The 57,148-nt window shown below is 62.9% G+C and carries 49 protein-coding genes and 1 tRNA gene (1 of these 50 cut by a window edge); 25 read left to right on the top strand and 25 right to left on the bottom strand.

The features are described 5' to 3' along the window. From BV071_RS15730 to BV071_RS15685, 10 genes are all read left to right on the top strand, one after another. Positions 1 to 498 carry the 3' portion of a hypothetical protein gene (locus tag BV071_RS15730; protein ID WP_035609029.1) on the top strand. The gene continues 6 nt to the left of window position 1, outside the view, so only the last 498 of its 504 coding nucleotides appear in the window; the start codon falls outside the window, past its left edge; it ends in the stop codon at positions 496 to 498. Between the two features lie 45 nt (positions 499 to 543). Continuing rightward, entirely contained in the window at positions 544 to 2,283 is a 1,740-nt protein-coding gene (locus BV071_RS15725; RefSeq protein ID WP_035609026.1) for a DUF3592 domain-containing protein, read from the top strand. Continuing rightward, positions 2,280 to 2,690, top strand: coding sequence for a hypothetical protein (locus BV071_RS15720; protein ID WP_035609023.1), 411 nt, complete (start codon positions 2,280 to 2,282; stop codon positions 2,688 to 2,690). The genes BV071_RS15725 and BV071_RS15720 overlap by 4 nt, the downstream gene beginning before the upstream one ends. Further along, on the top strand, positions 2,687 to 3,268 hold the full coding sequence (locus tag BV071_RS15715; RefSeq protein WP_035609021.1) for a hypothetical protein: 582 nt from the start codon (positions 2,687 to 2,689) through the stop codon (positions 3,266 to 3,268). The genes BV071_RS15720 and BV071_RS15715 overlap by 4 nt, the downstream gene beginning before the upstream one ends. A 51-nt stretch (positions 3,269 to 3,319) precedes the next feature. Continuing rightward, a complete protein-coding gene (locus tag BV071_RS15710; RefSeq protein WP_035609018.1) occupies positions 3,320 to 3,838 on the top strand; it encodes an NlpC/P60 family protein in 519 nt (172 codons plus the stop codon). Positions 3,839 to 3,909: 71 nt separating this feature from the next. Further along, entirely contained in the window at positions 3,910 to 4,980 is a 1,071-nt protein-coding gene (locus BV071_RS15705; protein WP_035609016.1) for an acyltransferase, read from the top strand. Positions 4,981 to 5,056: 76 nt separating this feature from the next. Continuing rightward, a complete protein-coding gene (tdh, locus tag BV071_RS15700; RefSeq protein WP_035609015.1) occupies positions 5,057 to 6,085 on the top strand; it encodes an L-threonine 3-dehydrogenase in 1,029 nt (342 codons plus the stop codon). Positions 6,086 to 6,126: 41 nt separating this feature from the next. Beyond that, positions 6,127 to 6,402, top strand: a complete 276-nt coding sequence (locus tag BV071_RS15695) for a type II toxin-antitoxin system Phd/YefM family antitoxin (protein WP_035609013.1) — start codon at positions 6,127 to 6,129, stop codon at positions 6,400 to 6,402. Beyond that, positions 6,390 to 6,803 carry a PIN domain-containing protein gene (locus BV071_RS33065; protein ID WP_052573407.1) on the top strand — a complete coding sequence of 138 codons (414 nt, stop codon included), beginning with the start codon at positions 6,390 to 6,392 and terminating at the stop codon, positions 6,801 to 6,803. The genes BV071_RS15695 and BV071_RS33065 overlap by 13 nt, the downstream gene beginning before the upstream one ends. 83 nt (positions 6,804 to 6,886) lie before the next feature. Further along, positions 6,887 to 7,174: a helix-hairpin-helix domain-containing protein gene (locus BV071_RS15685; RefSeq protein WP_265594495.1), complete on the top strand. Its 288-nt coding sequence runs from the start codon at positions 6,887 to 6,889 to the stop codon at positions 7,172 to 7,174. A 155-nt stretch (positions 7,175 to 7,329) separates the two neighbouring features. Here the strand turns inward: BV071_RS15685 and BV071_RS15680 are convergent, their stop codons facing one another. The 7 genes from BV071_RS15680 to BV071_RS15650 all read right to left on the bottom strand — a co-directional run bounded on the left by BV071_RS15680 (position 7,330) and on the right by BV071_RS15650 (position 13,708). Next, positions 7,330 to 7,785, bottom strand: a complete 456-nt coding sequence (locus BV071_RS15680) for a DUF6210 family protein (RefSeq protein WP_035609007.1) — start codon at positions 7,783 to 7,785, stop codon at positions 7,330 to 7,332. Between the two features lie 15 nt (positions 7,786 to 7,800). Further along, the gene (locus BV071_RS15675; RefSeq protein ID WP_035609005.1) at positions 7,801 to 8,223 is read right to left on the bottom strand and encodes a hypothetical protein; all 423 of its coding nucleotides are present in this window, start codon (positions 8,221 to 8,223) and stop codon (positions 7,801 to 7,803) included. A gap of 95 nt (positions 8,224 to 8,318) precedes the next feature. After that, positions 8,319 to 8,891 carry a hypothetical protein gene (locus tag BV071_RS15670; RefSeq protein WP_265594494.1) on the bottom strand — a complete coding sequence of 191 codons (573 nt, stop codon included), beginning with the start codon at positions 8,889 to 8,891 and terminating at the stop codon, positions 8,319 to 8,321. A gap of 169 nt (positions 8,892 to 9,060) precedes the next feature. Beyond that, on the bottom strand, positions 9,061 to 10,299 hold the full coding sequence (gene urtA, locus BV071_RS15665; RefSeq protein WP_343123404.1) for an urea ABC transporter substrate-binding protein: 1,239 nt from the start codon (positions 10,297 to 10,299) through the stop codon (positions 9,061 to 9,063). A 177-nt stretch (positions 10,300 to 10,476) separates the two neighbouring features. Further along, positions 10,477 to 11,319 carry a hypothetical protein gene (locus BV071_RS15660; RefSeq protein WP_035608997.1) on the bottom strand — a complete coding sequence of 281 codons (843 nt, stop codon included), beginning with the start codon at positions 11,317 to 11,319 and terminating at the stop codon, positions 10,477 to 10,479. Between the two features lie 227 nt (positions 11,320 to 11,546). Continuing rightward, positions 11,547 to 12,398 carry an urease accessory protein UreD gene (locus BV071_RS33060; RefSeq protein ID WP_052573406.1) on the bottom strand — a complete coding sequence of 284 codons (852 nt, stop codon included), beginning with the start codon at positions 12,396 to 12,398 and terminating at the stop codon, positions 11,547 to 11,549. 77 nt (positions 12,399 to 12,475) lie between these two features. After that, positions 12,476 to 13,708 carry an LL-diaminopimelate aminotransferase gene (locus BV071_RS15650; RefSeq protein WP_035608995.1) on the bottom strand — a complete coding sequence of 411 codons (1,233 nt, stop codon included), beginning with the start codon at positions 13,706 to 13,708 and terminating at the stop codon, positions 12,476 to 12,478. 194 nt (positions 13,709 to 13,902) lie between these two features. Here BV071_RS15650 and BV071_RS15645 point away from each other — a divergent pair, with 194 nt between their 5' ends. After that, positions 13,903 to 14,430 (top strand): hypothetical protein, encoded by a 528-nt coding sequence (locus tag BV071_RS15645; RefSeq protein ID WP_265594493.1) that lies wholly within the window; start codon positions 13,903 to 13,905, stop codon positions 14,428 to 14,430. Positions 14,431 to 14,489: 59 nt separating this feature from the next. Here BV071_RS15645 and BV071_RS15640 read toward each other — a convergent pair whose 3' ends face one another. The 7 genes from BV071_RS15640 to argC all read right to left on the bottom strand — a co-directional run bounded on the left by BV071_RS15640 (position 14,490) and on the right by argC (position 20,887). Next, positions 14,490 to 15,515, bottom strand: coding sequence for a hypothetical protein (locus BV071_RS15640; RefSeq protein ID WP_035608990.1), 1,026 nt, complete (start codon positions 15,513 to 15,515; stop codon positions 14,490 to 14,492). After that, the gene (locus BV071_RS15635; RefSeq protein ID WP_035608986.1) at positions 15,512 to 16,444 is read right to left on the bottom strand and encodes a hypothetical protein; all 933 of its coding nucleotides are present in this window, start codon (positions 16,442 to 16,444) and stop codon (positions 15,512 to 15,514) included. Before BV071_RS15635 ends, BV071_RS15640 begins: the two co-directional genes overlap by 4 nt. A 50-nt stretch (positions 16,445 to 16,494) precedes the next feature. Next, the gene (locus tag BV071_RS15630; protein WP_035608985.1) at positions 16,495 to 17,403 is read right to left on the bottom strand and encodes an endonuclease/exonuclease/phosphatase family protein; all 909 of its coding nucleotides are present in this window, start codon (positions 17,401 to 17,403) and stop codon (positions 16,495 to 16,497) included. Continuing rightward, a complete protein-coding gene (locus BV071_RS15625; protein ID WP_035608983.1) occupies positions 17,400 to 17,699 on the bottom strand; it encodes a transcriptional regulator in 300 nt (99 codons plus the stop codon). The genes BV071_RS15630 and BV071_RS15625 overlap by 4 nt, the downstream gene beginning before the upstream one ends. After that, a complete protein-coding gene (locus tag BV071_RS15620; RefSeq protein ID WP_035608981.1) occupies positions 17,696 to 18,337 on the bottom strand; it encodes a hypothetical protein in 642 nt (213 codons plus the stop codon). The genes BV071_RS15625 and BV071_RS15620 overlap by 4 nt, the downstream gene beginning before the upstream one ends. Positions 18,338 to 18,506: 169 nt before the next feature. Beyond that, on the bottom strand, positions 18,507 to 19,760 hold the full coding sequence (argJ, locus tag BV071_RS15615) for a bifunctional glutamate N-acetyltransferase/amino-acid acetyltransferase ArgJ (protein WP_035608979.1): 1,254 nt from the start codon (positions 19,758 to 19,760) through the stop codon (positions 18,507 to 18,509). A 41-nt stretch (positions 19,761 to 19,801) separates the two neighbouring features. Then, positions 19,802 to 20,887 (bottom strand): N-acetyl-gamma-glutamyl-phosphate reductase, encoded by a 1,086-nt coding sequence (gene argC, locus BV071_RS15610; RefSeq protein ID WP_265594492.1) that lies wholly within the window; start codon positions 20,885 to 20,887, stop codon positions 19,802 to 19,804. Positions 20,888 to 20,954: 67 nt separating this feature from the next. Here argC and BV071_RS15605 point away from each other — a divergent pair. The 4 genes from BV071_RS15605 (at position 20,955) to BV071_RS33055 (ending at position 25,785) form a co-directional block, all read left to right on the top strand. Continuing rightward, positions 20,955 to 21,031: transfer RNA gene (locus BV071_RS15605), tRNA-Pro, on the top strand. 76 nt (positions 21,032 to 21,107) lie between these two features. After that, entirely contained in the window at positions 21,108 to 21,446 is a 339-nt protein-coding gene (locus BV071_RS15600; protein ID WP_035608974.1) for a hypothetical protein, read from the top strand. 295 nt (positions 21,447 to 21,741) lie between these two features. Further along, complete coding sequence (secA, locus tag BV071_RS15595; protein WP_052573405.1) at positions 21,742 to 24,699, top strand: preprotein translocase subunit SecA; 2,958 nt, start codon at positions 21,742 to 21,744, stop codon at positions 24,697 to 24,699. 27 nt (positions 24,700 to 24,726) lie between these two features. Next, entirely contained in the window at positions 24,727 to 25,785 is a 1,059-nt protein-coding gene (locus BV071_RS33055) for a M28 family peptidase (protein ID WP_052573404.1), read from the top strand. A gap of 25 nt (positions 25,786 to 25,810) precedes the next feature. Here the strand turns inward: BV071_RS33055 and BV071_RS15585 are convergent, their stop codons facing one another. After that, positions 25,811 to 26,401, bottom strand: a complete 591-nt coding sequence (locus BV071_RS15585) for a hypothetical protein (RefSeq protein ID WP_265594491.1) — start codon at positions 26,399 to 26,401, stop codon at positions 25,811 to 25,813. 169 nt (positions 26,402 to 26,570) lie between these two features. Here BV071_RS15585 and BV071_RS33050 point away from each other — a divergent pair, with 169 nt between their 5' ends. Together BV071_RS33050 and BV071_RS15575 are read left to right on the top strand one after the other, a co-directional pair. After that, positions 26,571 to 28,103: a family 43 glycosylhydrolase gene (locus BV071_RS33050; RefSeq protein WP_052573403.1), complete on the top strand. Its 1,533-nt coding sequence runs from the start codon at positions 26,571 to 26,573 to the stop codon at positions 28,101 to 28,103. Between the two features lie 192 nt (positions 28,104 to 28,295). Then, positions 28,296 to 30,644 carry a beta-galactosidase gene (locus BV071_RS15575; protein ID WP_035608968.1) on the top strand — a complete coding sequence of 783 codons (2,349 nt, stop codon included), beginning with the start codon at positions 28,296 to 28,298 and terminating at the stop codon, positions 30,642 to 30,644. Positions 30,645 to 30,705: 61 nt separating this feature from the next. Here BV071_RS15575 and BV071_RS34315 read toward each other — a convergent pair whose 3' ends face one another. Next, positions 30,706 to 34,776: a PVC-type heme-binding CxxCH protein gene (locus BV071_RS34315; RefSeq protein ID WP_265594490.1), complete on the bottom strand. Its 4,071-nt coding sequence runs from the start codon at positions 34,774 to 34,776 to the stop codon at positions 30,706 to 30,708. 262 nt (positions 34,777 to 35,038) lie between these two features. Here BV071_RS34315 and BV071_RS15565 point away from each other — a divergent pair, with 262 nt between their 5' ends. From BV071_RS15565 to BV071_RS15545, 5 genes are all read left to right on the top strand, one after another. Then, positions 35,039 to 36,049 carry an alpha/beta hydrolase gene (locus tag BV071_RS15565; RefSeq protein ID WP_035608966.1) on the top strand — a complete coding sequence of 337 codons (1,011 nt, stop codon included), beginning with the start codon at positions 35,039 to 35,041 and terminating at the stop codon, positions 36,047 to 36,049. Positions 36,050 to 36,587: 538 nt separating this feature from the next. After that, positions 36,588 to 39,209: a PSD1 and planctomycete cytochrome C domain-containing protein gene (locus BV071_RS15560; RefSeq protein WP_035608964.1), complete on the top strand. Its 2,622-nt coding sequence runs from the start codon at positions 36,588 to 36,590 to the stop codon at positions 39,207 to 39,209. A gap of 5 nt (positions 39,210 to 39,214) precedes the next feature. Next, entirely contained in the window at positions 39,215 to 40,570 is a 1,356-nt protein-coding gene (locus BV071_RS15555) for a DUF1501 domain-containing protein (protein ID WP_035608962.1), read from the top strand. A gap of 54 nt (positions 40,571 to 40,624) precedes the next feature. Further along, on the top strand, positions 40,625 to 41,035 hold the full coding sequence (locus BV071_RS15550) for a hypothetical protein (protein ID WP_035608960.1): 411 nt from the start codon (positions 40,625 to 40,627) through the stop codon (positions 41,033 to 41,035). A 47-nt stretch (positions 41,036 to 41,082) separates the two neighbouring features. Next, positions 41,083 to 41,952 carry an AraC family transcriptional regulator gene (locus BV071_RS15545; RefSeq protein WP_035608958.1) on the top strand — a complete coding sequence of 290 codons (870 nt, stop codon included), beginning with the start codon at positions 41,083 to 41,085 and terminating at the stop codon, positions 41,950 to 41,952. A 1-nt stretch (position 41,953) separates the two neighbouring features. Here BV071_RS15545 and BV071_RS15540 read toward each other — a convergent pair whose 3' ends face one another. From BV071_RS15540 to BV071_RS35440, 7 genes are all read right to left on the bottom strand, one after another. Then, on the bottom strand, positions 41,954 to 42,403 hold the full coding sequence (locus tag BV071_RS15540; protein ID WP_081886024.1) for a YciI family protein: 450 nt from the start codon (positions 42,401 to 42,403) through the stop codon (positions 41,954 to 41,956). A gap of 26 nt (positions 42,404 to 42,429) precedes the next feature. Then, positions 42,430 to 42,969, bottom strand: coding sequence for an SRPBCC family protein (locus BV071_RS15535; RefSeq protein WP_035608954.1), 540 nt, complete (start codon positions 42,967 to 42,969; stop codon positions 42,430 to 42,432). A 34-nt stretch (positions 42,970 to 43,003) separates the two neighbouring features. Beyond that, complete coding sequence (locus BV071_RS15530; RefSeq protein WP_035608951.1) at positions 43,004 to 43,423, bottom strand: VOC family protein; 420 nt, start codon at positions 43,421 to 43,423, stop codon at positions 43,004 to 43,006. A gap of 107 nt (positions 43,424 to 43,530) precedes the next feature. Then, positions 43,531 to 43,893, bottom strand: coding sequence for a DUF1428 domain-containing protein (locus tag BV071_RS15525; RefSeq protein ID WP_035608949.1), 363 nt, complete (start codon positions 43,891 to 43,893; stop codon positions 43,531 to 43,533). Between the two features lie 38 nt (positions 43,894 to 43,931). Next, positions 43,932 to 44,696: a thioredoxin family protein gene (locus BV071_RS15520; RefSeq protein WP_052573402.1), complete on the bottom strand. Its 765-nt coding sequence runs from the start codon at positions 44,694 to 44,696 to the stop codon at positions 43,932 to 43,934. Positions 44,697 to 44,845: 149 nt separating this feature from the next. Continuing rightward, positions 44,846 to 45,325, bottom strand: a complete 480-nt coding sequence (locus tag BV071_RS15515) for an asparaginase domain-containing protein (RefSeq protein ID WP_035608945.1) — start codon at positions 45,323 to 45,325, stop codon at positions 44,846 to 44,848. Between the two features lie 95 nt (positions 45,326 to 45,420). Continuing rightward, positions 45,421 to 46,299, bottom strand: coding sequence for a uracil-DNA glycosylase (locus BV071_RS35440; protein WP_035608943.1), 879 nt, complete (start codon positions 46,297 to 46,299; stop codon positions 45,421 to 45,423). Between the two features lie 130 nt (positions 46,300 to 46,429). Here BV071_RS35440 and BV071_RS15505 point away from each other — a divergent pair, with 130 nt between their 5' ends. Both BV071_RS15505 and BV071_RS15500 read left to right on the top strand, forming a co-directional pair. Further along, positions 46,430 to 47,179, top strand: a complete 750-nt coding sequence (locus tag BV071_RS15505) for a PspA/IM30 family protein (protein WP_265594489.1) — start codon at positions 46,430 to 46,432, stop codon at positions 47,177 to 47,179. A 78-nt stretch (positions 47,180 to 47,257) separates the two neighbouring features. After that, positions 47,258 to 47,626 carry a YkvA family protein gene (locus BV071_RS15500; RefSeq protein WP_052573401.1) on the top strand — a complete coding sequence of 123 codons (369 nt, stop codon included), beginning with the start codon at positions 47,258 to 47,260 and terminating at the stop codon, positions 47,624 to 47,626. A 243-nt stretch (positions 47,627 to 47,869) separates the two neighbouring features. Here the strand turns inward: BV071_RS15500 and BV071_RS15495 are convergent, their stop codons facing one another. Further along, positions 47,870 to 52,291: a HEAT repeat domain-containing protein gene (locus tag BV071_RS15495; RefSeq protein ID WP_265594488.1), complete on the bottom strand. Its 4,422-nt coding sequence runs from the start codon at positions 52,289 to 52,291 to the stop codon at positions 47,870 to 47,872. Positions 52,292 to 52,500: 209 nt separating this feature from the next. On the opposite strand from BV071_RS15495, the gene BV071_RS15490 reads away from it, so the two are divergent. Further along, positions 52,501 to 53,163: a hypothetical protein gene (locus BV071_RS15490; RefSeq protein WP_265594487.1), complete on the top strand. Its 663-nt coding sequence runs from the start codon at positions 52,501 to 52,503 to the stop codon at positions 53,161 to 53,163. Between the two features lie 194 nt (positions 53,164 to 53,357). On the opposite strand, the gene BV071_RS15485 is transcribed toward BV071_RS15490, so the two are convergent. Further along, a partial coding sequence (locus BV071_RS15485; protein ID WP_035608936.1) for a LamG-like jellyroll fold domain-containing protein occupies positions 53,358 to 57,148 on the bottom strand: 3,791 nt, incomplete at its 5' end.

Here is a 57,148-nt window from a genome sequence, read left to right as displayed (position 1 = left end):
TACCGCGAGGTAGCCCCGCTGACCCGGGTAGCGGGACTCCTCTGGACCGCCTGCAGCCTGTTCGCTGTCGGGCTCGGTGCATGGATCATCTGGACCGGCTTCCCGGATCCCAAGCAAACCTACGTCGGCCTCGTCTTTGCGGTGATGGGCTCCCTCTCCACCGCCTTCGGCTTGGCCCTCGCCTTCGAACGCGAACCCAGGAGAAAGTGGCTAGCCCATCCTAACAGAGGCCTGCCCACCAGTGCCGCGGCGATTGTCTTCTTTCTCGGCTTCTTTACGGCCGGTTTGTTCGCGCTCGGGGGAATGATGGTCCCCGGTGTGTTTCACTGGAGCGCGGGCGGCGTGGTCCTGTCATTGGGAGTCATCGCCGTCGGCGCCTATCCTCTCTGGGCCATCTTCAAGAAGCGCCGCAAACAGCGCGAGCGATCCCTCAAGACCGCGCAGGAAGTTGCCGAGGCCCGCGAACGACGGCTCCGGCCCAAGGGAAAGCGCCCCTGATTTTCCACGCGTCGCCCGAAGCGCAATCTGCTAGAAGCCGCGCGCATGGGAACCGCCATCGGCGAAAAGTCCAAGGGCTGCGGCAACATCTTCTTCGGGATCATCTGGACCTCCTTCAGCTCGATCTTCGTCGCGATGGGGTTGTGGATGGCTTGGGGCGGCATTGCTGCGATGCGTTGGGAGGAAGCTCCCTGCACCATCACCAAGTTCGAGATCCTGAGGGCCGAAGACGGTGACGGCTTCCGCGCGGATCTCGCCTATCAGTATGAATACGCCGGCCAGAGCCATACCGGCGCCCGCCTTTGGAAGAGCGTCGAGAACAAGCGCGACTCTTATGAGGACCTCGTGGAACTGCGTGAGCCCTTCATGATGGGCCCGGAGGGCCAGCGCGCCTCTGCCGAAGGAGCCACGACAACCTGCCGGGTCAATCCCGCGAACCCCGCCGAGTCCTGCCTCTTCAAGACCAAGGGCGGCGAGATCGTCGGCGGCATCATCTTCGCGGTCTTCGGCGGCTTCTTCGTTCTCATCGGGATCTTCCTCATGCTCAGCAGCCGTGGACCTTCCGCCCGCTCCAGCCCCGGCTCAGCGGATAGCGGCATCTTTGCCACCCTCTTGGGTATCAGCTTCTGCGGCCTCTTCGGCTTGGGGGGCTTCGGCATCCTCTTCGGGCTGATCGTTCCCAAGGCAGTCGAGTGGTTCGACATGCGCGGCTGGAAAGAGACCACCGCCGAGGTCCTCGACGGCCGCGTCGCCAGCCATAGCGGCAGCAAGGGCGGCACCACTTACTCCGTCGATCTCTTCTACCGCTACGAATTCGGCGGCCGCGAGTACCGCGCGAACCGCTACAGCCTGATGGGGGGCAGTTCCTCCGGTCGTGACGGCAAGCAGGAGGTGATCCGTGCTCACCCACCCGGCAGCAAGCTGCAGGTCTACGTGGACCCCGACAAACCTTGGCACGCGGTGGTGAACCGCAGTGTCGGCTGGTGGGCGCTCTTCGTACTCTTCCCGCTACCCTTCATCGCCATCGGTGTAGGTGGCATCTGGGGCATCCTGAGTAAGAACAAGCAGCCGAAGTCCTGGCCCGCGGCCGGGAAGAAGAGGCCCTTGACCTGGTCTTCTTCCCGCCGCCGGCCGCGATCCGTAAATCTCGACGAAGGCCCGGCCTTGGCCTCCGGCGCATGGGAAAGCACCCGCGTGAAGCCCGGCTGTTCCTTGTTCGCGACTCTCTTCGCCGCCGTGTTCTGGAACGGCATCGTCAGCATCTTCATCTATCAGGATGTGAAGCTTTACCGGGAAGGATCCTGGGGCATGGCGGTCTTCCTCTCGCTCTTCCTGACGCCCTTCGTGGTGATCGGGTTGGTCATCGTCGGCGCGGGGATCAAGCAGTTCATCGGCCTCTTCGGTCCCGCCTACGAGATCCAGATCGAGCAAGCCGAGCTCGTTCCAGGCGGCTCCACCCGCGTGCGCTGGCGCCGCAGTGGCGGTCGCGGCACGGTGAAGAAGTTCCGCCTCTATCTGGTGGGCCGCGAGCAGGCGACCTACTCGCAGGGCTCGAGCACCTCCACTGCCAAGTCGGTCTTCCACGAGGAAGTTCTCTTCGACACCAGCGTCTCGCTCGCCGCGAACCAAGGCAGCGTGGATCTCCGCATCCCGCAGGACGCCGTGCCCAGCTTCGAGGGCAGGAACAACAGCTTTCAGTGGAACCTCTGCCTGCAGGCGGACGTCGAGCACATGCCGAACATCCGCAACAACCGCAAGATCGTGATTACCACTCCGCCGCTATGAACAACATCATCCTTGCCGGCACCGAATTCCGCCCGGGCGAGACCATCAAGGGGCAGGTGAGCTGGCAGCTCGACAAGCCACCGCAGGACCTTGAGCTCCGGCTCTTCTGGCACACCCGCGGTCGCGGCACGGAGGAAGCGGAGACCGTCGGCAGCCGCGGGCTCGGTACCGCTTTGCAGGGCAGCAGCGAGTTTTCCTTCACCCTCCCCGCCAGTCCATGGAGCGTGGACGGTCAACTCGTGAGCATCTGCTGGGCGCTCGAACTCGTCGACAAGAAGGCCGGCGGCTTGGCGCTCGCGGAGTTCACGATGGCACCCGGCGGCAAACCACTGGTGCTGGGAAAAGTCGACAAGCCAGAGTCGGAGTCCGGCTTCTGGCAGAAGTTCAAGCCGCGCTCGCAGCGATGACCGCGCGCGACAATCCCTTTGCGCCTGCTCGGCTCGCTCGCGTCCTCGGCTTCGATCCGGCGCTGAATGGCAGCTCTTGGGAAGAGCTGGAAGCAAAGTGGGAGCGTCTCGGTCGTCGGGCCGCGGTGACCGGTCAGCATGGCGCGGGCAAGACCTCTCTTCTCGCGGCATGGGCACAACGTTCTGAGGCGAAAGGAGATCCAGTCATCCGGCTGTTCTTCAATGAGCAGCATTGCCAGCTCCAAGACCCGGATCGGGACCTGCTAGGGGAATGCGTGGGCAAGCTCGTGCTGCTCGATGGCGATTGCCATCTCTCCTGGTGGCAGCAGCGGGAACTCCACCGGCTGCTGCGGCCCGCTGCCGGGGTGCTGGCCGCCCGTCACCGCCGTGGGCCTTGGCCGGAACTGCTGCGCTTGGAGCCGGGCCTTGAGCTGGCGAAAATCCTCCTCAACCGCGCCTTTTCAGCCCGTTCAGGGCCTTGGTCAGACAACCTTCCGGAGCGCTGGCGCCGCCACCGCGGGAATCTCCGCGAGCTCTGGCTGGAGCTCTACGACGAGGCCGCGGAGTTCCCTCTGTGAAGAAGGTAAAAAGTTTTTGTAAAAATTAAGGAAATCCTTACGATTCGCGGCGTGAAACGAATCGCCGCGCTTCTTTCCTTGCTCGTCGTTGCCGTCGGACTGAGTTCCTGCGGCGGCCAGGTCAAAGCCCGACAGGCGGTTTCCTACCGCTTCCAAGACGGGAAGACCGCCATGCTGAAGAACGGTGTGGCCTACGCGCCGAAGAAGGCACCGACCGCCGTGAAGCGAGCAATTGCTGCCGGTAACCGCCTGCAAAACAAGCCCTACAAGTGGGGCGGCGGTCATGCCAAGGAGCTCGATAGCGGCTACGATTGCTCCGGCACAGTCTCCTACGTTCTGCGGGAAGCTGGCCTGATGCAGGGCTCGATGCCCAGCAACGGCTACTTCAACTACGGCAAGAAGGGCGAAGGCGACTGGATCACGGTCTACTGCCGTAGCGGCCACGTCTTCATGACCGTCGCTGGCCTGCGTCTAGATACCGGTGGCCCTGGCGGCCGCAGCGGCCCGCGTTGGAAGCCAGAGACTCGTTCCGGGATCGGCCACGTGATGCGCCATCCTTCGGGCTTGTGAGTCGATCGGCTTTCCGGTGGCCCCTTGATTGGGGTTGGAAGATCGGCGATTGGTGATTTTCTTCCGCTTCCTTGTCCGCTCCACGAAACACCCAGCTCGACGGCTGGCGCGCCTTTGCCGTGCTGGGCGTGATCTGGCTGCACTGGGCGCCGCGCGAGTGGCGGGGTTCGCTTCCCTTTGAGATCGGCCTGTATTTTTTCCTAACCCTGACCGGCTTCTTGACCACGCGGGTGCTCCTGCGGGACCGGGATGCAGGGGAGAAGCTGCACAAGCCGTGGCGGAGGATGGCGGTGCGCCACTTCCTGAAGCGCCGCGCGATCCGCCTGCTCCTGCCCTGCTACGTGGCGATGCTGTTCGGCTGGGCCTGCGCGGCACCGGACTTGCGTGCGCACTTGTGGGTCTATCTCGCGCAGCTGGCGAATTTCCACATCGCCTTCTCGCCGGCGTGGCCGTCCGGAACGGCGCACTACTGGACCTTGGCGATCCAGATCCAGTTCTTCCTGCTCTGGCCGCTTGTGATCTTCTATCTGCCGCGCAAGCTGCTGGGACCAGCGATGCTGGCGGTGGTTGCGATGGCTCCGCTGACCCGCTGGGCGGCGCTGAACTTCTTCCCGCAATTGTATCATCCGGGGGCCTTCTCGACCTCCGCGGGCGACTATCTGGGGATGGGCTCGCTGCTGGCGCTGGCGATGGAGAAGGGGATGCCGGAGGGCGATCGCCGCCTCGCGCAGGCGGCCTGGGTGGCCTTTGCCTGCTATCTGGTGCTGTATTGCTTTGATGAGTCCGGGCATCCGATCGCCGGAGTGCGGCACGTTCAGCAGACCTTTCTCTCGGTGGTATTTGCCGGGCTGATCTCCGCGACCTTGCGCGGCTTCACGGGCCCCTTGGCGCGGATCCTCGATAATCCGGTGGTGCAGCATCTCGGCCGGATCAGCTACGGGCTCTACCTCTTTCATACCACGGTGCCGCTGGCGGTGGGCAAGGTGCTGCCTTGGCTGTGGTGGGCGGATGGCCCTCCGGCGCTGATGACGGCGCTGCGGATTCTGGTTTTCGCGCTTGGCTCTTGGGCGGCGGCCTGGCTCTGCCTGCGCTACCTTGAGCAGCCTTTGGACCGATTCCGACATCACGCCCGGCGGCCTTAGTCACTTTTTCCGGGGGAAGCACCATTCCCTTGCCCCGCGGGGAAGTGCATGGACCATCGGGGCGCATCCCGTTCCCATGAAAGCACTCGTCAAAGCGACCGCCGGTCCCGGACTTGAGATGATGGACGTCCCCATGCCCGAGGTCGGGCCGATGGACGTGCTGATCAAGATCAAGAAGACCTCCATCTGCGGCACGGACGTGCACATCTGGAAGTGGGATGCTTGGGCCCAACGCACGATCCCGGTGCCAATGCACGTGGGCCACGAGTTCTGCGGCGTGGTGGAATCGGTGGGCTCCGGCGTCACGGACATCGTGCCGGGTGAGCTGGTCTCCGGCGAGGGCCACATCGTTTGTGGCCGCTGCCGCAACTGCCTCGCGGGCCGCCGCCACCTCTGCCCGAATACCCTGGGCGTGGGCGTGAATCGTCCCGGCGCCTTTGCCGAGTATCTCTCGATTCCTTATCGCAACGTCTACAAGGTCGATCCCTCGATTCCCGAGGAAGTGATCTCCTGCTTCGACCCGCTGGGTAATGCGGTGCACACTGCGCTGTCCTTCGACCTCGTCGCAGAAGACGTGCTGATCACGGGCGCAGGCCCGATCGGTTGCATGGCCGCGGCGGTCTGCCGCTTCGCCGGTGCCCGCCACGTGGTGGTCACGGATGTGAATCCCTGGCGCCTTGAGTTGGCGAAGAAGCTCGGTGCGACCCGCACGGTGAACGTGGCGGAGGAATCCCTGGCCGACGCGATGAAGAGCCTCGGCATGAAGGAAGGCTTCGACGTGGCGTTGGAGATGTCCGGCCATCCCTCCGGCCTGAATGACATTCTCAATCACACCTCGAATGGCGCGAAGGTCTCACTGCTCGGGATCTTCCCCGACAAGGTCGCGATCGACTGGGACAAGGTGATCTTCAAGGGCCTCGTGCTGAAGGGCATTTATGGCCGGGAGATGTTCGAGACCTGGTACAAGATGAGCAGCATGATCCGTGCGGGACTGGATATTTCCCAAGTAATCACGCACCGCTTCCCGGTCAGTGAGTTCAAGAAGGGCTTCGAGACGATGATGTCCGGTCAGTCGGGCAAGGTGGTCTTGGATTGGGAGGCTTGAGCCGGTTTGACAAATCAGATGGCATCTGATTTGGTACCCACGTGAAAAGCCTCACAGCAACGGAGGTGGCTCGAAACTTCAGCCAAGTCTTGGACGACTTGGAAGAGAGTCATGAAGAGGTAGTGATTGTCCGCAATCATCGGATGATCGCGCGCATCATTCCCGAGCCGGAGGAGCAAAATGCCTTGGAGGTTCTAGGTGATCTTTACCGGACGCTCGATGATGAAACGGCCGATGCATTGGCGGAAGCCATGCGTCTCGACCGTGAGGGTAATGCTGGCACTTTGACCGAATTGCGGGACCCATGGGATTCCTGATCGATACCGGTCTTTGGATTGCAATTGAAAAGGGCAGGATTGGGGCAGGTGATATTCACGCCATTACCGCTCAAAGCCCGATCTATCTTTCTCCGGTCAACTTGGCGGAGATTCGCTTTGGCATCGAATTGATGACTGTACCCGCGACAAAGCAAAAGGCGCTGGGGACTCTTCGTCGGATGCGGCGGAAGCCCTTGCTTCGCATCACCGGTGAAACGGCGGAGATTTTCGGGTTCTTCGCCGCTGAGCTTCGCCGGAGCGGGCGGGGAGCTGACTTCCGTATTCAGGATCTGTGGCTCGCCGCACAAGCGGTTCAACGCGATTTCACTCTCCTGACTGCCAACCCGAAGGACTTTCAAGACATCCCCAAACTGAAGTGGATGCATCTGCCACTTCCTTGATGTCCGGTCAGTCGGGCAAGGTCGTCTTGGATTGGGAGTGATCCCGCTTGCGGAGATGAATGCGTGAGCCACGGTGGTGGATCATGAGTTCGGATCTCGAATCGCTGCCGAATATCGGCAAGAGCATCGCTGCGGATTTGCGGTCGATTGGAATCAACTCGCGGCGCGAGCTGCAGCGCAAGCGTCCGATCCAAGTCTATCATCAGCTCGAGGCGACGATGGGGCAGCGGCACGATCCCTGCGTGTTCTACACGCTGCTCGCCGCGAAGCACTTCCTTAAGACGGAAGAGCGCTTGCCGTGGTGGAAGTTCACGGCGGAAGGGAAGGCGGCCTTGGAGGCGGAAGGGCGGAATGTGAAGCGAGCGAGATGAGACCTTGGTCCTGTCCCGGCAGGGATCACGGCGAGTGGCCCGTGGTTGGGGCGCGTTGGCGCGGAAACCACCGGTTCGTTTGGTGAGGGAAGCGAGCCCCGGCAAGGGCTCAGGCGGGTGTGCCGGTAGTTCTCCCTCCGGGAGATGCCTTTATCTCAATCCGAGTTGCTCCAAGTCAGCACCCCAAGCCGCGGATACGGAGCGAAGCCTGAAAAGAGGGGGATCTCCGGATTCTCGTCAGCGACTATCTCTACATGAATCCACGCTTCGCAGGACTCGTGGAGGCGGGGGCGATCCACCTGAATGCAGTGGGAAAGCCGATGGGTTTGAAGGAGCGTATCGATGAAATCGGCGTCCTCGTTGTCGATCCCATGGGTTGCTCCCGTGCCTCCCCACTTCTCTCCGGTAAAGTAATCCTCCAAGGACATTGCCGGTGAGAGCAATTGTTCGCCCTCGACCAGGCAATCATTCCGGAGAGGAACCAGGATCCCCTCCAGCTCGGGCTGCAGGCAGGACGTCCCACCCGCTTGGTTCGAATAGGTCACGCCGCTGGGGAAGGCGACGATCAAGGCGAGACCGACATGCTCATAGAGAAGAACCTTGGGCTTCACGGCGGAGTCTTCTCTTCACACGCTATTCCACAGGTAGAGGCTGCGCTTGCTCTCCTTCGCCACGCGGGCCACGCGGCGGAGCTCCTCGATGGTCTCACGCAGATCCTCGGGCTCGCAATGTTCGAGTTCGTCGGTTTGTGCCCATTCCTCCGCAGCGGCGGCGATGCCGGCTTCATCCAGTGCGGCGGAAAGCTCGACGAACTTGGTGGGGAGCAGGCTGATCATGCGGTCGCCGCCGTCTTTTTCCATGACGGTCTCGAAGGCGTCCATGTGTGCCTCGTCCCAGTCCTTGCCTTCGATGATGGCCCACAGGGTGGAAAACTCGATGGCGGTGAAGCCGGTCATTTCCGCCCGTTCATTTTCCGGGGCTTGTTGGGTTTCATCGTACTCCAAGGCCTTGTCGGGAGTGGAGACGTAGAGGTCAGCGAGAACGGACATGCGCGATGGCTACCAGAAGCAGCGAATCCGATGCAGTAGAAATCGGAATTTGGTTTCTGGCGCGGATCTCCGCCTGGGGCGGAAGGCTGGCTGCCTCAGTGCTGCGGGCTTGGCACCTTTTCCCGCTTCGCCGACTCAAAGAACTGGTTGAACTTCTCAAGGCTGGGCCAATGGCCGACCGGGAGTTTCAGTTCGAAGAAGATCTTGGCCAGCCCGGGAAAGTCCTTCCACTCCGCGGACGACTTCGGTTGGGTTGCCGTGCCCAGGCAGTCGAAGCAGATCTCGACGAAGGCGACAGGCTTTTTCGCGCTGTCGTAGAACACGAAGGCATTGTGGGGAGAGTAGCATCTCATCAGGGCGTGCTGAGTGTGTTTACCGGTCACCGCCGCCTGCAGGCGCTTGATCTGGTCGTCGTTCAGGAGCGCGCCTTCCTTATTGAGCACATCCTCCCGGAGTTTGATGCCGGGAAGGATTACCTGGCGGCCGTTCGTGTCGGCGGGCCAAGCGTAGGCGCGCACTTCGGCAAAGGGGAGGCCGGTCCACTCTTCCGCAGCGAAGGCACCGCGCGACAGCAGCAGGAGGGCGAGGACGATGAATCGGATCCAAGAGAACTTCGTGGATCGATCGGGGCAGGCGGATGCGGTGCGTGGTGAGGTGATGTCGTTCATCACCTGCATTGACACGCGGCGGGCCGATCCTTGGTAAATCGTGTGTAAATGCTGGCTCCCGGCAAAAGAAAACCCCCGGCCGGCGAACCGGACGGGGGTGGGCGCGAACCCTGGGGGGAGCCAAGTCGTATCTGCTATGAAGACCGGCTGAAATCTCTCGCTTACACGTTTACTTTGCGGCGGCGGCCTTGAAGGTGCCCTTCAGGAAGGGCTCGCCGAAGACGCCCTTGAATTCCTTGAGGATCTTGAACTGGCCGTCGGCACGGGTTTCGCCGATGTAAACGTTCTTCGTGACGTGGTGATTCTTCTGGCTGGTCACGGTGCCGCCGGGGCCGTCGAAGGAGATGCCCTTCTCAAGCTCGGCCGTCACCTTTTCCACATCGAAGGACTTGGCCTGTTCGACCGCCTTCTTCCAGAGGTAGACGCCGTCGTAGCTCAGCACCATCGGCGAGCAGGTGACGCGGTTTTCCTTCACGATGCCTGGGGTCTTGGTGGTCTTCAGCCAAGCTTGGAAGCCGTCGACGAACTTCTTGTTGGCCGGGCTCTTGATCGACTGGAAGTAGGTCCAGCAGCCGAGCTGGCCGACGAGCTGCTTGGCAGGGAGGCCGCGGAACTCGTCTTCCGAGATCGAGAAGCTGACCACCGGGCAGGTTTCCGCGGTCAGGCCGGCGGCCGCGTATTCCTTGAAGAAGGGCACGTTGGTATCGCCGTTCAGCGTATTGATCACGCAGGCTTTGCCACCGGCGGCGAACTGTTTGATCTCAGCGACGATCTGCTGGTAGTCGGTGTGACCGAAGGGAGTGTACTTGCCAGCGGAGACGATCTCGTCACCTTCCTTGCGGAAGCCGCCGCCGATGTTCTCGAGCGGCACGCCCTTGCTGCGGAGATACTCGAGCAGCACCAGATTGGTGGTCTGCGGATAGACGTAGTCGGAACCGAGCAGGTAGAACTTCTTCTTCCCTTCCGCGAGCATGTAGTCGACCGCGGGAGTTGCCTGCTGGTTCACGGCTTCGGCGGTGTAGAAGATGTTCTTGGAGAGTTCCTCGCCTTCATACTGCACCGGGTAGAAGAGCAGGCCCTTCTTTTCTTCGAAGACCGGCAGCACCGACTTGCGGCTGACGGAAGTCCAGCAGCCGAATGTCACGGCCACCTTGTCCTGATCGAGGAGTTGCTTGGCCTTCTCGGCGAAGAGCGGCCAGTTCGAAGCGCCGTCGACGACGACGGGTTCGATCTTCTTACCCAAGACGCCGCCCTTCGCGTTGATCTCGTCGAAGGTGTAGAGCAGCACGTCACGCAGCGAGGTCTCGCTGATGGCCATGGTGCCGCTGAGCGAGTGGAGCACGCCGACCTTGACGGTTTCTTCAGCGCGGACAGAAGCCGCGGAGACGACGGCCGAAACGGCGGCCATGGCGAGGAGTTTTTGGAAAGCGGAACGGTTCATGAGAGTTGAGGCGATGATTGGGTTGTTAGAGAAGGGGGGAGGGGAGAAATGGTGCAAGCAGCGGCGAAAAGGCCCGTTCCCGGGGGAACCTGGAACGGACCTTCCCGCAAGCAACCGATGGATACCAAGGAAAGGGGGGACGCCTTAGAAGGCGCAGCCGATACCGATGTTGGAGGTGAAGAAGTCACCATCCGGGCGTCCGGAGCGGGGGTTGCCCACCACATCGTTGTCGGTGAGGTAGTAGGTGAAGCCGCCGTGGATGTTCCACTCGCCGCCCTTGTCACCCAGGAAGGTGAGCGGCAGGGTGGCATTGATCCCCAGCGAGCCGTAACCAAGGCCGGAATCGACGCTGCCCGGGTGGAAGTCGTCATCGGTGAAGAAGGCGACGTTCAGCGGGAAGGCGAGGGTCACGGGACCGACGTCGACCGAGTGCGAGATACCGGCGACGATAACGGTGCCATTGTGACCGCCGGAAGCACCGGGATCGACGCGGTTGTGGATCAGGAGCGAGGGGCTGAGGAAGCAATCGTAGGCGAACTTGACGTCCACGATCTGTTCGTTGCCGCTGCCGTAGTTCCAGTTCTGATAGAGGCCGGTGATGCTGAGCTTGTCCCACTTGTAGCCGAGGCCAGCCCAGATATCGATTTCCTGAAGGTCGCCGCCGATGGCGGAGGGGACCTTGCCATTCACGTCCCACCAGGTGCCGAGGATGAAGGAGAAGTTGGCCGGCAACTGCCAGGTGAGCTCAAGGGCGGGGTTGAAGGTCGGGCCCTCAAGGTCATTGCCATCCCCCCACACATCCAAGCCGTAGGAAACGAAGTGCGAATTAAGGTCGAGGCTGAGTGTGCCGGAGAAGAAGTCTTCCTCGGGAGCCGGTGCTGGCGCAGGCGTCGTGGTCGTCGTTACTTCCCCCGCATGGGAGGCCGAGGCTCCGAGGACGCTGGCCAGAAGGGCGCTCTTGAGGATGGCATTCACAGGTGTCTTCATGGTTGTCGGTATGGTTCTGGCGGGAGGCTTGCCCGCAGAACCCCATGAGCATTCACGTGGCCAATGGTTTGACCGATGAACCGCGTATGACAGGAATCCGAATCCGCCCTAACAGCCGGGACGATGAGCCTAGCTCATATATCCGGATGTTTTGTCATCGCAGGTCAGTTTATTGACCCCAAGCAGAGGAAAGACTCTGCGGGCTGACAAAAATGTCACCAGATCGCCTAGATCAAGCGACCCAGTCGCGGGGCCGGAACCGCTAGCGCAGCATAGAGCAAGCCGCGGAGGGTATTGACCAATTCCCGCGCCGCCAAGGCATCGGCACAGAGCGCACGAATGATCTGAACGCCACCTGGAAGAGGACCATGACCGAGGTAGACGCGCTCGTTGGTGAGGGCGTCGAGCGATTCGGCGGGCCAAGAATTTGCGGGTATGCCAGCCACGTAGGCGGTGAGATAGTGGCCTGCGGGAAAGCGCTCGCGCAGGGCCGTTAGACTGTGGTCATCCGGTGCCAGCGTGTAGCGCTCGCGAGCGACGAGTTGGCCTGCCACGTGAAGGTCCAGTTCCCAGCGGAGATTCTCGTATTGGAAGATCTCGTCGCGGGCCACGCGGCCGGGGGAGATCCATTCGAAGAAGATCAGCCCGGCATCCGCGGCTAGATCGATGCGAGTCTGCTGATGGTAGCGTGCACCGGCCTGCGGAATGAAGGGCTCCGGGATCCACTCCGCGAAAGCACCCGGCTCCACGCTGAGGCGCTGGCTGCAGACCGCGGGAGACTCGCCGCGGGCACGGTGGACGCGCGAGGCCCCGGGCGTGCTCAAGACGATGCGTGCGCCCGGACCCGCTTCCACCTGCAGGTCGAGGCGGTCGCCGTCGAAGAAGCCCGCAGTGGGATTGACGAGGTGAACGAGCAGCGCGCCAGACTCATCGAGGTGAGGTTTGCTGAGATGGATGGGCGCACGGAAGGATTGGCGCGAGAGATACGGCGTGCCATCCGCTCGCAGTTCGCAGCGCAGATCGAGGTGCCCGCGGATGGCCCGGCCGGAAACTCCTTCGCTGGATGAGTCCGGAGTCATTCGGGTCACGCGGGCACCTTCTGATTGGATATGGCCGCTAGAAGCCGGACCGCCCGGAGAGCGGTCCCTGCCTCATTTCACGCCAGCAGCGCGGCAAGCCGCTTGCAGACTTCCTCGACGTTCGCGCGGGAGTTGAAGGCGGAAATGCGGAACCAACCCTCGCCCGCAGCACCGAAGCCGGCACCCGGGGTGATGACCACCTGCGCTTCGCCAAGCATCTTGTCGAACATGTCCCAAGAGCTGAGGCCCGCGGGGCAGCTCACCCAGACGTAGGGCGCATTCACGCCGCCGAAGACCTGCAGGCCGGCTGCCTTCACGGCTTCCACCAGCAGCTTGGCATTGCCCATGTAGTGCTCGATCAGCGCCTTGACCTCGGCCTTGCCCTGCTCGGAGAAGACTGCGGCGGCACCCTTCTGCACGGGATAGCTGGCGCCATTGAACTTGGTGCTGTGGCGGCGGCTCCAGAGTTGGTGGAGCGGCACGCGATTGCCCTGGTCGTCCTTGCCGGTGACGCTCTTCGGGATCACCACATACGCGCAGCGCACGCCGGTGAAGCCGCCATTCTTCGAGAAAGAGCGGAACTCGATTGCCACGTCCTTCGCGCCTTCGATCTCGAAGATCGACTTCGGGATGGAAGCGTCCTGCACGAAGGCCTGATAGGCGGCGTCGAAGAAGATGATGGTGTCGTTCTCCTTCGCGTACTTCACCCAGGCCTCAAGTTGCGCGCGGGTGGCCACGGCACCGGTGGGATTGTTCGGGAAGCAGAGGTAGACGAGATCGACGCGCTCCTTCGGCAGGTCGGCGACGAAGCCGTTGTCCGCATTGCAGGGCAGGTAGACCAAGCCGCCGTAGGCGCCCTTTTCATCCCCGTCGCCGGTGTTGCCGGCCATCACGTTGGTGTCGACATAGACCGGATAGACCGGATCGGTGATGGCGATCACGTTGCCCTTGCCGAAGATGTCGAGGATGTTGCCGGTGTCGCACTTCGAGCCGTCGGAGATGAAGACCTCATCGGCGGAGATGCCGAGGCCGGCGAACTCGTTGTCGACGATGGCCTGGCGCAGGAACTCGTAGCCCTGCTCCGGGCCGTAGCCCTTGAAGGTCTCGCGGACGCCCATTTCGTCGATCGCCTCGTGCATCGCGGCGCGGACGGCGGCGGGCAGCGGCTCGGTCACGTCACCGATGCCGCAGCGGATGATGCGTGGGGCTTTGTCGGGATTCGCTTCCGAGAAGGCTTTCACCCGGCGGGCGATTTCAGGGAACAGGTAACCGGCTTTGAGCTTCAGGAAGTTCGAGTTGATCGAGGCCATTGCGGGGCGAGGTGTAGATGGCCGCCGGGGTGGGGGCAAGGCGTTCGTTCGGGAAGCTGGTGGTGCTTTCCAAAATATCGGACTGTGCCCGCGGGCAGATTGGGATAGGATCGGAACCGGAGATCATGACCAAGGCCTCAGCCCGGAAAGCACGAAAAGCCGCGGATCGTAGGGTCGCCTTTCTATTTCTCGGCATGGCGATTCTCGTGGTGCTAGCGGGAGTGTCCCCCTTCTTCGTGATCGGGTGGTTCTGGCCGGAGGCTCTGGGGCCCGCTTGGTGCGGAACCATGTTGGTTTTGATCTTGGCCCTCATCATCGGCTCGCTTCTCGAAGGTCGCCGCCTGCTCCGGCAGATCGGCTCGACAACGGGGGAAATCGTGCCGGGCCGGCTCGTCGAGGCTCGCGGCATATATCTGTACGGCTTTGAAGCCGGCTGGATCATGGTGGCCACCGGACGCAAGACCTTGGGAATTTTCCCTCGATTCGAGAAGTGGCAGGCCATCGACTTAGGTGAGCTGCTGCCTACCGGGGAGGCGGATACCACGCGGAGCTGGAGATCCTACGTCCTGCGCTTCACCGGCATCCCCAGCGAGACTGGAAACTTCGGACATATGGGCGGCTGCCGGCGGACGATCGAGATCCGCGAGGTTCTCGGCATCGAGGCCGAGGCAGCAAAGAGGAAGGATCTTCCCATGGCAGGTCCCCGACCGATCTCCCCGTGAGGTTCCCGGACGGCGGTAGCGGGCGCTCACAACCACCAACGATTCAGGCCTCTGCGTCTCTACTCCTCTCCGTCTTCCTTGCCGGATCGCTTGGCCTTCAGGCCAAGGGCGATACCCAGCAGCGTAGAGGGCACCAGATAGCGCAGCGGCTTGAAGGTCTTCGATGGCGACGCGGCGGCAATCTCCGAATCGCTCACCGGGCAATCCGGAACTGCCAGCCGCAAAGTCTCCATCTGCGATTCGATCGGGCGCGTCAGGTCAATCTGCACCAGGCTTGGCATCTGCCCGAGATTGGCGATGTGCGCGGTCAGCTGCGGTCCCAGGCCGACACGTAGGTCCACTTCCAGATGGGTGCCCTCGGAGGACTTCACGCCTTCCAAGTGGAAACCGACGAAGGCGCGGTCGTGCCAGGAGTAGATCGAGAAGCTGGGCAGGGAATCGTAGCAGAAGACCTCCAGCTTGCCGGGCTGCGATCCCGGCTTCGGCAGCAAGGCTGGGGATGGCCGCGCCTTCGCCGCCAGGCGCGAGAGATACTCCAAGGTGCCGCAGATCGACTGGCGGTTTTCCTCCGGTCCTTTCTTATTCTCACGGTCGCGGCCGCGGCGGGTGACGGAGGGTGAGAAGGGATTGAGGATGTAGACGCGGATCGTGCGGGACTTCCCGAGCGACTCCAGCATCGCCGGTTCGAGCAGCTTGAGGGTGCTGTCGTCCAGCCAAGTCTCCACGATGACGGTCTCCGGGGAGCTGGCGATACCCGTGATCACCTCATCGAAGCGTAGACCGAGGCTGGAGGAGCGCACGCCGCTCTTGTTCTTCGCATCGAGCCTCTCCACCAGGCGCTCCTCCTTCTCCGTCTCCAGCGCCTCACGGTATTGCCAGGTCGCATAGGCGACCCCCACCGAGACGACATAGAGGATTGCCGCCCCGGCCAGACCGCCGAAGATTTCATCCGCCATGTTGTCCCGCTGCGACTTCTCCATGCGGAAGTAGAGGAAGAACAGCAACGCCGCCATGGCCGCAGCCACGATCGTGGCATTGCGGAGTCCTCGCCTGCCGAGCTTGGAGGAAGGAGTGGAGGAACTCATGGGAGAAGGGCGCGGAGCCGGGAAAAATGCCCGCTCATCAGTTCATCGATCCCGGCTTCGGCACCACCCGCGAGTGAGTCAGAGGCCAAGATAAGAGCGGCGTTTTGCAGGATGGTGTCGCGGAGGAAGGGCGCGGCGCGACCCTCCAACAGGTCCAGGAACAGATCCACTGCAGCGCGGGGTGAGCCAGCTTCACGGAAGCGATCCAGCCCTCCCGTCTCATGCTCCGGTAGGAGCAGGAACTCGGCATCGAAGTGCCGCACTCCGCTGTTGAAGAAGGCGATGCGGTTCTTACCCGGCAGCAGTTCATCGACCCCCACCGCAGAGCGGACCAGGCAGGCGGTTCTGCCGAGCGCGGCGCAGAGTTCGCTGAAGCGCGCGAAGTAGATCTCCTTCGCGGCACCGTTGATCTGGACCAGCGGGTTGGTGTAGTTGGCGAAAGGGAAGACGATCTTGTAGAGATCCGGGATGCCCTCGCGGTGGATCCGGCGGCGCGCTTGGCGGAGTTCCTCGCGGTAGGCAAATCCCGCCTCGCTCAGGCGGAAAAACCGGAAGCGGCCCCCGGCGAGGATCTTCGCGAAGGCCGGGGCGCCCTCCCTGTGCTGGCTGAGTCCGGCCATGAAGTCGGAGCTGCCGATATTCCCCGTCACCGCACGCGTGCCCATCTTCACCACCCAGATGAAGCGCGCGGCGAGGATCGCGGCCATGGAGGAGAGATTGATGGTCCCGTCTCCACCGGTGCCGAAGATGTTCACGTGCCGCGGAAAGTCCGTGTCGATCTGCTTGTGGGACTCGATATAGCGGACGATTTCCGCGAGCTCTTCCGCGGCAAGCTGGTCCGGCCGGAGGGCGCAGAGCAGGCGATAGCATTCCTCCTCGCTCGCCGCCTCGCGGGTTTTCCGGAATTGGGCAAGGACCTCGGTTTCCACGTTCGCGGTGATCCTCCAGATGCGGGTTAGTCAATGCAAGGCGGGAAGAACTAGCTTGCGGGGGCGAGCAGTGCCTTCACCCGTGAGTGGTCGGAGCCGTGCTGGCTGTGCTCGGTCCAAGTGGCTTGCCACCCCTTGCCGAGCCAGATCTGGTCGAGGGTGAGGAGGGGAAGGCCATAGCACCAGGTTTCGCGGAAGCCGCGATGGGGGCTGTTGTTCGCGAGAGTGAGGGTCGGCTGCCAGCTGCGGCACCATTGGTTTTCCGGCGGAGTATTGAAGTCACCGAGTACGATGGCCTTCGGGTCCTCCTTGGCGGCGGCGAGAATGCCGGCCATGGTCTTTTCCCGGGGACGCCAGGGCTGCGAGTCGATATCCACCACGATCACCGTGAGCTCGCCGTGGGCGGGCAGGGAAACACGGCAGCGGTAGCACTTGTAGAAGTTCCACAGCCCGAGCGACTCGTGGGAGAGGATCTTGCCACGCACGCCGAGCATGGTGCCGCTGAATTTCTGCCACTCCATGCCGGCGGTGGCAGCGGTGAATTCGGCCCATTTCTCATCGGTGAAGTCACCGGACTCGACGACGGCGGTGATGTCGGTCTCCGCCATCACGGGCCAAACCTCGGGCGTTCCCTCCAGGCTGCGGCCGGTGTTGTAGATGGCGGCTTGGAGGGTGCCGGCAGGGATGGAAGCGGGCGGGGGATCGAGGCGGAAGGAGTGCCATCCTTCGATCACGGAAACGAGGATGCAGGTGGCCGCCATCAGGCGCAGGCCCCAGTGCTTCACGGCAAAGACGGCGAGCAGGCCCGCGAAGAGCCGCAGGAGCCATGGGGTGGCGTAGTAGATGACGGCGGGGACAATCCAGCTATCGCGGCCGCGGCAGATGATGCCGAGCCAAGCGAGGAGCAAACCGCCGACCGCCACGGTGCGCAGCAGTTTCGCCAGCGGTGGGCGCTTCATTTCCCGAGATTGAGGATCTGTTCGAGGATGGAGAGGTAATCCTCGAAGGCCTTCCGGCCGGGAGCGGTGAGCGTGTAGAGCGTCTGCGGGCGGCCATCGCCGGTGAGCTTTTCGCCCGTGAGGTAGCCGGCCTGCTCGAGGGTCCGGAGGTGGGTGATGAGATTGCCGTCGCTCATTTCCAACTCGAGCTTGAGGTCCTGGAATGGCCACGGATCCCCGCGCGAGGCCAGCAAGGTCATGATGCCGAGCCGGGCTTTCTCGTGGATGGTTTTGTCGAGTTTGGAAAAATCAATCATGCGCCCGGCCGGTCACGCGGTGTGGTGGTGACAATGGCGGCTCCGTAGAGCAAGTGGAAGCCTCCGAATGTCGCGGCCATCAAACCGGAGGCACCGAGGCGGTGGACCATCGGATAGGCGGACTGGATCGGGATGCTGCAGGCGAAGCCGGCCAGGCCAGCGATGACGAAGGCGGAGCCGAGCCAGACCATCGAGCGAGGCGCGAATTCCCGGATGGCCAGCAGGGAGAGTCCATAGTGCAGCACCCAGAAGGAGGCGGCTAGGAACTCCGCATTCACCGAGTCCGGGCCGCGGCCCGCGTACTTCAGGCAGATCAGGCCCAGGAAGCCCCCGGAGATAAGCGAGGGAAGCGAACCGCGAAGCGCTACCTTCAAGCCGTGCGACCAGATGGGACGCTCGTTCGAGCGGGAGAGACGTAGAAGTTGCCAGACCGCGAAGGTAATCGCGACGCCCAGGCCGATCAGCCAGACGCTACCCCAGCGCCATCCGATTTTGCCTTCGGAGAGCCAGCCGGCGGCCAGGGACATGGCCCCGCCTATCAGGGCGGCTTCCCCGGACAACGCGCGAAAGATCGTCGCGCGCTCCATCATGGTCCGAATCACCCGCAACTGCTCGGCGGCCTCCTCATGGGTCGTCATGCCAGTAAGCTTTGCGGAACAAAGCTGGTTGTTCCAAGTGAAAAATGTCGTGGACGCGGAGGAAAGTTAGGGCGGGGGGCCGGAAACCGGAAATCTGGAGTCAGGGAATTTGAAATCTCAAATTTGAGATTTCAAATCTGAAATCCCGGACCACGTCGTCCGTCCTTGCTCAGACCAAGCCGTCCTTCCGGGCCTGCTTCCAGTAGGCGTATTCGGAGCGGTTGAAGTCGATGTATTCCGGCGAGAGGTCGCTCGAGTACATGATATAGTCCGCATCGCCCTGATTGAGGTGGATGTTGATCCGGAACTCCGGCTCAGCGGCGATCTGGCGCAGCTCATCCATCGGCGTGGGGGCCTGGAGGCCGCCGAGGCAGGCGGGCTTGCCGTTGTAGAAGATGTCCACCAGCTCCTCGCGGATGCGGGCACGGGAGTAGCCGACGGCGTGGAGGACTCGGCCCCAGTTCGGGTCGCCGCCGTTCCATGAGGACTTGACCAGTGCGGACTTGCAGACGGCTTCGGCCACCAGCTTGGCATCGGTGTAGGTGCGGGCACCCTGGACCTCCACGGTCACGAACTTGGTCACGCGCTCGCCGTCCCTCACCACCGCTTGGGCGAGTTCCAGCATGACCCAGCGCAGGGCGTCGCGGAACTGCTTGCACAGCGAGCTGCCGCGGCGGATCGGCGGCATGCCGGAGCGGCCGTTGGCGAGGACGAGCACGGTATCATTCGTGCTCATGTCACCGTCGATGGTGATGCGGTTGAAGCTTTCGTCGACGCACTCGGAGACGGCCTTGCGCAGGTTGCCGGTCGGAATGTTGGCGTCAGTGGTGATGAAGCAGAGCATGGTCGCCATGTTCGGCGAGATCATGCCGGCACCCTTCACGCAGCCGCCGATGCGGACGCGATGACCGCCGAGGTCGAAGGAGATGGCGATTTCCTTGGGCCGGGTATCGCTGGTGATGATGGCGCGGGCGACTTCCGGGCCCTTGCCGGCTTCGAGACCCTCGACGAGCTCTTCGAAGCGGGGCTCGATGCGGACCATGGGCATTGGCAGGCCGATCACGCCGGTCGAGCAGACGCCGATTTCGGCGCGCTTCAGACCGAGTGGCTTGGCCACGCCGTTGCACATCAGCTTGGCGTCGTTGATGCCCTGGACGCCGGTGCAAGCGTTCGCGTTGCCGCTATTGGCGATGATCGCGCGCAGATCGCCCTGGCGCAGGTGTGCTTGGGAAAGCTTCACCGGCGCGGCTTTCACGCGGTTGGTAGTGAAGGTTCCAGCCGAGCTACAGGGATGCTCCGAGTAAATCAGCGCGAGGTCGAGACGCTCTGCTGCGGGGTTCTTGATCCCGCAGGAAATAGCGGAGCATCGGAAACCGCGCGGCGCTCCGACACCGCCTTTAATCCGGGAGACGGGAAAATCCATGACTGGGTTTGCAAGGGTGGGACGCGGAGGCTGAACAAATCTCACGCCGATTGCAACCCGGCTGTCTCGCCGAGGCCGAAGATGAGGTTGAATGACTGGACCGCCTGGGATCCGGCACCCTTGCCAAGGTTATCTTCGGCACTGGTGAGGATGATCCGGCCGGTACGTGCGTCGTGTGCCCAACCGATGTCGATGAAGTTGGTGCGGGTGACATGTTTGGTGTCAGCGCAAACTCCCGGGCCTAGCAGGCGGACGAAGGACTTCGTCCCGTAGGCTGCCTCCATCGCCTCGCCGACCGCGGCCAGCGTGGTGCCGGGGCGGAGCTTGGCGGTGATGCTGGTGGCGATGCCGGAATTCACCGGGATCAGGTGCGGGATGAAAGTGATCACCACGGGCTCACCGGCGGCCAGCGAGAGCTCCTGCTCGATTTCCGAGAGGTGGCGGTGCTTGGGGATGCCGTAGGCGCGGGCGCTTTCGTTGCACTCGCAGAAGAGCAGCGAGAGATCCGCCTTCCGGCCGGCACCGCTGACGCCGCTCATCGAGTTGGCCACGATCGTCTCAGGATCGATCAGACCGGCCCGGAGCAGCGGGACGAGGGGCAGGATGATGCTGGTGGGATAGCAACCGGGCGAGGCGATCAGGTCGGCCTTGGCGATTTCCTCGCCGCGGATCTCCGGCAGGCCGTAAACCGCCTTCTCCAGCAGCGCCGGGGCGGGGTGCTCGTGGGCGTAGAATTCCTGATAGACCGCGGCATCCCTGAGCCGGAAGTCCGCGCTCAAGTCGATGACCTTCAAGCCGCGCTCCAACAGGGCGGTGGCGATTTCCGCGGCCACGCCGTGAGGTAGGGCGAGGAAAGCGGCCTTGGCCCCGGTGGCGGCGATCGCATCCGGATCCGGCTCCATGAAGGGCAGCTCCGCGCCCAGCAGCTTGCGGAAGCGCGGGAACACGGCGGAAAGCGGCTTCCCGGCCTCTTGGCGGGAAGTCGCGGCGACGAGTTCGACATTCGGATGCACGAGCAGGAGCCGGAGCAATTCCTGCCCGGTGTATCCGCTCGCTCCCACGATGGCTGTCTTGATCCGCTCCATGACTAAGGATGCCTGCTGTTGCTCGGCGGGCGGAAAATGCACGATTTTACGGGCTTGCCAACCGGGATTTGGCCTGATTGTCTCGCCGCCCCGTCGCCGAGATGGTAAACGGGCTGTAGCGCAGTCTGGTAGCGCACCTGCCTGGGGGGCAGGGGGTCGTGGGTTCGAATCCCGCCAGCCCGACCATCATTTGACAAATCGCGGTTCTCACCGAGCCTCTCAGCGGCTGCCGCTTCCCAAGAGGAGCACAGCATCTCTCCCAATGACCGCCAGCGAGGACAAGTTCACCCCCGGGACATGGATTCCCTGGATAGTGGCGCTGTCGTTCTGGCTGGGTTGGAATGGCTTGGCTCCTGATCACTTGGCCGGGGCCAAGAAGATAAGCGGGGAGGAGATCGGCTTGGTTCACCAGTCGGACGATTTGCCGGCACCGGTGGTCCATCCGCGCCCGCTCGCGGAACTGGTGCCTGTCGTCAGCGGCAGTGGTTTGTTTTTGAGGCTTCCGTCGCAGCGTCTCGGGATCGAGGTGCTTCGGGAGCTGCCCGCGGAGGATCCGCGTTGGGGAGGTATCCAGGGAAGGGCGCCCCCAGTGGAAGCTTGAGAAGAGTTCGCGCTGCGAGCTCGTCGCGACACTTGCCCGGAAGGGTGGGTGCTTGCCGGCACCATGCTTTCCATCCGACCGCTGATCCCTTCTTGGATCGCGGAGGTTTCATTCGCCCCTGTGACGGCACCTCTCGTTGACGATGAGGTGCCAGGTTTCCGCGCCTCGTTGAGAACGATGGCGGAAACTTCTCAACCCTAAGTAATCCGATGATCACTTTTTCAACGCTTCTATTGCTGATTTTTGCCCCGGCTTCCGCACGCCGGTCCTCATTCACCTCAACCCTCCTCGCACGATGATCCAGTGGCTTTTCCCGAAACTGATGGGTGGCAAGGACGAGCGTGAACTCCGCCGCCTTCGGCCCACGGTCGCCCGCATCAATGAGATCGAGGAGCAGCTCCAGCGCGAGCCAGCCGAGAAGCTACTCGAACTCACCCAGACCTGGCGCGAGCACCTTGCCCGCTACCATCCGCTCAAGGTCCCCACCAAGGTCCAGCTCGAGCAGATGACCGAGGCCGAGCTCAAGTCGGTGGCGGATTCGATCCAAGGCCGCTGCAAGGTCCTGGCGCGCGAGTTCTCGACCCTGCCCTCCATTGTCTTGCCGTCGGTCTCCTCGATCGAGGACGCGAAGGCAGCATTCCTCGCGGCGGAGGAAAAGTTCCAGAAGCCCCGCGCGGGCTATCTGGAGCGGATACTGCCCGAGGCCTACGCGGTGGTGAAAAACGCGGCGCGCCGCCTGTGCGGTACTGAGATTCTCCTCGGCGGCCAAGCGCAGCGCTGGGAGATGGTGCATTTCGACGTCCAGCTGCTGGGCGGGGTCGCCATCCACCGCGGGATGATCGCCGAAATGATGACCGGCGAGGGCAAGACCCTGGTGGGCACTTTGCCGATCTTCCTGAATGCCCTGACCGGGCTAGGCGTGCACGTGGTCACGGTGAACGATTACCTGGCGCAACGCGATGCGGAGTGGATGGGCACGCTCTTCCGCTACCTCGGCCTCAGCGTGGGCTGCATCTTCAACCAATTGCCGCCCCACTTGCGGCACCAAGCCTACGGCTGTGACATCACCTACGGCACCAACTCCGAGTTCGGCTTCGACTACTTGCGGGACAACGGGATGGCCTCGACCAAGGAGGAGCAGGTCCAGCGCAGCCACTACTTCGCGGTCATTGACGAAGTGGACTCGGTGCTGATCGACGATGCCCGTACGCCACTGATCATCACCGGCCCCTCGCCGGACTCCGCGAAGCCCTTCGAATTCTACAACCCGGCCGTCGAGAAGCTGGTGAAACGCCAGACGGAGCTCTGCAACCGGATCGCCGCCGAGGCGAAGCAGTTGCTGGACGCGGGGAATAGCAAGGAGGCGGGTCTGCTGCTGCTGAAGCTGAAACTCGGCCAGCCGCGCAACCGCCAGTTCCTGCGCTTGATGGAGAATCCCGAGCGGCGGCGCCTGCTGGAAAGCACGGAGCTGACCTTCCACCGGCAGATGTTCCAGAAGGACCTGCACAAGCTGAAGGAGGAGCTGTTCTTCGCCGTCGACGAGAAGTCGCGCGCCGCCGACCTGATGGAGAAGGGTCGGCTTTTCCTCGATCCCGATGATCCGGATTCGTTCACGCTTCCTGATGCGGGTGCGGAGCTCGACGCGATCCGGGCGAACCGCGATCTCAATCCGGAACAGAAGGAGTCCGCCATCGCTGCCCTTGTGCAGCGGCGGGAAGAGCAGGCGCTGAAGGTTCATGCCATCTCGCAGTTGCTCAAGGCCCACTGCCTCTTCGAGCGGGACGTCCACTACGTCGTGCGCGAGGGCAAGGTCAGCATCGTGGACGAGAGCACCGGCCGTGAAATGGAAGGTCGCCGCTGGTCCGACGGTCTGCACCAGGCCGTGGAGGCCAAGGAGCGGGTTGCAGTGGAGAAGGAGAACCGGACCTACGCGACCATCACCATCCAGAACTACTTCCGGCTTTACGAGAAGCTCGCTGGCATGACCGGCACCGCCTCGACCGAGGCCGCGGAGTTCCACGACATCTACAAGCTCGATGTCTTGCCGATCCCGACCAATGCCCCGAGCAAGCGGATCGACGACAATGACCTGATCTTCAAGACGCGTCGCGACAAGTACAACGCGCTCGTCGAGCGAATCGAAAGCGCACATGCGAAGGGCCAGCCGGTATTGGTCGGAACCGCGTCCGTGGAAGCATCGGAAACCGTTTCGCGGATGCTGAAGCGGTCGAAGGTTCCCCACACAGTGCTGAACGCGAAGTTCCATCAGCAGGAAGCCGAGATCGTGGCTCTGGCCGGACAGCGCGGTGCGGTGACCGTGTCCACCAACATGGCCGGCCGTGGTACCGACATCAAGCTGGGCGCTGGCGTCGCGGAGCTTGGCGGCTTGCTGGTCATCGGCACTGAGCGCCATTCGTCGCGGCGGGTGGACCGGCAGCTGCGCGGCCGTTGTTCCCGCCAGGGTGATCCCGGAGGAGCGCAGTTCTTCATCTCTCTGGAAGACGACCTGATGCGGAATCACGCCGAGCCGGCCCGGATGGCGGCCTTGCTCGAACAGGCAGGCAAGCGCGGCGGGTCGTCGCTGGGCAGCCTGGTGGAAACCGCCCAGATCCAGGTCGAGCAAAGTGACTACAAGGGCCGCAAGCGCGTCCTCGACTTCGACGATGTGATGAACCTCCAGCGCGAGATCGTCTACAGCTACCGCAATGACGTGCTCTCCACGGGCGACATGCGGCAGCTTGTCCACGAAGTCTTGGCTGGCGGGATCGGTGCCAAGGTGGAGGAACATGTCTCCGAATGTGACCCGGAGGATCCGGATCACCGGCCGCTGGTCGATTGGGTGCGCCGCAACCTGCATGTCGAGCTCAGCGAGGAAGAACTCGACATGAACCGGATCGACAAGCTCACCGCGGGCATCGTGGCCAAGGTCCGGGATGCCTATGAACGCCGCGTGGCCGCACTGCCGGCGGAGCTCGTGGATCGGGAGGAACGCCTGCTGGTGATCTCCGCCATCGACGGGCTCTGGCAAGAGCACCTCAGGGAAATGGACGAGCTGCGCGAAGGCGTCTACCTGCGCGCGCAGGGACAGAAGGACCCGCTGGTCGAATACAAGAACGAGGCTTACATCCTCTTCCTCGTGCTGATGGACTCGATCAAGAAGCAGGCCACCGTGGGTCTCTTGCGCTTCGCTGGCGCCATGGGCAATATCGTCACCTCAACAGAGCGGAGCCTCACTGTGTCTGTGGGAGGGTAAACGGCTTGTTTATCCTGCAGTAGGCACATGCAGCTTCCTCACAAGATCCTCGTCCAGCGCCTGACGGAACACAGTCAGGCGCTGGCCCTGCCGGCTGGCCGCCGCGTCGGCCAGCCCGGACATGATGTGGCCCGCGAGTACTTGCTCGGGCAGATGGAGCGGATCGGGCTGAAGCCCTTCGAAGGCGGCTCATTTGAGCTTCCCTACGAGCGGCTTCATCCGAACACGCGTGAGCTTCAGGGCTTCATCAATCTGGTCGGCGTGATTCCCGGTCGCGACCGCAGCCTGCCGCCCATCCTGTTAGGGGCGCACTACGACAGCGTGATCGATGCTCCCTGTGTCGATGACAATGCGACCTCTGTGGCTCACAATCTCCTGCTTGCGGACCATTTCGTGCAGGAGCCCTTGGAGCGGGATCTGATCATTGCTTTCTTCGATGCGGAGGAACCGCCCTTCTTCCTCGGGGAATGCATGGGTTCGCGGCGTTTCTGTGAGGACTACTGTGGCGATATCGACTTCGCCGCAGTCATTGTGACGGATCTCGTCGGTCATGATGCCACGGATGGCGGGCTGCCGATCCCGGGGCCGGTGAAGACGCTGCTGCCCCATCTCAAGAACCTCATTGGCGTGATGGGGGCGGAGAGTGATGGAAGCTTCCCGGCAATTGTAGAGGCGGCGGCCAAGGATGCGGACGAGCTGAGGGTTCTCTCGGTCCTGCATCGCTACGTGGGTCCGGTGTCCGACCACGCGGCTTTCGTGGATGCCGGACAGCCCTTCCTATTCCTGAGCTGCGGGATGGGAAGGTACTATCACACGCCACAGGACACGATGGGCTGGATCAACTTCGACAAGTTGGCCCACACCACCCGCTTCATCGCCGACCTCGTCGTCCGCATCGATCGCACCCCAGCGGATGCCAATCACGAGCGCTTTGATCCTTTCGAGACCGACCTGCGGATGCTGAAGAAGGCTCTCGGACCGATGGCGAGCGTGGGCCTGCGTGCGATGGGGATCAAGATACCGGAATCGCGCAGGGAGCTGGACCACTTTCTGGGTGATCTCGTCGTGGGGCGCTTGATGAGCTGAACGGCGGAAATGACCGCCCGGCCCCTCACTCTGCGGCTGCTCCCAAGAGAATCTCGCTGACCTTCCCGTCCTTGAAGCTGAAGATCAGCCCGCCATAGATGGAGCCGGCGACGAAGCTCTCTTCTTCTTTGTCTTTCTTGTCCTGGTCCTTGTCCGCTTCCGCGGGAGGATCTTCGGAAGACTTCTCTTGGACGTCACCATAGGCCTTCACCACTTCGGCGCGCGTGCTGCCCACTTTGATACCACGGGCGGTGGCGAGTTCGCAGCCCTTGCCGGCGATTGCGACGAGCACCTTCTTGGGGCCGTCTTTCTTTTCGGAGCTCATCCTCACCGTCACGCCGAGGGCGGGATATTTCCATTCCTCCACCCATTCGCCGATTGCTTCCCACATCTCGGGCTTACCCTTCGACTTGGGTTCGCCGTAGAGTTTGATCAGGTCGGCGGCTTTCTGGTCGTGGCGGATTTTACCGATGGACTCAGCGGCCAGAAGCTTGAAGTCATCCGCGCCCTTGTCCGTGGCTTCGGTCTCCTTTTCCGCTGCGGGAGGCTTGTCGCTCTCCGCGCCACGCGCGAAGCTGCCCGAGAGTAGCGGTATTGCGGCCGAGATGATGAGCATGAGGGATGGCTTTTTCACATTGGGATAGAACACCCTGCGGACGACAGATCAAAGGGGAAACATGGAATCGCAGCGGGAGTTTCCAGTTGTCCGGGGTTTCCGGGGCATTTATCCCCATGGTCTTGTGATTCGCGCACTTCTCTTCTCTGCCGCTCTCCTGCCTGCCGCTATGGCAGACACGTTCGTCAATCCGATCGCGGAGGGCGCGGATCCCTGTGTGATCCGCCATGGCGACCAGTACATCTGGTGCCAGTCGGCGGGGAACCAAGGCGTAGCGCTGTGGGTCTCGGACCGGCTGACTTCCTTGGGTACGCCGCATGTGGTTTGGACCGCGCCGGAGAGCGGGCCTTACTCGAAGGAAGTGTGGGCACCGGAGCTGCAGTTCATCGACGGGAAGTTCTACATCTACGTCGCGGCTTCGGATGGGAAAAACGCGAACCATCTGGCGTATGCTCTGGAGTCCGAGGGTGCCAATCCGCTCGGTCCCTACAAGGTTCACGGGCCCCTCGCGACAGGCGATGGCGCGGACGGCAAGTCGCCGAACATCTGGGCCATCGACATGATGACCTTCAAGCAGGACGGCAAGCTCTACGCGGTCTGGTCCGGCTGGGACAAGCCGGGCAGCGACAACCAGTATCTCTACATTGCACCGATGAAGTCGCCGGTGGAGCTGGCCGGCCCGCGGGTCCGCATCGCCGCGAATGACACCTATGTGTGGGAACGCACCGAGGAGAAGGAAGGCACTCGTGGCCTCGCGGAGGGTCCGCAGATCCTGCAGAACGATGGTCGCACCTTCCTGATCTATTCGACCGCCGCTTCCTGGCTGCCGACCTACAAGCTCGGCTTGCTGGAGCTCACCGGAAAGGATCCGCTGGATCCTGCCTCCTGGCAGAAGCATTCAGAGCCGGTCTTCCGCGCGACCGAGCAGACCTTCGGCGTCGGCCATGGTGGCTTTGTGAAAAGCCCGGATGGCAAGGAGTGGTGGCAGGTCTTCCACGCGAAGCGTGAGCGCAAGGGCAACTGGTTGCGCTCGATCTATGCACAGCCCTTCACCTTCAAGGCGGGCTTCCCGGACTTTGGCGCGCCGGTGGCTCCGGGCTCCTCCATCGAGCGGCCCTCGGGTGAAAAGGTAGCGGCTCCGAAGCTGCCGGTCTCGGCGAGCTTCAAAGACGCGAGGGATCTCGACGGCTTCTCCTACTATGGTCACCAGCAGTTTCTCGCCGTGACGAAGGAGGGCGTGGAACTCGGTGCACCGCCAAAGGATCCGGTGAATGCCTATCGCACTGGTGAAAAGCTGGTGCTGGATGGCGGTGAGTTCACCGACTTCACCGCGAGCATACGCATCAGCATCGTGAAGGGTGATCGTGATGCCGGTCTTTTGTTCCGCGTCACGGAGCCCTCCGTCGGCTTTGATGCCCAGCGCGGCTACTTCGCGGGCATTGTCCCGGCTACGAAGATTGTCGTACTTGGCAAGACAGATGGCTCGTCGTGGAAGGAGATTGCGCGTGAGCCGATCACGGCGGACTTGAGCAAGCCGGTGGCCTTGGGCGTCACGGTCAAGGGTTCACAGATTTCAGTCGGAGTGGATGGCAAGGAGGTGCTGAGCGCAAAGGATGAGACCTACGCAAAGGGCAGTGTCGGCCTGCGGGTGGTCGACACCCACGTTCGCTTCGACGGCTTGGAGGTGAAGGCAGCGGAGTAAGCTGGGCTGGTAAGATTCCGCCATTCCGCGGCCAGAACATACATTCTGGCCGTGGATCGGGACGGCGTTTGCCAAGGAAGGGCTTCTCCTTCCGCCAATGGCGGGATCGGGGCTGGACCTGATTGCTTGGGGAGGCTTTGCAAGGTGTTGCTTGGACTGGTATGATTTCAGTCCCCAAGAACGCCTTTTGCCATGAAACCCTCGTCAATCCTCGCGCTGGCCCTCGGTCTTGCGGCCATTCATCCCACGGATTCCCTAGCTCAAGCACCAACCACCCCGAAGCACCGCTTCGAGATCGGCGAGAAGGATCTCCTGCTCGATGGCCAGCGTCTGCAGATCCGCTGTGGCGAACTTCACTTCGCGCGGGTCCCGAAGGAGTACTGGCGCCAGCGCCTGCAGCTCTGCAAGGCGATGGGCCTGAATGCTGTCTGCGCTTATCTCTTCTGGAACCTGCATGAATTCGAGCAGGGGAAATACAACTGGGAAGGGCAGGCGGATGCGGCGGAGTTCTGCCGCCTCGCACAGGAGGAAGGCCTGTGGGTAATCCTGCGGCCGGGCCCCTATGCCTGTGCCGAGTGGGATGGCGGCGGCCTGCCATGGTGGTTGCTCAAGAAGCCGAACATCGCGCTGCGCTCGCAGGACGCCGACTTCATGGCGGCGAGCAAGGCATGGCTGGCGGAAGTCGGCCGGGTGCTGGGCCCCTTGCAGGTCACGAAGGGCGGGCCGATCCTGATGGCGCAGGTCGAGAATGAGTACGGCTTCTACGGCAAGGACACCGAGTACATGGGGCGCATGCGCCAAGCGACGATCGATGCGGGCTTCGATATTCCGCTCTTCGCCTGCAACCCCACCGGTAACCTCGCCAATGGCAAGCGTGACGATCTCTTCAACGTGGTGAACTTCGGCAGCGATCCGGCGACCGGCTTCAAGAAGCTGCGCGAGGTGCAACCGAAGGGCCCGCTGATGTGCGGCGAGTTTTATCCCGGATGGTTCGATACCTGGGGCGCTCCGCACCACCTCGGCAAGACGGATGCTTACCTCAAGGATCTCGAATACATGCTCAAGGAGGGAGCATCCTTCAGCATCTACATGGCGCACGGCGGGACCTCCTTCGGCATGTGGGCCGGTGCGGACCGGCCTTTCAAGCCGGATACCAGCAGCTACGACTACGATGCGCCGATCAGCGAAGCCGGTTGGGTCGGCGACAAGTTCGATCTTACCCGCAAGCTGATGTCACGCTACCTGCTGCCGGGCGAGAAGCTGCCTGAGCCGCCGGCACCGATGGCGGTGGCCGCCGTGCCGCAGTTCAAGCTCACGGAAACGGCTGATGTCTTTGCGAACCTCCCGCAGGCGATCAAGGACAGCGCGCCGAAAAACATGGAAGCCTATGACCAGGGTCACGGTTGCACCGTTTATCGTACGATGCTTCCCGTAGGTCCGGCGGCAAAACTTCAACTTGATCAAGTCCACGACTTTGCCTGGGTCTTCGTCGATGGCAAGGAAGTCGGGGTCATGGATCGTCGCTCACGGCGCTTCTCCGTCAATCTGCCCGAGCGCAAGACGCCGGCGCGCCTCGACATTCTCGTCGAAGCGATGGGCCACGTGAACTTCGGCACCGAGATCCACGACCGCAAGGGCATCCAGGGCAAGGTTCAGCTGGTGGCGGGCACGCAGACCAACGAGCTGAAGGGCGACTGGGAAGTCTTCGCGCTGAAGCTCGATACACCGATGCTGGCCGCACTGAAATGGAAGCCTGCGGCGAAGGATGAAAGCGGCCCGAAGTTCTGGCGCGGCAACTTCAAGCTCGCGACTGCCGCAGATACCTTCCTTGACCTCCGGGCTTGGGGAAAGGGTGTGATCTGGGTGAATGGCCACTGCCTCGCCCGGCACTGGAGCATCGGCCCGACGCAGACCGCCTATCTCCCCGGGGCTTGGCTCAAGGCAGGCGACAATGAAGTGGTGGTGCTTGATCTAACCGGACCGCGCGAGCCGGTGATGGCCGGACTGGCGAAGCCGATTCTCGACGAGCTTCACCCCGAACTCGATTTCGCAGTCAAAGGCACCAAGAAGAGCAGCTTGGAGCTCGGCAATCACCCCGCCGATCTCAGTTCCAGCTTCAAGCCCGGCAGTGAGGTGCAGGATGTGAAGTTCGCCAAGCCGCTGGAAGGATCCCAGTTCGTGCTCGAAGCGCTGAATGCCCACGACGGCAAGCCCTATGCCGCGATCTCCGAGCTGGACCTGCTCGACCCTTCGGGCAACTCGATCTCCCACTCGAGCTGGACTATCGCCTACGTCGACAGTGAGGAACTGGTCGGCGAAGACGGATCCGCTTCGAACGCGATCAACGGCCAGACCGCTGACTTCTGGCACACCGAGTGGAAGACGCAGTCACCGGCGTATCCACACCGCTTGGCAATTGATCTCGGCGCGAAGACCGCCGTCGGCGGCTTCCGCTACACCCCCCGCACGGGAAACAACCCGGGACGGATCAAGGACTACAAGGTGTATGTCGGCAGCGGCTTCGTGAAGTCCGCGCCTTGATTTCAAATGCCAACAAAAAGGCCCCGGTCCTTTTCAGGACCGGGGCCTTTGTCGTTTCAGATCAGAGGCTCTTCAGATAGGCCGCGATGTCCGCCACGCTCTGGGGCGTCAGGCCCAGAAGGGAAGGCGGATACATCAGGGACTTCTCCATCTTCTTCATGCTGGCGATGCGGGACTTCGAGATCGTCTGCATCTGGCCACCCATGCACTTCACGATGACCGGGTCGCCCTCGCTGAGGACCATGCCCATGATGGTGATGCCATCCTTGGTCTTGATCTCCGTGCCGTCGTAGCCATGCGAGATATCCGCGGAGGGATTCACGATCGCTCCGATGATCACCTCTGCAGGCTGCTGCTTGCCAAAGGCGGTGAGGTCCGGACCGTAGTCGGTACCAGCATCGCCAATGTGGTGGCACATGAAGCAAGCAGCCACGGCGGTCTTGCCGCGTGCGGCATCGCCCTGGAGCTTCGCGATCTCCTCAGCTGGCGGCAGTTTCGGTGCATTCGCCGGCTCGGCGGGCATCTCGACGGCCACTAGCTTCGCATTGGCCGGATCCTGGCCCATCGTCTTGAGGATGCCATCCACATTGTAGGGCTTCCAGAGGTTGCCCTTGCGGTTGTTCACCCACCAGTTTGCCAAGTCCTTGTGGACATAGCCGTTGGTGTTCGCGAGCTCGATCATCCCGGTGGCAGCGGCGGCGCTGCCGGTGAAGCCCAGCGCGGTGAGCGCCAACTTCGACTGATCCGGGCTGACCTTTGGCGAAAGCGCGCGGGCCTTCAGGTCTGCTGCGGCTTGTGCCGGGTGCAAGCGCCAAGCCAGCCAGGCGAAGGCATCCGTCCACGCATCCGGTGCGGCGGTCACCTTGCTACGCAGTGCCTCGTAGACCACGGCTTCCTTGCCCGAGCAGCCGAGGCCGAAGGCTTCGAGATAGGCGCGGTCCTTGCCATCGAACTTCCCGGCGATGGTCACCAGGGAAGGCAAGGCCTTGTCCGCCGGCACATCGCGCAGCGAGAGAGCGATCTCGCGCCGCACCATCGGTGAGGCATCTCCCGCCATCTTGTCGGCGAGCTTCACCACATCCGCACCTGCGGCACGGGCGGCACGGCAGGCAACGAGACGAACGCGGGCATCGCTGGAGTCCAGCAGCTCCGCAGCGGCCTTCTCACCGGCGGGACCCATTTGGGCCAGCAGCCACACGGCACGCGCGGCGATGTAGGGGTTCGCATCCTTGAGCAGCGCTGCGACGGCCGGAACCGCCTTCTCACCCTGCGCCTTCAATTTCACGAAACCGCTGTTGCGGACGTTGACCGCCGGGCTCTTGAGCGCGGTGATCTGGCCTTCGGTCGTGCTGAGGTCGATCTTCGGCACCACCGGCTTGAAGCCCTTCGGCGCGATCCGGTAGATCGTGCCGGTGCCGGCCTTGTCCATCGTGCCGTGACCGCCCACGCGTGGGTCAAACCAGTCGGCGACGTAGAGCGCGCCATCCGGACCCACGGTGACATCCGACGGGCGGAAGCGGGTCTTCAAGTCGTTGTTCGGCTTGCCGCCTTGGAAGTCAGAACCCGCGAACTCCTTCTCCTTGTTGGAAGTGAGGAAGTCGATGCGCTGCAGCTTGAAGCCCGCGCCGTCCCGCTCCGGCAGGTAGCCGTAGATCACGTTCTTGCCGGCCTCGCAGGCGAGGAGCAGGCCCTGCCACTTGTCGCCCAACGCGCCATTCTCGTAGAAGGCCACGCCGGTCGGCGAGCCGCCGCCATACACATCACCGGAAGGCATCGTGCCCGGATCTTCCTGGCGCCACTCGGCGGTCGGCACATCCTGGCCGGGACGACGGTCGGCATTCCAGGAACGCTGGCCATCGGCGGAGGAGAAGCCGGCATTCCCGCCTTCCATCACCTCGGCCACACGGCAAGCCGGCGGATCGTCGTTGTCGCTCTGGAACATGTCGCCGAAGGAAGTCAGCGCCTGCTCATAGGAGTTGCGGTAGTTGTGGCCCACGATCCGGGCATTGGTGCCATCCGGATTCATGCGCACGGAGAAGCCGCCCACCCAGACCTTGCCATCGTCGCTGGGCTTGCCCGCGATCGATTGCGTATCCGAGTACCAGGTGCCGCCACCGCTTTGGTAGTAGCTGCTGCCCATCCGGAAGGTCTTGCCCGACTTGTCGGTGAAGATCCCGCCGCAGTTGCCGTTGTTGAAGTTCCAGCTGCCGTCCGGGCCCGCGGTCACACTGTGCAGCGAGTGGTCGTGCTGGCGGGCGTTGAAGCCGGTCAGCAGCACTTCGCGCTTGTCCACCGCGGGGTCATACTTCCGGTCGCCGTTCACGTCGGTGTAAACGATCAGATCCGGCGGCTGCGAGACCACCACCTGATTGCCGAGGACCGAGACACCGAGAGGTGACTCCAGGTTCTTGTCTTGGACGAAGACCTCGGAGGTATCCGCCTGGCCATTCCCGTCCGTGTCCGAGAGGACCACGATGCGGTCACCCTCGGGCCGGGTGCCCTTGGCGCTGCGGTAGTTCACGCCTTCCGCTACATAGAGCCGGCCCTCTGCGTCGAAGTCGATGTTGGTCGGGTTCTGCAGCATCGGCGTGGTCGCCCACACCTTCACCTCCAGATTGGAGTCGGGCGTGGAGAACATCTCCTCCGGCACCAGCGTGTCACCTTCTTCGCCCTCTTGCGGTGGCTTCTCAGTGTAGACGGCGAACTTCACGTCCGCGGCGGACATCTGGCCGTCCCGGATCATCCCGCCGTCGTCGACGCCCACCTTCGCGGTGAAGCCGCGAACATTCTCCGGCAGCTTGTAAACGATCACCGAGGCCGCGTGCGTGCCGATGCCCTTCTCGTAAGTCTTCTTGTCGATCGTCAGCGGCTTGCCGTCGACATTCTTGCCGACTTGGCTGGTTCCCCAGCCGGCCTCGGCGGAAGCCCAGGGCAAGTCCGTGAGATCCTTCGAGCTGCCGTCCTTGAAATAGATCTTCGGCTCGATCCAGTCCGCCCAATCGCAGGCGATGTCTCCGTTGTCGGAGGCCACCAGGTAAAGTTCCTTGGCGTCCTCGATCTTGGCCTTGAACTCATGGAGACGCGCGGACTTTGAGTTCATCGCCGGGCTTTCCGCCACCGGCTTGACCGGAGCGGCGCCCTTGGCCGCGGTCTTCCTGAGACCAGCGTTCTCGAACTTCTTCGGCCCGCTCTGGGGGAAGGCCGCCTCGCGCTCGGTTTGCACCGGTGCGGTAGGGAGCTGCTTGAATTCGCCGGCCTCAACCAGCTTCAGGCGGACCTTCTGGCCCTTGTCGTCGAGGTTCGCATTCAGCTCATCCTCCGTCAGCGGCTTGGACTTCACGCCGTCAGCCGGGACTTCGATCTTGGCGGTCCAGACGATCGCGTTGAGCACCATCTTGCGGAAGCCGTCGACCGACCAGTTCCGGTGGTAGTGGCCGCCGGAGAAGCCCACGCCGCGGCCGCCGTCCGGCCGCTCGACTCCCCACATCAGGGTCTGCTGCTTGCCCAGGCCCTCGACGCCGTACTGGTTCCAGAGATTGATGTAGCGCTTCATGCGCTCCCGATCGGGAGTTGCTGTCACCAGATCGAACACCTTGGACCGGTCCTCCCGGAAGCGGATGTTGTAGTAGAACTCGTCGTAGGCCTCGACCAGCGAGCCCACGCCGCGGGAGACCGGGTGATTCGGCAGGGTGTGGAGATCCGCCACCCAGTGAGGGTTCACCGAGAAATCCGTCTCGAATGCCCCGCCGATCCAAGGGCGGTAGTACTTGTCTCCCTCTTCCTTGGTGGGATGCACCGCGTAGTGCATGAACATCAGCCCGGTCCCGGCCTTGGCCATCTTGTCGACCTTGTCCCAGCCCTTGCCGACCACGCTGGTGCCGTCGGCGTAGATCACGAGAGCCTTCGCGCCATCAAGCACCGATTCGTTCGCGGGCCAGCCGTCGTAGACCTCGGCTTTAATGTCCAAGCCGCTTTCATTCAGTGCCTTGGCCAGTAGCATGCTGCCGGCTTTGAATTCGTGCTCACCCGGGCCGTGGCTGCGACCACCGGCGAGGAATACGATCTTATCCGCCGCTTGGGCGTAGGCGAGCAGCAGGGAGCTCGTGGCTAGCAGGCGAACAAGGCGCCGCATGGATTTTCGGGATTTCATTTCAGTTGGGTCAAAGAAGGAGTGGCTTTGGTTGGCACCGGGCGGGTTGAACTTTCCCATAAACTGCGGTCCGTCGCCTTCTCTCTCACGGAAAAGGCCTGAAGACCGGCATCGCTGCTGTTGGGATTGGAGTATCTCACCACGGCCGGGCGGGGCGTCGCAATCTACCTTTTGCGGTAGGAATGGAGTCCTGCGGGAATTTTGCCGACCTTGCACCTCCGCCGCCCCGGGCCAAGTTCCGCGGATGAGGAGACTCCTTTCCGCCACTGCTGCCCTCCTGGTGGTCTTGCCCTTTTCTGGATCCGCTCAGAGCCCTTCGTCTGATGGTATCCCTGCCTTGGATGCCAGCCTGAGCGGCTACGCCTACCCTTTCCCGGTACAGGTTCTGCCGCTACAGGAGCAGGGGCAGGCCTTGGAGATGGCCTACATGGACCTCAAGCCCGCGGGTGACCCGAACGGCAAGACCGTGCTGCTGCTACACGGCAAGAATTTCTCCGGCGCCTACTGGGAGCGCACCGCGAAGGAGCTCTCCTCCCGTGGCTACCGGGTGCTGATGCCCGACCAGATCGGCTTCGGGAAATCGAGCAAGCCGACTAATATCCAATACAGCTTCCAGATGATGGCCGCGCAGACGAAGGCTCTGTTGGACCACCTGCAGCTCGCCAAGGTCGAGGTGGTCGGGCACTCGATGGGGGGGATGGTCGGGACCCGTTTCGCGCTGATGTTCCCGGCCGCCACGGAGAAGCTGGTGCTGGTCAATCCCATCGGCCTCGAGGATTGGAAACGCAAGGTGCCCTACCAGAGCATTGATGCCGCCACGGCCGCGGAGCTCAAGAAAGGGCCGGAGTCGGTGAAGGAGTACATGCGGACGGTCTACTTCGATGGGAAGTGGAAGGAGGAATACGATTCCCTGGTCACCATCCAAGCCGGCTGGATGAAGGGCCCGGACAAGGAGAAGATGGCCCGGATCACGGCGATCACCTCGGACATGGTGGTGACCCAGCCGGTGCTCTACGAGTTCCCGGACTTGAAGGTGCCGACGCTGCTGATCATCGGCGAGCGCGACCGCACCGCGATCGGCAAGAACCTCGTGGCGAAGGAGGTGGCCGCTACGATGGGGCAGTATCAGGACTTGGGAAAAGCCGCCGCCGCCGCCATTCCGGGGGCCAAGCTGGTGGCCCTGCCGGGCGTGGGGCATGCCCCGCAGGTGGAAGCCTTCGACAATTACCTGAAGGCGCTCACCGATTTCCTGTAGTTGCTAGGTCCTTGGTGTGAATCTGTTAGCCACAAAAAGCCATGCGTCCGAAAAAACCGGTTGAATTCCCACCGATCAATATGCATTAGTTGCTCCGTCAGCCGCCTTTGACCTCCCCCAACGAGGCCAAAGGGTGTTCGGCGACCCCGCGCAGGGGAGCAAGTTGACGTGGGTACCGCGGTTCGCGGGACGGGCGAAGGCCCGACCGTCGCGGTGAATCGAAACTCTCTCCTGCACTTCACACATGTTTCTTCCCATGATGCGTAAGCAGCTCCGGCATCCACTCGTCGCTTGGACGGGTCGTCGCAGCTCTTGTGGCCTGATCGACCGAGCCCCGACGCCGGTCGGTCTTTGTTGTCGCTCCCCGCGTGGCTGAGCGGATCAGCCGGGAAGCCACCGGAGCCTTGTGCCCCGGTGGTTCCGACCGGCTGTGATTTGTCCGGCGTGAGCCTTAGTGCGGGCTGATCCGCGCCTTTGCGGGGTCTCTGCGTCCCGAACTCTCTGAGGGGAGGCATTTTGTTCTGATTTATACCTTAGTATGTTACCTTCCAAACTCCAAAAACCATTCGCGTTCCTCCGCTGGCTGCCTTTATTGGGCATCGCCGTGCCGAGCGCCGTGGCGCAGCAGCAGGATCCCGCGAAGCTCGAGTTCTTCGAGAAACGGGTCCGTCCGATCCTCAGTGAGAAGTGCTACGGCTGCCACTCCGCCGATACGAAGGCTGCCGGCGATCTGCGCGTGGACGATCTGAATGGCCTGCTCAACGGCGGCAACAATGGTCCCGCGGTGGTGCCGGGGGATCCTGACAAGAGTGTCTTGATCCAGCGGGTGGTGCACACCCAGCAGCGCCTGCTGATGCCGAAGGAAAGTGATCCGCTCTCCGGGGAGCAGATCGCGGATTTGCGGACTTGGATCGCGGACGGTGCGGCTTGGCCCTTGGAGAAGCTGCCGGAGGACCTCGGCAGGGTTAAGGCGAACTACGAGAAAAATCGTAAGTCGCACTGGGCCTATCAGCCGCTGAAGAAGCCGGCGCCGCCCGAGGTGGCCGACGCCTCGTGGCCGCAGAGCGAGATCGACCGCTTTGTCCTCGCGCGCCTGGAGCAGGAGAAGTTGCCACCGGTGGCGGATGCCACGCCGGATGTGCTGCTGCGCCGCCTGACTTTTGACCTCACTGGACTGCCACCCGCTCCGGAGGCCTTGGCTGCCTTTGAGCGCGATCCTTCGCCGCAAGCTTACGAGAAGGAAGTCGACCGCCTGCTGGCCTCGCGGGCCTTCGGCGAACAGTGGGGACGCCACTGGCTGGATGTCGCCCGTTACGGTGAATCCACCGGACCCTCGCGCAATATCCCCTATCCGCACGCCTGGAAGTACAAGGACTACGTGCTGGATGCGGTGAACCGCGATCTGCCCTTTGATCGCTTTATCCAGGAGCAGATCGCCGGCGACCTCTTGCCCGCCGCCGATGCACCGGAGCGGGACCGCCTGCTCACGGCCACCGGCTTCCTCGCGCTCGGCGTGAAGGACGTGAATCAGCGCTTCAAGGTCCGCTTCCAGATGGATAACGTGGACGAGAAGATCGATACCGTGAGCCGCTCTGTGCTCGGGCTCACCGTGAGCTGCGCGCGTTGCCACGATCACAAGACCGATCCGGTGCCGACCACCGATTACTACTCGTTGGCGGGCATCTTCACCTCCACCGAGGACGGGGCAGGGGTCCGCAACAAGATGGGCGGCGGTGGTCTCGACTACTACGATTCCCGTAACTTGATCCGGCTCTCGACGGATTTACCGCCGCCACCCGCCGAGCAGGTAGCCGAGCTGGAGGCGAAGGTCGCGGAGGCGAAGAAGGCATGGGACGAGATCCGCGGCACACCGGAGGGCCTGAAACCGGGCAAGAACGGCCAGCCAACCCAGCGTCCCTTCCGCGTCCGCTACGAGCGCGCTCAGGCCGATCTGATGGCTCTCACCGATCCCGCGGCCCAAGGCTACGCCGTCCACGGCGTCCGCGAGGCCGCCAAGATTGCCGATACTCAGGTCCGTATCCGCGGCGAGGCCGAACGTCTCGGTCCGGTGGTTCCGCGTGGATTCCTGACGGCCTTCGAGGTGCCCGGTGCGCCGACGGTGAATCCCGCGCATAGCGGTCGCCTCGAACTCGCACAGTGGCTGACCAGCCCCGCCAATCCGCTCACCCCGCGGGTGATCGCAAACCGCACCTGGCAGCATCTCTTCGGCCGCGGCCTGGTCGTCACCACGGACAACTTCGGCGTCACCGGCGACAAGCCATCGCATCCGGAACTCTTGGACTACCTCGCATCACGCTTCATCGAGGAAGACTGGTCGGTGAAGAAGCTCGTGCGCGAGCTGGTATTGAGCCGCGCCTATCGCCTGGGCAGCGACGAACCGGAAGACCATCACCTCAAGGATCCCGCGAACCGTTTGGTATGGCGTCATACGCCGCGCCGCATGGCCGCCGAGGAAATCCGTGACTCGATCCTGAGCGCCAACGGTCGCCTGCTAGATCAGCCGCATGAGGAACCGGCGGTGAAGAAGCTCCGCATGGTCGAGATCCGCGACAACGGCCAGGAAGCAAAGGCCGTGCAGGACCGCTCGGACCGCGAGTTGGCCCGCAGCATCTACCTGCCACTCTTGCGCGGCATGACTCCCAAGTCATTGGAGGCCTTCGACCCAGTGTCGCAGACCTTGGTCACCGGCCGGCGCGATGCCACCACGGTGCCGGGACAGGCGCTGTTCTTCCTGAACTCGTCCTTCGTGCGAGGCCAGGCACTTACCTATGCCGAGTCTTTGGCCAAGGAATCCCGCGCGGAGAAGGACAAGCTGCACGATCTCTACGCCCGGATTCTGGGACGCCAGGCATCCGAATCGGATCTGGCCCGTGCCCAGGACTTCATCGGGAACTTCGCAGCGAACTGGCAAGGCCAGCAAGCCTCGCCCCCAGAGTCAGTCGTTCAGCTTGCCGACAACGCAGGGCAAACCGGTGACGGCACGACGGATAACAACGCCGCCGTCAATCCCGACGACATGCCGCGCAACGACCTCACCGCGGTGGACACCTTGGTGGAAGCCAAGGACGCCAACTCCGCCGCCTGGATGGCGCTCATCCAAGCGCTCTACGCCTCCGCCGAATTCCGCTTCATCCGCTAATCGTCATGTCTCATTTCAAGTCTCCATTGCAGTCCCGCCGTTCGATCCTCAAGTCCGCCGGCATCGGTTTTGCGAATCTTGCGTTGGCTGGCCTCCTCGGGCAGCAGCAGGCCTCCGCCGGACCCCTCTTGCCGAAGCTCCCGCACTTCAAGCCGCGGGCGAAGCGCATCATCTTCATCTTCATGGAAGGTGCGATGTCGGGCATCGATACCTTCGACTACAAGCCGGAGGTCCAGAACAACGATGGCAAGAGCGGACCGGGCGGCGGTCGCATCACGGCCTCGAAGTTTGCCTTCAAGCAGTATGGCCAGACCGGCTCGTGGTTCTCCGAACTCCTGCCGAACATCGCCACCCATGCGGACAAGATGTGCTGGCTGCGCGGGCTGCACACGGATACCCCGGCTCACCCGCAGGCAGTGGTGCAGCTCCACACCGGCAGCGCGAATGCCGCACTGACCCGCCCGAGCATGGGCGCATGGCTGCTCTATGGCCTCGGCACGGAGAACCAGGACCTGCCGGGCTACATCACCATCAACCCCTCGCCAAACTTCGGCGGCACGGTGAATTACGGCAGCGCTTTCCTGCCCGCCCACTTCCAAGGCACCCGCATCACCGATGCCGGCTTCCTTGCCAATCTCAAGGCGACCTCCGCCGCGGGCTTGCAGCGTGCCCAGCTCGACCTCGTGCAATCGATGAACCGCGACTACGCGGCGCAGTCCGGTGCGCCGGACCCGGTCGATGGCATCATCGCCTCTTACGAGCTTGGCTTCCGCATGCAGGACAAGGTGCCGGAACTACTGGATATCTCGAAGGAACCGCAACACGTCCGGGATGCCTACGGCGTGAAGGATGGCCCCGGGGGTGCCTTCGCCCGGCAGGCCCTGATGGCCCGTCGCCTGAGTGAGGCGGGAGTCCGCTTCGTGGAAATCTGCCAGCCCGGCTGGGATCACCACAACAATCTCCACAAGGGTCTCATCGAACGCACTGGCAACGTCGACCAAGCAACATCCGCCCTTCTAACCGATCTGGAGCAGCGCGGCCTGCTGGAAGACACTCTCGTGCTCTTCGGCTCCGAGTTCGGCCGCCAGCCGACTTCGCAGGGCGCCGATGGCCGCGATCACAACATCACCGGCTACTCGATGTTCCTCGCCGGCGGTGGGGTCAAGGCCGGCTACACCCACGGCGGGACCGACGAAGTCGGCATTAAGGCGGTGGAAGGCAAGATGCACACCAATGACCTCCACGCTACGCTCCTCGCCCTAATGGGTCTGGACCACGAAGCCCTCACCTACTCCTACGGCGGCCGAGATTTCCGGCTCACCGACGTCGCAGGGAAGGTGGCCACCGAGATCTTCGCGTAAATCACAGGCAATCCATGCCGCCGGCGGTTTTCCTTCTTGGAAACCCCGGCGACCATGGATCGCTTCTGCCACATCTTCGAAGTTCATACCTGCCCGAAGTGCCGGCACGTCCACCAGTTGGTGGCTCCCGCGGTCGCGGGCTTTTTTGCGGCCGCCGCCGCAGTGGCGTCGTTCGCGATCTATTTCCGCTTGTGTTTCTGGTCCGAGCCCTTGCCGTGGTACTATCTCTTTAGTATTTACGCCGGGGAACTCCTCACGCTCTGGATTGCCGGCCAATCGGCTTCGGTGCTGATGACCCCTTTCCAGAGAATTCCCGCTTCCTGTCCGGGCTGCGGTACCCACGAGCGGCCCTTCTTCGCGGGCCGCTACTTCAAGCCCTCGGAGAGGCCTCACTGGACCGACAAGGTGATTCTGGCGGCCTTCATCGTCGCCAATGTGGGTCTTTGGCTCCTGATTCCTGGCTAACCAATCCCCATTGCGGGCCGGGCGGGAACCCGCTAGCTTTCGCCCCGGTGAAGGCTCCTTCCAAGGCCCGCTTCGAGGTCGTCCCTCAAACCGCACGCGATACCTTCGTGCTGCGGGAGTTCTACTTGGAAAAATTCCCGATCGGCTGGCACTTCCACCCGGAGATCGAGCTGACCCTGATCGTGGAAAGCAGCGGCCGCCGCTGGGTGGGGGACCACGTGACGAACTACGAACCCGGCGACCTGGTGCTGATCGGCACCAACGTGCCCCACTACTGGACCAATGACGTCGTCCCCGGCGGCATGGCGCATTCGATCGTCGTCCAATTCCGCACCGAACGTTTCGGCCCTGAATTCCTCAGCCTGACCGAGATGAAGCCGGTGGCGGCCTTGCTGCAGCGCTCGCTGCGCGGTATCCGCTTCCTCGGCAAGGACCGCGACCGGGCGGCGGAGAAGATGATGGCGCTGCGGAATGCCAGTGGCCTGACCCAGCTCCTCGATCTGCTCGCAATCCTCGGCCAGCTCGCCGAGGCGGAGGAGTTCGAACTGCTTTCCAGCCCCGACTTCATGCCGAAGCTGGACGGCGGCAGCGTCGAACGCGTGGACAAGATCTACGATTACATCTCGCGCCACTCGGCGAAGGACTTCAGCCATGCCGAGCTCGCGGACTTGGTAGGCACCAGCCCCTCGGGCCTCTCGCACTACTTCAAGCGCACCGTCGGCTGCACCTTGAGCTCATTCGTCGCGGAGGTGCGGGTCGGGCAGGCTTGCCGGCAGTTGATCCTCACCGACAAGCCCGTGTCAGAAATCGCGTTCGGCAGCGGCTTCGAAACCCTCTCGAGCTTCAATGCCTGGTTCCGGCGCTTGCGCGGGATCAGCCCGCGCGACTTCCGGAATTCCCACCGCAGGGGCGAGTGAACTAGACCGCAGCCATCGCGGCGGTCCGTTCGCGCAGCCGTGCATAGAGCGGGCACTCCGAGGCCACTTCGCGGACCTCGGTGACCAGTCCGTGCTTGAAGAGCGGCGAGGTCCTGGCAGCCTCGACCGCTTCATTCTCGCTGTCGAAGCTCACCATCAGGTAGCCGGCGACCGCTTCCTTCGATTCAACGAAAGGGCCGTCCATGACCGCGACTTGGCCGTTGCGCATCATGATCGACTTGCCGCCTTCCACCAGCGGGCTGCCGCCGATGACTTTCCCCTGCATCACCAGGGAATCGAACCAGCCGGTGACCTCGTCCATGATCTTGTTGACCTCGTCGACCGGGAGTCCTTCGTCCCAAGTCCCGTGGCGGAACAGGAACATGTACTGCTTTGCGCCCCGCTGCGGATTCTCCGGCGAGCCGATAGGGTGGTGTCCACTGATAGGCATCGAGGTAAAATGGTTGAATTGTTCTGTTAGGGTGTCGGGGCCGCTTCGGCGGCAAACTTCATCTGGGCAAGGCCCTTCTCGAAGTCGCCGCCGACCATCTTGTCCATGTTCATGAACAGGCCGAAGGCCTTCGACATGAAGCCGTTCTTGCCGCTCATGGTCCAAGTCACCTTGGTGCGGTTGCCTTCCGGCCTGAAGCTGAACTCGGTGTCGTTGGTCGCCGCCATCGGCTTGAGGAACTCCAGCTTGATCTTCACCAGCTCGGGCGCGCGGCTGTCTACGATGGTCATGCGCCCCTCTCCCACCTTGCTGTCACCGACCCACGAATACTTCGCGCCGGGGCCGGCTGCCGGGCCCTCGTAAGTCGTCTTCATGTTCGGGTCCAGCTTCGCCCATGGCGACCAGACTTCCCATTTGTGGAAGTCGTTCACTTGCGCGAAGACAGTGGCTGCCGGCGCGTTGATCGTCGTCGAGCGTTCGATCTTGAAGTCCGCCGGCTGCATCGAGATCACGACGATCAGGATGGCGACGACGACGGCGAGACCGATGAGGATTTTGCGGAACATGACAAGGTGGGGAGGGAATTGATGAGGCTGAGGTTTAAGGCAGGACGTTGATCATCCAGGCAACACCGAAGCGATCGGTGACCATGCCGAAGCAAGGCGACCAGAAGGTCTTACCCAGAGGCATCATGACCTGCCCGCCGTCTGAAAGCGAGCCGAAGATCTTCTGCGCATCCGCCTCGCTGGCGGGATTGAGCGAGAGCGACATGCCGGTGAATTTCGATGTGCCCACGTCTTCATTGCATTGTCCGTCGGAGAGCATCAGCACGCTGTCGCCGATCTTGATGCTCGAGTGCATGATGTTGTTGTCGGGAGGCGTCGATCCGCCCTCACACTTCTCCGGTGACTCGCCGAAGCGCATCAGCATCTGGACCTCGGCGCCCAGGGCCTTCTTGTAGAATTCGATCGCTTCTTCGCATCGGCCGTTGAAGCCCCAGAGGTATGGTTCGATTTTCATGTGGTGGTGGTGGTCGGTTTGGGGGTGGAATCTCAGGTTCCGCAGATCCGACGAAGCAGCCCTGAGGAAAAGGACAGGGGGCTGCGCGGAATTGCGGGAAATTTTGCTCAGGCCTCCACGATGGTGGTGAAGCCGCCGTAGGCCATCTTCTTGCAGTCGAAGGGCGCGCTCTCTGGCGTGCACATCTCCGTCATCCGCGGATCCGCCATCACCTTGGCGTTCACCTCATCGCGGTGCTCACGCGATTTGTAAGTGATGTAGGCGAAGACCACCGTCTCATCCGGACCGGCCTTGGCGAGCGTGGGGAAGGGCAGGACCTCCTTCACATCCAGATCCTCGCCGACGCACTCCCGGTACTCCAGCGCGCCATATTCCTTCCACACCTTGGCGGCCTTTGCGGCGATGGTCTTGTATTCCTCGAGCTTGTCCTTGGGGAGTGGCAAAACGAATCCGTCGACGTAAACTGACATGGCTTGTTGGGGTTCGGGTTGGTGCTTGTTAGAAAAACTCAGGACTTCTTGCACTCACAGCAGGACTCGCCGGCCTTCTCCTCGTAGCGGTCGTGATAGCGCAGCCAGTCCTGCTGATCCCGGCGGCCCAGCGGCGTGAGGTCGAGGTAGTGGATGGCACCGAGCGGTCCCTCCAGGCCGCGGGAGTAGGTGGAGTAAGTGTGATATACCTTCCCCGCCTCGTCCTTGATGAAGACGCTCAGGCCCGGCAGCTCCTCATGCGGATAGGGGCTCGTGCCATAATTGTAGCCACTCTTCCCGTCCTTGATTTCCTCCGGGGTGAAGGTCACGCCGTAGTCGTAGTTGAAGCTGCTGCCGTAAGAAGAATACCAGTCGAAGCCCCAGCCCATCCGCTGCTTGAAGGGCGCGATCTCCTTCCACGGAGCGTGGGACACTGCCACGATCATCAGGTCATGGTGCCTCAGGTGCTGCAGCGGCCCCTCGATGTGGTCGGCCTGGTAGGAGCATCCCGGACAGGCCTCCGTGTCGCCCGGCTTGAACATCAGGTGGTGCACGATCAATTGGCTCCGCCCTTGGAACAGGTCCTCCAAGCGCACTTTCCCGCTTGGCCCTTCGAAAACATAATCCTCGTCCACCTCCACCCACGGCAGCTCCCGGCGCTTGGCACTCAGCGCGTCGCGCTCGCGGGTCAGCCGCTTTTCCTCCACCAGCAGCGCCTTGCGCGCGGCCAGCCATTCCTCGCGGGATACCACGGCAGGGGCTGCCGCCTTTGATTCGGATTTTTCGATCGTTTGCGTGCTCATGGCTCAGGTCTTCCAAGAACGACGAACGGGGAGGCCCTTTATTGGACACTCACTGCAAAATTTCTGCACGCTCCACCGCCAATCCTGCTTCCGCAAGGAAAGATCGCCCCATCCGGCCTCGCCCTAGGCCCCTGGGCCTCACGAGATTGTCACACTTCCTCGAACTTCCCCGCATCACGGTTCTTCCGCACCTTGCCCGCCGGGAAAATCGTCCCGTTCATCGCCAGATACACACCCTCCGGCAGCGATTGCACCGCGCCGAGGGCCAGACCGAGATTGAAGACCGCATCCGTCACCCGGAAGCGCGCCGGAGCCAGCGCCCCTGTTAGGACAATGGTTTTCCCCGCGATTCCGCGCAGCGCCTCGGCCGTCACGCTCATGGTGTCCGTGCCGTGCGTGATCAGGATCCGCTGCTCCGCCGCCTCCTCGCAGGCCCTGCGAATTGCCTGCCGGTCCTCGGGCCCCATCTCCAGGCTGTCCTTCCGCATCAGCGGCAAGAGCCGCCACTCCAGAGCCACCCCCGACTCGCGGAACACATGCGGCACCGTTGGCTCGCCCACCTCATACTCCGACGAGGCGTCGAAGTACACCTTGTCGATCGTACCGCCGGTGGTGAGCACGAGAAGCATGGCGGGGATTTGAAATCACCGGCCTTAAATCTCAAATTTCAAATTTGAGATCCCGGATTTCAGATCTGAAACCACGGCGCTTCCGGTGTTTCCGCTCAAGGCCGCGTGACGAAATACCCGCGCTGCTTCTCCGAAATCGGCAGCCCCAGCTTCTCCATCACTTCCAGCATATCCTCCCACACCCGCCGCTTGTCCTGCGCGCCGGAGTTGTTGTGGAGCAAGTAGGCCGGGTGGTAGGTGACCCGCACCGGGATGCCGGAAAACTCGTGCCATTTCCCGCGCATCGCGGCCACCGAGCCGCTCAGGCCCAGCAAGCCTTCCGCGGCGGTGCCACCGAGCGCCACGATGCAGCGCGGCTTCACGATCTCCACCTCCGCCCGCACGAAGGAGATGCAGGATGCCATCTCCTCCAGCGTCGGCTTGCGGTTGTTGGTCGTCTGCCCGTCCATCGCCGGGCGGAATTTGACGATGTTCGAAATATAGACCGCCTCGCGGGCGAGGCCCATCGCCTTCAAAATCTCGTTCAGCTTCTGCCCTGCGGCGCCCACGAAGGGCTCGCGCTGCTGCTCCTCCTGATAGCCCGGGGCCTCACCCACCAGCATCAGTTCCGCCTCGGGACTGCCCGTGGAGAAAACCATCGTGCTCCGCAGGGATCCCAAGCGCCGCGCCGGTTCCCAGTTCTCGGCCTGTTTTGCCAGCGACGCGATCCGTTGGGCGGCGCTGCCCGCGGCGGGAGCGGCCACTTCTACCACCGGGGCTGCCTGCGGCTTCGGGGCTTCCTCCAAGACGACCGCCCGGGCAGCTGCCGCTGTGGCAGCGGGCGCGGGTGTCGGAGCTTGGGCGCGGGCCGGATTTTTCGCCCGGCGGTGCAATTCCCTAAGCAGTTCCTTCGCCTGTTCATCGAGGTGGACGGTCCTCACCCCGCGGGCTTCTTCCCCGCGCAGGAATTCGATCAAGGTTTCGGCTCCGCTCACAGCGCGATGCTAGCCGGCCGGCCGCCCCGCGCAATCCTGCCTTTCCGATTCGGAAAGCTGCCCCCGCTTATAATTGACCCCGCCGACCCTTTTCCCCCATGGTGCCATCGCGTTCAACGCGTTTTCATCCATGTTCAGCCGCATCTCCAATCTGATCAAAGGCTTCCTCGGACTCTTCATCGGGGGGCTCGAAAAGAAGAACCCCGAGGCCCTGCTCGAAGTGGAGAAGGAAAACCTGCGCAAGCAGATCAGCGAGTTCAATGCCGGCCTCGCCGCCCACGCCGGGCTGGTCGAGCGCCTGATGGGCCAGGTCCGCAAGCTCAACCACGAGGAAACCGAACTCAAGGCCCGCACCAAGGCCCTGCTCCAGGCCGGCCAGCGCGAAGCCGCCGGTGAGGTGGCCCTGCAGTACAAGAACACCGACCAGGCCCATGACGAACTCGCCGCCCAGCTCGAAGCCGCCGAGAGCCGCTACAAGGAACTGGTTCGCGCCCGCGACGTGGCCGTGAAGGCCGCCCGCGACAAGATCGAGAGCCTCCGCCGCGGCATCGACGACATGAAGGTCCAGAAGGCCATGGCCGAACTCAACGAAATGGCCGCCGGCATGGTCGGCTCGATCGGTGGTTCCGGTGACACTCTCAACCGCCTCGAGGAAATGGTCGAGGACGAGCGCAGCAAGGCCGCCGGCCGCGCCCGCGTGGCCCGCGACAGCGTGGACATGAGCAGCACCTTCGTGAAGGAAGCTGAGCAGAAGGCCCTCGCGGACATGGCGCTTGCCGACTTTGCCGCGGCCGAAGGCATCGAGCTGAAGCCAACCGAAGGCACCGCCGCTCCGGAGACTCCGCCCGCCCAAGGCACCATGGGTCCAGTGAGCCAATAAGGGGATGAGAAACGGTGCTGGCGGCTGGACTTGGTCTAACCGTTGGCGCTTGCCGTTTCCTGCCTTAGCTTCCGCTGAATGAACCCCGAACTTCCAAGCCGCTATCAGGATGCCGGCCAGTGGTATTCCGCGCCAAACCTCTGGCGGAAGATCTCCCGCTGTGCCCTCGTCGCCGGGAGGAAGACTGTCCTCACCGCGCTCACCCTCTACCATTGCCTGCGCGACGCCGAGACGCCCGCCTGGGCCAAGGGCGTGATCATCGGCGCCTTGGGCTACCTGATCCTGCCCGTGGACCTCGTGCCGGACATCATCCCCGGCGCTGGCTACAGCGATGACTGGGCCGCCCTCGTCGCCGCCCTCGCGACCGTCGCCACCTACGTGAAGGACATCCACAAGGTGAAGGCCGCCGCGCAGACCGAAAAGATCTTTGGCCTGAAGGGTCACTAAGATCTTCTTCTTACGTGCTCCAGATAGCCGCGGCGCAGCCGCCCTCGGACTGCTGCGATGATTCGCAGCTTTCGAGTGCATCTAACAGCCGGCAGCTCTATCGGAACGAATCAGTCCCGGCACTCCGCCACCGCCCAACATTCGCGCGCCTGCCTCGACCTGAGTGATGCCTTCGCTCTTCCTGGCAGACACAAAAAAGGGGGACCTACCGGTCCCCCTTTCTCGTTTGATCTTACTCTTGGCTCACTTCCCCGCCTCCGGGTGCGCCTGCAGATAAGCATCCACATCCTTGGTCACCACCAGCTTGCCTTGCATGATGGCCCAGTGTCCCGGGAAGGTGCAGACGAACTCATACACGCCTTCCTTCTCAGGAGCGGTTAGAGAGAGCGTCTCCTTCTGCCCGGGTTCCACCAGCTTGGTCGCATCGAGGACCCGCGAGTCCTTGTCCGAGACATAGGCGCGGCCCTTGCCGTCCAGCTTGTCGGGCGGATTCGTCTGCACCGATTCAGCCACCGCTTGCAGGGTCCCGGGTTGCACGAAGACCAGGTTGTGCGGCATCGCATCCGGGTTCTCGAAGATCACCTGGAAGGGCTTGCCCGCTTCCACCACCAGCCTTGCGGTGTCGAAGCGCAGTTGCTCGCGCACCGCCTTGATCACGAAGGAATTCACCCGCAGGTCCTTGAGGACCTTGCGCGCCACTGAGGCTCGCGCCGGCGGCATCAGGCCAGCGAGGTCGTTCGCCACCTGCACCACCTCGATATAGTCCTGCGAGGTGCGGTCCTCCGTTGGGATCTTCTTCGCCCAATTCACCAGTCCGCCCGCAGCCGGGTCGGCCAGCTCGGCGTTCCAAGTGTTGCGCGGCAGTTGGGCGATGCCCTTGGCCGCGGTGGCCACCTGCTGGTCCTTCTGGATCAGGCCCACCAAGCCGGCGAAGACCTTCTGCGGTTCCTTGCCGATGCTCGTCAGTGCTCGGATCGCGGCACGATAGAGATCCGCGGAAGGATCACTGGTGACTTCGATCCGGCTGCTCAGCTTCGGTGCCGGGTTGGCCGTCTTCTTGAAGATCTCGCGACGCTGCGAATCCAGCACCGTGAGAGTGAAACGGTCGAGCCTCTCCTCATAGCCGCTGCGGTTCCATACGGTCACTGCCGTCACCGGCTGGTCGGTCTTGAGGTCCACTTCCCACCAAGGATTCTTCTCGCCCTCGTTGGTGTGGGTCTGGGTTCCGGATTCGTAGCCGGCGTCGGTCTTGCCATCGATCGCGTGTTGGGCGACGCCACCGTGGGCGGTGCTCGATTGTTTGGCGGCGCCGCTGGTCGCGACGTTCACGCCGTTCGCGAAGACCTGCACTTCCGCCAGGGTCAGCGTGCCATTGCGCGGCAGCTCGATCCGCACGTAGCGGGCCTTGCCGCCCTTGCCGCTTTCCAGCGCGCTCTCGATCGGCTGCGGCATCTTGCTCAGCAGCGGCAGAACCTTGTCGAAGGCGGTGCCACGCAGGGCGGGATCCGTCACCAGCGGCAGCGCTTCGAGGAAGTCGGTCATCGCTTCCGGTGATTGTCCGGCGCTGCCCCAAGCGGAGTCGATGCTACCATCGATCGCGATCAAGGCGGCCAAGGCGCTCTGGCGCACGATGTCGGCATTGGCCTTGCCTGCCAGTGGCTCGATCTTCGCCCGTGCGGCCTTCAGGTCCGCCGCGGGTTGCAAGAGCATCAGTCGGCAGAGGTCCGTCGCCGCCCCGCTGCCACTCTTCGCCACCGGCGCGAGCACACCCAGAAGGGTCTCCAGCGCGCTGCTGTTCTTCAGCTTTGCCAGCTCGGTGAGTGCTTCCGTCCGCTGTGCCGCCGGCACATCGCCACGGGTCAGCAGTGCGGTCAGGGTCACGGGCGACTTCGGCAGCTTCGCGAGTTCCGCGCCGTTCACCGAGCCCATGATGTAATCGATCCCCGCTGGATTGTCCGCGGCCAGTGCCTTGCCCTGTGCGATCGCATCCTTCCACCACGGCGTCAGTTGCCGCATGGTCTCCTTGAGGCAGTAGTTGATGTAGTAGTCGGCCGGGTGCTTGAGCGCGGTGAGCGCTACGTCGGCGGCTTCCCACTGGCGGAAGTAGCTCGCCACACGGACGGCTTCCAAGCGCACGCGCGGCGCCTCGTCATCGGCCGCCACCTTCAGCAGTTCGATTGCATTCGGCACCCGGTCACGCCAATAGCCCATCACGCGTACCGCTTGGGCCCGTGCCCGCGGTTCGGGTGACTTGAGCTCACGCTTGAGCAGGTCGAGGTCCACCACGTTGTGCCACTGGTGCACCCACAGGGCTTCCAGCATCTGGTGCTCGAAGCCAGGATCCTTGGTGTCGAGTGTCTTGATCCACTCGTTCACCCCGCGGATCACATCCTTCGAGTCGTGCTTGCCGAGCTCGATCTTCGCGCGCATCCGCACGTTGTCCTCGGGCTCCTTCAACAGTTCTAACAGCTTCGCCACCGGCTCGCCGTCGATCTTCTTCGGCTCCAGCAGCGGACGGCCTTCGTAGGTGATGCGGTAGAGGCGGCCGTGCTGGTGGTCGCGATTCGGGTCGCGCAGGTGGTGCTGCAAGTGACCGATCAGCATCTGCGACCAGTCCATGAAGTAGAGCGAGCCATCCGGCGCCACCGAGATGCCAGAGGGGCGGAAGTTCGGGTTCTTCGCGATGTCCGTGGAGATCAGGTTCTCCAGCGTCTCGCCCTTGATGCCCGAGCCCTCTTCCGTGAGCTTGGCGCGGAAGATCCCCTGGATGCTGATCACGTTGGTGTTCAGGAACGAGCCCTGCCAGTCATCCGGGAAATGCCGGCTGCTCAGGATCGCCGTGCCGGGGCAAGGCCGCGAGGGACGATCCCAGAAACGCTGCATGCCTGGGTGCGCCCCGGTATCGAGGTGACCGCTCATTGCGGGGCCGAAGTAGTTGTCGTTGCCCGTCGCGTCGGTGATCAGGTCATTGCCCCAGTAGTCGAAGACCCGGCCGTGCGGGTTCGCGAAGCCGTAAGGCGCGTGGCGCATGAACTTGCCGGTATTCGGCTCGTAGCGGTAGATCCCGCCGTCCTGGTTGCGCACCGGTCCGTTGAAGGTCTCCACGTTGCTGCGGTGGAAGACACCATCGCTGAGATAGACCGCACCGCCCGGCTCAAGGCACATCGAGTTCGTCTCGTGGTGCGAGTCCGCGGCATCCAGGCCATGCAGCACGCGCTCCTTCACGTCCGCCTTGCCGTCGCCATCGGAGTCACGCAGGTAGATCAGGTCCGGCGATTGCATCACCAGCACGCCATCCTTGTAGAACTGGAAGCCGGTGGGGCAGTTCAAGCCATCGGCGAAGACCGTCGTCTTCGCGACCTTGCCGGTCTTCGGATCCAGATCCATGACCAGCAGCTTGTCGAAGTTCGTCGTCGTCGGCGACGTCTCCGGGTAGGTCGGCCATGCCGAGATCCACAGTCTGCCCTTGGTGTCGAAATTCATCTGCACCGGGTTGATCAGCTCGGGGATCGTCTTCTCGGAGGCGATCAATTCGACTTTGCACTTCGGCGGCAGCTTCAGGTACTTGATCGCTTCCTCCGGGTCCATGTAGGGGACCTCGTCCTTGCGGTTCGGCGGGACCAGATTCACCGCGGGCAGGTTGTCGTCGGCCACCTTCAGGTCGCCGCCCTTGGCCACTGCCCACACACGCTTGTCGCGGTTGGCGGTCTTCACGTCACGCTGCGCCATTTCCTCGCCCAGTGTCTTCGCATTGGTCACGCCCTCGTAGGCGATCCGCGAGCGGTCGCCGTAAATGTTGTATTGGTCGACGGTGCGGTAGCGGTGGTGCCACTCGATGTTCTTGTCCAACACGGCCGAGCGGATCTTGCCGAGCAAGGGATCCTCAAGGGCCGGCGGCTCCTTTCCGAAGAGCGCGCGGAATTGGATCGGCGCAAGCTGGCGATCGCCATCTTCCGTCAAGTGAATGCCGTTGATGGTGAGCGGCGACCCCGCCTTCGCGAACATCTCCTTGGACGGCGTGAAGAGATCCACGAAGGGCACGCCCTTCGCCTTCGCCACTTCCGCCATTGCCTTGGTATAAATCTCCAGGTTCGCGTTGTTCGTGGCACCATCGGAGAAATTCGGATCCTTCAGATCCTCCTGCGCGATCGGCGAGAACAGCACCAGTCTGGGAGCGCCCTTGCCATCGTAGTTCGCACCCTTCTGGGTATCCAGGTACTGTCCCAGATCCGCCTTGAACTTCTCCAGGCCATCCGGCCCGCGGAAGGACTCATTGAAGCCCCAGTAGGCGAAGATCACATCGGCTCCGAAATCGGTCCCAGCCTTGTAGATCACGTTCGCTTCGCCCGGCTTGGTGCTGTCGCCCTTCTTCATCGAAAGGAACCACTCCGTCGGCGGCACGTCCGCCGAGCGCGGCTTCACGCTCACCTCGTCCGCCGAGAAGCCCAAGTTGCGGACCGTCAGGTCCAGATCCGGATAAGTGCGGTGGATGAAGGCCTCCAGCCACGCGTGGTGCTGCTGGCGATCCGCCAAGCCGCTGCCGACGATCGCGATGTGATCGCCCTTCTGGAGCTGCACCAAGGGTTCTGCCGCGATGACCGCACTCGCGGTGCAGACCATCACCGCCCCAGCGCGGCCCCAGTAGTTCATTCGATTGGAAATCATGAGAAAACAGTTCAAACAGGTTCTATGGGATAAAATGCCACGGATGCCAGGTCGGAGCGTTCGTGAGGCCCGCAGCTACGGCATGCGGATCTGCGTTTCTTTCGGATTTTGTGGACTTCTCTGCAAGTGGGCAGATCTGCAAGGCTATGAATTTTTCACTGAAGCTTTGCGTCCAGCGGGTGGTATTCTGGCCGCGCGCCGCTTCCGTCATGATCCGCACCATTCTCGCCCTTTCCCTCGTCACCAGCCTCCACGCTGGTGTGGGAATCGATATCGACGCCTTTGGCAAGAGCCTCGGCGGCTGGGAAGCCAAGGGCAAATCCGCCTGCGACTACGACCTCTCCGGCTCCTCCTACCGCACCTACAAGCCGGAGATCACGCCGACGCCCGATGGCGGGGTCTTCGCCTCGCTCCGCATCGACCACCTGCGCGGCTGGCTCTCCAGCAATGACCACGCGGTCCTCGAGATCACGGTAGGCAAGGATGGCTCGGTCGTTTCCGCGCAATCGAATCTCGCCCTGCAGGGCCAGACCATCGCCAGCGATGTGATCCGCACCGGTGGCACGGTGGCAGGTGGTGCCCCGGTGGTCGGCGGCGCCATGAAGGTCGGCGCCGATCTCACCGCGGACCTGACCTCGAAGATCATGCGGGAAAAGATCGTCGAGCCCGGTCGCGTGAACTTCCCCGCCGCGATCCGTCACAACTACAATCTCCTTTTCCAAGCGATCCGCACCCAGCAAGACGCCGCGGCAGCTCCTGCCCAAGCGGACAAGCCCGCGACGCCGGAGCCCATGGGGCCGCCTAAACCTGGCCCCGGTGCTGCCCCCCTCGAAGTGAAGGGCGTCGGCCAAGGCCAGCCCCTCAAGAAGTAGCTCCGGAGTGTCGCTCTCCGGGCGTCATTTCTTGGGCCAAGGGACTGCGTCCGTCATTCACGCCCAAGGTTTCAGATCTGAAGTTTCAAATTTGAGATCTGGAATTCCCGGTCTGTCCGCCGACAAAAAACGGGCGGGTGTTGCCACCCGCCCGTCTTCGAATTGTCAGTCAGTCGTTCAACCGCGGACTCCGCTTACGGGCCAACGCGGAAGAAGCGCTTGTAGCCTTGCTTCGTGTCGATCACGTACGGGCTGGTCACGTTCAAGTTCGTCCACGGCGGCATCAAGGTATTGGAATACTGCAGCGTCCCGGCTGGCCAGGTCAGCGTCAGCAGCTTCGCCTCGGCATTGGACAGTTGGAACGAATCGATCTCCCAGCCCTGCGGCGTCAGGTTACCCGAGGTATTCGGGTCTGAGGAGGAGATGAAGCGGACCTGTACCGTGTTCCCGCTCACACCTGTGCCCAGGGTGCAGGTGCTGGTGATGTAGCTGGGATGTCCCGTGGAGTTCTCCACGAAGGCCGGCTGACCTTGCAGGGTCGTGCCGGAGTCACCGCGGACGGAGCCATTGTAGCCGTTGAGGCTGAACGACGCGAGCGGGACCCGGGTGAAGGCGGCGCCGTTGATGCTCACATCCACCGCACCACCGTCATAGAAGTCCGGCTCGAAGCTATAGCGGTGGTTGAAGCTCAGCGTGATCGGCCCGGACTGGGTCAGGGTGTAGATCGGGCTCATCAGGTAGGTGGTGTTGTCATTGCCACCCGCAGATGCCTGGCCGTTGCTCCGCCATGCGCCGTTGCTGTAGACCCAGTCCGCTTCGGGTGAAACCGAGGCGCTGTTCGCGAAGCCGCCGCCATGCGTGGCGAAGGTCTCGTTTCCTCCTGCTGGCGGTGGCGTCGGAGTGATCACGACTCCCAAGCCCGCGTTGGCTTTGAGCAGCACCAGCGAATTGCCGGAGACCAAGGTGAGGTTATACCCGGCCGGTTTCCCGACGACATTTGGCAGCGCCCCGTCGATCGTTCCGGTGCAATGCGCGATCTCGTAGGCAGACGCGGTGGCACCCCCGGCCAGAACGGTGAACACGATCTGGGATCCCGGTTGGAAGCTCAGCCCGCCGTTGGCCACGATCTTGTCGCAGGTCGCGCCGTCGATGTCGCAGCGGTAAGTCCCGTTCATGGTCGTGTTGCCTGCGGTAAAGGTCGCCACTCCGGGACCAGGCGTGATGCTTGAGGCCCCGGCAATCACCAGCGGCCCGGGAATCGAGCCGGTGGCTTCCAAGGTGCCACCATCGATCCGCAGGGTTCCGCTGAAGGTGTGCGTAATGGCATTCGCCAAACGCAAGGTTCCGGTCCCGGCCTTCGCCAGGATGGCTGCCTGCGAGTTCGCGGCAGCGGCATCGCAGTTCTCGATCTCAGCATTGATGATCAGATCCGCCGCCGGTCCCAACAAGGTGTCCGGCACCGTGATGGTGTGGGTGGTGGATGTTGTCGGAGCTGAAATCGACATCCCGGCATTTCCGGTAGTTGCACCACTGCCGAAGGTGATGGTGGATGCCGTCGAGCCGCTCACCGTGATGTCACCATTGAGCTGGAAGCTCTCCCCGTCGTAGGCGCTGCCGCCACCAGAGTAGGGGAGGTTGATCGTGGCTCCATTCAAGTTCAGGTTCCGCAAGTGGTGGTGGCTCTGGCCGCCTGCACCGGTCGCCGTGCTGCCGCCGGAGACCACGTTGAGCGTGCTGCCATTCAGCGCCACATCCACCGAGTTGGCGGCGGTGGGCAAGGCGTTCACCCCGCGGATTTCCATCGTCGCGCCGGAATTCACCGTAATCAGCTTGTTGACGGCCAATCGGTTCGCTTGCTGGCTCCCGTCGAAGGCGGTTAGGCCCGAGTTGATCGTGACCGTGCCACCGACCGAATTGGCACCATTCACCACCACGCCATTCCGGTCGAAGACTTCATTCCCCGCACCCGAGATCGGGCCGACGAAGTTCAGGTCACCGGTGCCGGTAGTCGTCAGCGTACCGCCGGCGCTGACCACCGTCGGGCTGTCGTAGGTGGTTCCGCTTGCTTGCTTCACTTCCAGGGTGCCGCCTTGGACCTTCACGGTGGTGACCGGCGTCAGGCTGCCGGTGGTGCCATTGCCGACGCGGACAGTCCCGGCATTGACCACCACGCTGTCCATGCTCACCACGTCGTTGGCGAGTTCCACTGTGCCGGTGCCACTTTTCGAGAGGGTTGCTCCGGTCGGGCCGCTGATTGAGAAGGGCCCTGTGAAGCTGTAGTTCTTGGCTGTGCTGTTGTTGAAGATCAGCGCTTTCGGGAACACATCGGCGGCCATGGTCACGTTGCCGGACGCCGGTGCCGTGTCGTCGAACTGGACCGCGTAGTCATCCGAATAAACCGAGGCGACGTTGCCGGTTAAGGTCTTCCAGTTCTGCGAGACTCCCAGATCCCACTGCCCGGCATTTGAGGGCGCGTTGCCGGTCCACTTCAGCACTGCCGTCACGAACACGTCGGTCGCATCGCTGGTGCTCGTGCCACTGCCATTGGTGACTTCCACCGAGTAGGTGTAGGGCGCGCTGATCGGGTTGTTCGCCGCCGCTGAGTTCACGGTGTAAGTCCGCGAGGTCGCACCCGGGATCTCCGTATTACCGAGCTTCCACTTGTAGGTGAAAGGCGGCGTTCCCGTCGGATCGATCGATAGCGTGTAGGGCTGCCCTTCCGGAATCTCGCCGGCGGGCGAGACCGCAGGGAAGGTATCCACGAAGCCCGGGCCAACATTGCCCAAGGCGGTGTCGTAGAATTGCTTGATCCGCCCGGAAGTCACCGCGTGGTCGAAGATCGCGACCTCGTCGATATCACCGCGGAAGTAGTCGCCCGTCGCCGCAAACACGCCGCCGCCGCCAATGTTGAAGTTGTAGGTGGAAGTTCCGTAGCTGCCAACCGTCGAGGTCACCGTCTTGGACAGCACACCGTTGAGGTAAAGCTGCACCTTGGTCCCATCCGCCACGTAGGCGATGTGGCCCCACTGGTCATCGCCGAAGGGGTAGGGGGCATCGGTCAGGATCTGTCCGGATGCCGAGCTCCATGCCTCGATCTGGGTTCCATTGTTGGCATCGCCGAATTCCAACAGGTCATTCTGGCCGAAGTAACCGCCGCGCGCGGAATGCGTTACTCCCCGCTTCACCCAGCCCATCACCGTAAAGGCGGTGCGGTTGTTCAGCAGCGGCTGGAAGCTGCTCACGTAGCCGTTGGCATTCTGCAGCGAGAGGGCGGAATTGCTCGCACCGAAGCCGGAGAACCCGGAGCCCGTCGCCGGACCAGTGGTCGAATTCTTCGCTCCGGCCACGTAGCCGCCATCGGCCGCGCTGCCCAAGGTGCCAAGGTTGTCCGCCGGCGGCGGGGTCCGCGGCACGAAAACCGCCTCGTTCAGGCGCCAGTAGCCCACCGGCGAGTTTGCCGCTACCACCGTGTCGTAGGAGGTCGGGGGGGCGGGATTGATGCCGTTGTTGTAGTGCGCCAGAACCTGCGCATCGCTCAGCACGGAGGTGTAATAGGCCGGCTCATCTATACCGCCCTGCCAGGCAAAGGCATTGTCGGAACGCGAGCCCAAGGTGAGGGGCATGCTGGTGTTCGGATCAAAGGCCCGGTTGTTCGTGCCGCCAGGTGCGATCACCGCGCTGGTCGTCTTCAGCACACCATTCACGTAGATCTTGGCGACCGAGGCGCTGTTGTCCCAAGTCGCCACCACGTGGTGCCAGGCACCGGCGGTCACCCCGGCTCCCGAGGTGATGCTTGCTGCGATGGTCGCCGCGTTCTTGTTGTAAGTGCGGAAATTGAACCCGGTAGCCGCGTCGCCCTGATAAATGAGCCAGCCCTCGCGCCCGAAGGTGTCGGTATTCTCACGCCAGGAGGCGATCGGGCAGATCAGCGCACCCGCCGCGGGAATAGCGGTTGGTTTCAGCCAAACCTCTACGCTGAAAGAGC

The sequence above is a fragment of the Haloferula sp. BvORR071 genome, assembly GCF_000739615.1.
GTDB lineage: Bacteria > Verrucomicrobiota > Verrucomicrobiia > Verrucomicrobiales > Akkermansiaceae > Haloferula.
Note: the sequence above shows the minus strand (reverse complement) of the source record. Positions and strands in the feature narration are given on the sequence as shown.

What these genes read in the sequence shown, in the direction of transcription:
- BV071_RS15725 (WP_035609026.1), top strand. Translation starts at nt 544, where the DNA reads ATGGGAACCGCCATCGGCGAAAAGTCCAAGGGCTGCGGCAACATCTTC.
- BV071_RS15720 (WP_035609023.1), top strand. Translation starts at nt 2,280, where the DNA reads ATGAACAACATCATCCTTGCCGGCACCGAATTCCGCCCGGGCGAGACC.
- BV071_RS15715 (WP_035609021.1), top strand. Translation starts at nt 2,687, where the DNA reads ATGACCGCGCGCGACAATCCCTTTGCGCCTGCTCGGCTCGCTCGCGTC.
- tdh (WP_035609015.1), top strand. Translation starts at nt 5,057, where the DNA reads ATGAAAGCACTCGTCAAAGCGACCGCCGGTCCCGGACTTGAGATGATG.
- BV071_RS33065 (WP_052573407.1), top strand. Translation starts at nt 6,390, where the DNA reads ATGGGATTCCTGATCGATACCGGTCTTTGGATTGCAATTGAAAAGGGC.
- BV071_RS15685 (WP_265594495.1), top strand. Translation starts at nt 6,887, where the DNA reads ATGAGTTCGGATCTCGAATCGCTGCCGAATATCGGCAAGAGCATCGCT.
- BV071_RS15675 (WP_035609005.1), bottom strand. Translation starts at nt 8,223, where the DNA reads ATGTCCGTTCTCGCTGACCTCTACGTCTCCACTCCCGACAAGGCCTTG.
- BV071_RS15670 (WP_265594494.1), bottom strand. Translation starts at nt 8,891, where the DNA reads ATGAACGACATCACCTCACCACGCACCGCATCCGCCTGCCCCGATCGA.
- urtA (WP_343123404.1), bottom strand. Translation starts at nt 10,299, where the DNA reads ATGGCCGCCGTTTCGGCCGTCGTCTCCGCGGCTTCTGTCCGCGCTGAA.
- BV071_RS15660 (WP_035608997.1), bottom strand. Translation starts at nt 11,319, where the DNA reads ATGAAGACACCTGTGAATGCCATCCTCAAGAGCGCCCTTCTGGCCAGC.
- BV071_RS33060 (WP_052573406.1), bottom strand. Translation starts at nt 12,398, where the DNA reads ATGACTCCGGACTCATCCAGCGAAGGAGTTTCCGGCCGGGCCATCCGC.
- BV071_RS15650 (WP_035608995.1), bottom strand. Translation starts at nt 13,708, where the DNA reads ATGGCCTCGATCAACTCGAACTTCCTGAAGCTCAAAGCCGGTTACCTG.
- BV071_RS15645 (WP_265594493.1), top strand. Translation starts at nt 13,903, where the DNA reads ATGGCGATTCTCGTGGTGCTAGCGGGAGTGTCCCCCTTCTTCGTGATC.
- BV071_RS15640 (WP_035608990.1), bottom strand. Translation starts at nt 15,515, where the DNA reads ATGAGTTCCTCCACTCCTTCCTCCAAGCTCGGCAGGCGAGGACTCCGC.
- BV071_RS15630 (WP_035608985.1), bottom strand. Translation starts at nt 17,403, where the DNA reads ATGAAGCGCCCACCGCTGGCGAAACTGCTGCGCACCGTGGCGGTCGGC.
- BV071_RS15625 (WP_035608983.1), bottom strand. Translation starts at nt 17,699, where the DNA reads ATGATTGATTTTTCCAAACTCGACAAAACCATCCACGAGAAAGCCCGG.
- BV071_RS15620 (WP_035608981.1), bottom strand. Translation starts at nt 18,337, where the DNA reads ATGACGACCCATGAGGAGGCCGCCGAGCAGTTGCGGGTGATTCGGACC.
- argJ (WP_035608979.1), bottom strand. Translation starts at nt 19,760, where the DNA reads ATGGATTTTCCCGTCTCCCGGATTAAAGGCGGTGTCGGAGCGCCGCGC.
- BV071_RS15600 (WP_035608974.1), top strand. Translation starts at nt 21,108, where the DNA reads ATGACCGCCAGCGAGGACAAGTTCACCCCCGGGACATGGATTCCCTGG.
- secA (WP_052573405.1), top strand. Translation starts at nt 21,742, where the DNA reads ATGATCCAGTGGCTTTTCCCGAAACTGATGGGTGGCAAGGACGAGCGT.
- BV071_RS33055 (WP_052573404.1), top strand. Translation starts at nt 24,727, where the DNA reads ATGCAGCTTCCTCACAAGATCCTCGTCCAGCGCCTGACGGAACACAGT.
- BV071_RS15585 (WP_265594491.1), bottom strand. Translation starts at nt 26,401, where the DNA reads ATGCTCATCATCTCGGCCGCAATACCGCTACTCTCGGGCAGCTTCGCG.
- BV071_RS33050 (WP_052573403.1), top strand. Translation starts at nt 26,571, where the DNA reads ATGGCAGACACGTTCGTCAATCCGATCGCGGAGGGCGCGGATCCCTGT.
- BV071_RS15575 (WP_035608968.1), top strand. Translation starts at nt 28,296, where the DNA reads ATGAAACCCTCGTCAATCCTCGCGCTGGCCCTCGGTCTTGCGGCCATT.
- BV071_RS34315 (WP_265594490.1), bottom strand. Translation starts at nt 34,776, where the DNA reads ATGCGGCGCCTTGTTCGCCTGCTAGCCACGAGCTCCCTGCTGCTCGCC.
- BV071_RS15565 (WP_035608966.1), top strand. Translation starts at nt 35,039, where the DNA reads ATGAGGAGACTCCTTTCCGCCACTGCTGCCCTCCTGGTGGTCTTGCCC.
- BV071_RS15560 (WP_035608964.1), top strand. Translation starts at nt 36,588, where the DNA reads ATGTTACCTTCCAAACTCCAAAAACCATTCGCGTTCCTCCGCTGGCTG.
- BV071_RS15555 (WP_035608962.1), top strand. Translation starts at nt 39,215, where the DNA reads ATGTCTCATTTCAAGTCTCCATTGCAGTCCCGCCGTTCGATCCTCAAG.
- BV071_RS15550 (WP_035608960.1), top strand. Translation starts at nt 40,625, where the DNA reads ATGGATCGCTTCTGCCACATCTTCGAAGTTCATACCTGCCCGAAGTGC.
- BV071_RS15540 (WP_081886024.1), bottom strand. Translation starts at nt 42,403, where the DNA reads ATGCCTATCAGTGGACACCACCCTATCGGCTCGCCGGAGAATCCGCAG.
- BV071_RS15535 (WP_035608954.1), bottom strand. Translation starts at nt 42,969, where the DNA reads ATGTTCCGCAAAATCCTCATCGGTCTCGCCGTCGTCGTCGCCATCCTG.
- BV071_RS15530 (WP_035608951.1), bottom strand. Translation starts at nt 43,423, where the DNA reads ATGAAAATCGAACCATACCTCTGGGGCTTCAACGGCCGATGCGAAGAA.
- BV071_RS15525 (WP_035608949.1), bottom strand. Translation starts at nt 43,893, where the DNA reads ATGTCAGTTTACGTCGACGGATTCGTTTTGCCACTCCCCAAGGACAAG.
- BV071_RS15520 (WP_052573402.1), bottom strand. Translation starts at nt 44,696, where the DNA reads ATGAGCACGCAAACGATCGAAAAATCCGAATCAAAGGCGGCAGCCCCT.
- BV071_RS15515 (WP_035608945.1), bottom strand. Translation starts at nt 45,325, where the DNA reads ATGCTTCTCGTGCTCACCACCGGCGGTACGATCGACAAGGTGTACTTC.
- BV071_RS15505 (WP_265594489.1), top strand. Translation starts at nt 46,430, where the DNA reads ATGTTCAGCCGCATCTCCAATCTGATCAAAGGCTTCCTCGGACTCTTC.
- BV071_RS15500 (WP_052573401.1), top strand. Translation starts at nt 47,258, where the DNA reads ATGAACCCCGAACTTCCAAGCCGCTATCAGGATGCCGGCCAGTGGTAT.
- BV071_RS15495 (WP_265594488.1), bottom strand. Translation starts at nt 52,291, where the DNA reads ATGATTTCCAATCGAATGAACTACTGGGGCCGCGCTGGGGCGGTGATG.
- BV071_RS15490 (WP_265594487.1), top strand. Translation starts at nt 52,501, where the DNA reads ATGATCCGCACCATTCTCGCCCTTTCCCTCGTCACCAGCCTCCACGCT.